We start from the raw sequence: 57,671 nt of genomic DNA, 5'->3' as shown, positions 1-57,671 counted from the left end.
CAAGTACCAGGTATTTCAAGTAAACGACTATTGTTTTCACTATCGATTAAATAAGGTACATCATCTGCTTGCAGACTTGAATCATATACAAATCCATGTTTTTTTAATAGGGCTGGCGTTCTTGAGTGCATTTCCCATAAAGGAGCTCTGTAGCCAATAGGTTTCTTACCTGTGTATTTACTTAAAATTTCAATTCCTTTCAGCAACTCAGACTCTTCTTCATCAAAAGTTAATAAATCCGATCTTTTATGTAGATATCCATGATGTCCCACAGCGTGATGTTGTTCAATAATTCTTTCAATTACAGTAGGATCAAGTTCTGCTGTTGCTCCCGGGACAAAGAATGTACCTGGTACTTCATGTTTTTTTAAAACTTCCAAAACTCTATTTAAACCAACTCTCCTGCCATAAGTACCCATTGACAATACCGATGGACGATTTATGTTATGCATATCTGCAACATGTGCTGTTTCTGCATCTACATCAAAAGTGAGTAATACTGCGATTTTCTTTCCGTTTGGCCATTTAATTGGTTGAACCATTATTACTTCCCTCCACTAAATCTTAATTTCTTTATATGCATTACTATAAGTTAACATTATGATCTCCGCTATGTTTATGTCAGAAAATATGACATTGTTTTTTGTTTATTTTAAAAAATATTTTTAATTTTTATAAAAAAATCCTCTTATTTTTATAAAAAACAAAAAATTGTTCTTTTTAAAAAATAAAAAATTAAATTCACAATCACTGTATATGAATATAGTTATGTAACATTCTATAACTCAATATGTTATGTTATAATTTTTATCATAGATTTCAGAAAGAAGGATATATAATGAATAGTTTAAACAGAGAAGAAAATCTTATATTAAAAATGTACAGACCAATTGCTGATATGATCGTAGCAAGCTTCGGAAATTACTGTGAGGTAACCATTCATGACTTAGAGAACTTTCAATCCTCCTTAATCTATGTAAACGGTAATGTTACTGGAAGAAAGACCGGAGCTCCTGTTACAGATGTTATGTTAAAAGAATTGCATAAACATGGGGATAATATAAAGGATATGCTTGGTTTTATTACTAGAACAATTGATGGAAAAATCCTCAAAGCTTCAATCTCCTTTATCCGAAATAATAAAGGAAACGTGATCGGCTGTATTGGTATAAATTTTGATATTACTGCCCTCCTATCAGCAAATCAAATGCTGCATAATTTAACTATGACACCTGATATATATGAAATGGATCCAGTACCTGAAATGTACGCAAAAGATATCGGAGAAGTTTTTCAGCACATTATTGAGAGTACACTTGAAGAAATTGGTACACCTATCGAGCATATGCGAAGAGAAGATAAATTAACTTTTGTTAAACTATTGAATGACAAAGGGGTGTTTTTAATCAACGGAGCAATTGATCGGATAAGTGAGAAGCTAAAGGTATCAAAACAAACCATCTATAACTACCTTGATGAAATTAGATTATAGTGTAAACTATTAACGAATTTATAAGCTAATCTATATGAAATAATGACCATACAAAACAACGTCTAAGCATTTAGACGTTGTTTTGTATGGTCATGTACGTTCAGCCTTTAAATGGGGCAAGATAATGACATGATTCGAAATGGTTATGTACATAATCAATAAAAGAGAAATTTGAAGAAGAGAAAATTCCATGAATAAGACCGCCATTTAAACTATTATTTGCTGAGGATAGTATTCACTTTAATTTTAGTATTATACTGTAGGAATTTTAAAACAATGTAGGATAAAAACTAAAGAAATGAATCTTTTTGCCGAAATATTGATAGTAAAACTATCTATATTTACAAATTTCTATAATACTCCTCAGCAATATACCCAATCCATCGAGAAGAAGGAGAAATTATGGAAGAAAAAGAATTCAACCAGATTTTTCCTGTTAGGACGTGTTACCCGATGGTATCTGTTCGGAAACCCCATTTGTGTCATTACTGTTGTTGCAGGCTGTAAGAGTGAGGGACATCACCAATGCAAGAGATGGAAATAGTAGCTTTTTCACATTGTTTTCCCCCTACAATTTTGAGTATTTGTAACAATTCTTACATTCATATTTGTATAAGATTCTGTGTTGAGATGCTATGTTTTGGTAAATAATGATTCCCCATAGGTAATGACTATTAATAGGGAAAGCAAATTATTTTTTTCCATCAGTTGTACTTGTTTAGAACCTTGTGTATTTACAATAGAATAGTTATAGAAAAAGTAGAGGCTTTATTATTATGCAATAAATAAAAAAACGACCGATATCCTATTTCTCTCAAATGGTTGCCTAATCCTACCACAATGAAAATTAAGGTTATACACCATTTATTTCACCTAAATCAAAAGTAGCTTCGTATGAGATTTTCCAATAAAATGGAATGATTCAACTGCACTCTTTCATTACTAGTGGGTTATTTTTTTGAAAAATCGAATATCATCCCCTTAGAAAAACAATATTTTTAGAGTAAGTAAGAGAATGGCATTAGGAAAGGAAAAGAAGAATTACTAGGGTACAAACATTTAAAATGGAGATATTGAAAAAAGTACAGATATTAACCTATCTGTTAAATAAAGTACATTTCTTCAAAATTCTATTTATTTTTAACTCAACTTTCGCACACTGAAATAGGAAGGTAGACCTTGATGTAATTAGGTAAGCCTGCAATCCAGTGTTGTAGTTGACATTGAATTAACTTTTGAATCCTTTTGTTACTTTCTTTTAGGACATCTTGAAGAAGCTCTAGTAGCTGTCCTAGTGCGACAGCCCAATCGAGATCACTAATTTCATCGCAAAGATCATAAAATAGACCACCTAATGTCCGTTGGTCTGTGCTACAACGGTTCTGCCAAGAGAGGACAATGTATCTAGTAAAGACGATTGTTGTATGACAAATTAAAGAGTCATACGAACGACCTTGAAACTCCTTTTGTAGCTTTAATAAGGATTTTGTTGTTTTGAAAAAGACTTCAATGTCCCAACGAATTCCGTAGATACGAATGATTTCTTGTTCACTTAAGCTGCAATCGGTACTTAAAATCGCTAACCATTCACTTTTTTTATTACGGTTACGGACAAATACAATTTTAACTGGTACTCCATTGGCTTGTGTCGTTTGAATAGACCGTAGAATTCCTTTCTTTCCTTGAACGGGTGAAGCTAATGAATAGAGTTCCTTCAAACTAACCTTTTTACCTTTCATCAGGTAACGTTGCTTTAAATTTTTCACCATGCCAATGACATCAAGACCTTGATCTGTGATCTCCTTAATAAGGGGTTGATGTGTAAACCACGTATCCATCAGCACATAAGTGGCTTCGATACCTGAGTTCATTGCCCGTTGAATCATCGTTGGAATTTGTTCAGGTGCCGTTTGTAAAGCTTCTAAACGGCGCTTATATCCAGAACTGCGCTTGTCAATGTTCTGTGACACTCCATTGATGACACTGTTTTTAGAGCTCAATAAAGAAAAGTCTACAGGCATAAACGTTGTACCGTCAGACCATCCCAATGTAAGCATACGAAAGCCTTTGTAGAAGCGCATTTTTTGAGAAGCGTGGTCAAAACAACGCGCAAGAAGTTCAACCGATTTACTTCGATTTTTATCATAAGATGAATCATCAACAATCAACACTTTGATACGCTCATGATTTGTAAGCTTACTTACTTTTTCAATCGAGTGTGCGCTTAATAAAAGCAGAAACCTTCTCCATGAATAAGTGGAACGGTTCAAAAAACGATAGACCGCATCTTTAGCTGGAATATCGGTAGATTTCTTACTTTCAAGTGTTCGAAACCAGTTTTTGTTTTCAAAGATCAAACAGAAAATGAGCTGAAATAAATAAGCACAGGTAAAGCCAAAAGACTTGGTAATCCCAGCTTTTCTAAGATGTTTCAATACTTTTAGTTCTTTAAAAGTAGATTTTATTTCATTTGGTAGTTGCTTAGATTGGTCATGATTCGCTATCATATAGAGGACACCTCTTCTGTATGGAATGTTTGATTCTCGACAAATCAACTATACCAAACGGATAGGTGTTTTTTCATGCATTTTTATGTGTCAATGATAGTACTTGAATGACATCGGCAACTACAGCTAGATGAATTTATAGCACATTTATCGATGCGAAAGTTGAGTAATTAGTAGAAAAAAAGATAATTTATTTTTAAACATTAGATACCTCATTATTTCGTAATTCTATACTATTCACTCTATAACATGACAAATCCATTTTTTAATTTCTCTAACAAGCAGATACTACCCCTTTTAAATCTTCTCTCTTTAAACAATTATAGGAATATCTTTTGAATATGTTGGAAATCACTTTTTTAGTTAACAGGAAGTTGAACATGAAAGGTAGTTCCTTCTCCAACTACACTTTGAACTGAGATATTTCCTCCGTGTTCATGTATTGTTGTAAATACTTGAGTTAAGCCCAGGCCTGTTCCTTCGCTTTTCGTAGAAAAGAACGGTGTTCCCAACATTTTTAACTTATCTTCAGATACTCCTATTCCTGTATCACTCACTTTTATATGAATCCATCCATTTTTATAATAATGTTCAATTCCAATTTTCCCCTTACCAGGAATAGCCTCAAGTGCATTCTTTATCAGGTTAAAAAAAACTTTTAGTAATAAATTTCTCTTCCCAATTACTTTTTTCTCTGAATTCCTTAAATTCAATTCTGTTTTCACGTTATAAAGTTTTTCTTGAAATAAAAACAATAGAGAAGCTAATTCCTTACAAAAATCAATGGGAACAAAAGGTTCCTCATGTAAATCAGGTTTGGATACCTGTAATAAATTTTGCAGAGTCGCTAGTGCTTTTTCTAATTCGGTTTCCATCGTATCCAAATAAGCGTGTGGCTGGGATTCTTTTAATAACTGTAAAAATCCTTTTACTGATGTGAGAGGATTTTTAACTTCATGAGCAATACCAGCTGCTATTTGACCCAGCGAAGCTAATTTTTCCCTATCATTCAAAAGTTTCTCTGCTATCTTGCGATGTGTAATGTCTTGAATAATGACTTGAGCAAAGACCTTATCTTTCAAATAAAAAGGTGCGATCATTACTTCAACATCAATAGTCTCCCCATCGCTTCTAATCAATTTTGCTTCTATAAGTTCTAATATTTCTTGTTTTTCCAGTACTCTTTTTAACCGTTCTTTACAAATATCATGGATGTAAGGAGGTAGAAAAACGTATAAATTTTGGTTCTGGTGCAAAAACTTCAAAATATCTGCAAGTATTCTCTCAAACTTGGACATACTGATACTATTACTCTAAAAAAAGGACGTGATCAGTATGGAAAAACAAAATCTATTCAAGTGGAAACATTATCAACCTGATATTATTTTATTAACCGTGAGATGGTACCTACGGTACAGCCTCAGTTTTCGTGATTTAGTCGAAATGATGGAAGAACGCGGATTATCTATTGCTCATACAACCATCATGCGCTGGGTTCATCAGTATGGTCCTGAATTAGATGAGCGAGTACGGCGTCATCTTAAGCCAACCAATGATTCTTGGCGAGTCGATGAGACGTATGTAAAAGTCAAAGGTCAATGGATGTACCTATATCGTGCCGTTGATTCAGAAGGAAATACGATTGATTTTTATTTAAGCAAAACAAGAGATCATAAGGCTGCAAAGCGCTTTTTCAAGAAAGCTTTGCGGCCTTTTCATGTTTCAAAGCCTCGTGTTATCACAGTAGACAAGAACCCATCCTATCCTATGGCGATTGAAGAGTTGAAGAAGGAGAAAAAGATGCCCGTAGGCATCCAACTAAGGCAAGTTAAATATCTTAATAACATTGTGGAACAAGATCATCGTTTTATTAAAAAGAGAGTTCGTTCGATGTTAGGGTTGAAATCTTTTCGGACAGCTAAATCTATTCTTTCGGGAATAGAAGCAATGCATATCATTAAAAAAGGACAACTTGCTTTACGGGACAAGTCTGTCCACAATCAAGTGAAGTTCATTCATCAACTATTTGGAATGGCTGCATAAGAACAGATTCCATTAGGAGTCTATATACCTCTTTCAAATAAATGCAATCTTTGCACCAGAACCCAACGGTTTTTTAGTTATTTTGGAAACAATGTATAAGACCACGAATAAATAAAATCGGCGATAAAAACAATTCCCCAAATTATTCCGATTCCAAAGGTAACATCATTAGGATAAGGTGATTCTTTTGCTACTCCTTTCTCTATCCATGAAAAATCACTTAAATACATTTTTATCTCTGCGATGCTTTCCGTACCTATGATCCAAAGAATCGCTTGAACTGTAACAAAAATAAATAAATGTATATAGGAAGATTTACGATACTTTTTTGCAATATATTTAGGGTTATTATTCCTTTCAATAATTTTATAGTCTTTGTCAGACAATAATTCAACACCACGTAACGTTCCAATTTTTCTACGCATCCAACGATCTAATCTTATAAAATCAAATATTCCAAATGTAAACGCATAGATAATAAATACAGTAATAACAATTTGAAACGTTGAAATCTCTCCTGTTTGATGATAGACATACAACCCGAGCAGCCCTTCAAGTATTACCATAAACAAAAAGAGGAAAATGAACATAATGCTAAGTCTAGGTTTGTTAAAGAAATAACGAAATATACCAAATAGGATTAGTGCCCCTATAGACAATAATTCGATGAGGATAAACAATTCCCAATTGTATTCAAGAATAAGACCCAACTAAACTCCTCCTTTTTGGGAATGATTAGTATAAGATAATTACAACGGTATATCGAAAAGGAAACCTCTACTTAGATTTATGAACGATTTCTATTTTCAATCTGACTTATCCAATTTAAATCTGCCTCCAAATGTAAGAGTGTACCACTGATTAATAAATATTTATCGTCTTCACCCTGAATAAGTAACTCCGTTTTTAATTTAGTCAACTCCATTACATCTTTCATTATCATTGCTTTTTGTTGCTCAAGCATAATATTTTCTCGATCAAAGTGGATTTTTCGAGCGCAACTCCATTTAAAATGAAAGTCGTCCCTAGTAGAGTAATAAGGTACAGGTTCTAATAACCATTTTTTTAATTCATTTTCACCTTCCGCTTCTAATTTATATAACTTTCTTTCTTGGTCATCTATTCCTGCCGATGACACGAGTTGATCACGAATGAGACGGTCAAGGGTAGTATAAATCTGACCAGGGTTAATCTTTCCCTTGATACTTAGAAGAGACTCTAATTCTACTTTCAATTCGTATCCATGATTTTCTTGTAGGAATAACAATGTTAATATCCCGTACTTTACCGACATAATTTTAACCTTCTTTGAGTGATGACAAAATATTTATTTTACTAGCTGTCGTACTAGAAATCCAAGAGGCAAATAAACTTAGTAAAAGACCAGCAATCAATGCTACTCCAATATTACCAAGAGGTATCTGGAAAGATATGAAATCTCCCAAAAGCTTGGATTTACTAGTAACGTAAAGTAAAATCACACCTGATGCTACGCCTCCAATGACTCCTACCAAACCTATAAGTAACCCCTCACCAATTACCATCTTTCTTACTTGCTGTCTAGTAAATCCAAGCGCCCGCATCGTTCCAATCTCAGATGTACGTTCCAAGGTATTCATCAAAAGAGTATTAGCTGTACCAATACTAGCTAGACCAATAATTAGGAATAGCATAATTAATATTAATTCGTTCATACCAGATAACGCAGAAGTAGTTGATTTAATTTCATCTTCGACAGTTTTAACTTTTGAAAGGTGTTCATTGAAATCTATCCATAACTGATCTCGTAATTCCTCGCTGCTATATTTATCATTTAATGTTAGTAGCATATCAAAACTATTTCTCCAACCAAATTCATTATTTAAATGCTCCTCATCCATAAAGCCAACATATCCTGAATAATGAGAAGTATCCACAACGTCAATGACTTCAAATTTTTGTTTACCAGAAGGAGTATTTACGTGAATGTATTCTCCAACTTTTCCACCCCATTCATCAAAAGCCCGTTTACCGAGCAGGATAGATGGTTTCTTTTGTAACTCTTGATATAACGATTCTTTTTCAATATCTTCAAATAAAATAGGCCCTTTTTTACTTACGGCAAAAATAGAGAATTGTCTATTCTCTTCATTCATTGTTTCCCATGTAATGGGTGTGGCTTCCGTTAATGGGACAACATTTGCTACAGAATCATAAGAAAGTAGAGTTGTTATATCCTCACTAGACCAAGGAGCTTCCGATGTAGCTCTTAGATCACCTCCAAATGTATTTCTAATGTCACGTTCATAACCTTCAGGAGCAGATTCTATAACAGAGCTTAACAATAAGATTACTCCTATCCCTATGGCAAGGATAGCGGAAGTATTGGCATTTCGATTTAATTGCTGCGTAAGGCTATGCGTAGCTAAAATTCCTGAATAGCCAAAAAGTACTTTGAAAATTGGTTTAAAGATCTTACTTATTCCTTTTAGCAAGAATGGGAACAGCAAAATGATACTTGCTAAAATAGCTAGATAGGAAACGAAATGATCAATAAATATAAAAGTAAATAAGCCAACTCCTACAATACCTCTAAACACGTATTGTCTTTTCGATGATTCAGTTTGATTTGCCATTTTTAATGTTAAGAGCACCGAAGTTTTTCCCGCATTGTAAATAGGAAATAAGGAGAAAATAATGGGAAATACAATTCCTATTACTATGGCTGTTATTGTAGGTATTTTCCAATTCAAAGTGTAAACCATGTCAAATTCAAACACACTAAGCAAAATTTGCATAAACATATCGCCAAGCCAAATTCCAATTGGTACCCCTACAGCCGTACCAATTAATGATAAAATTATTACTTCAATTAAAACAAGCCTAGAAATAGAACTTTGTAAATAACCAAAACTTTTCATTATTGCAAATTCCTTTTTTCTCTCCATAACGCTTGTATAAATCATATTAAAGACAATGAATCCACTAATAAGCATAGATAAGCCAGCAATTAAGTAAAAAAATGTATAGAGTCCCCCAATATCGTTACTTTGTCGATCATCTGCGACAACTGGCTGTATATATACACTTGAATTACTAAATTCTTTTTGTAAAGATTGAAAAAGTTTTTCACCTTCTTCATTTGTTTGAAGCCTTACATATGAAAGCTCATTATCCATACTTGTCCATTCTCTTAACAAATCAAGTGGAGCCATGACTCTAAAACTGGTTGATTCAGCACTCTCCCAATTGCTCGGGCTTGCAAGTAACTGTGTATACTCAACTACAGCAGATATTTTAGCCTCTCCCAGATTAGTAAACTGAATGGTATCTCCTACTCTTTTATTTAGTAAATTTGCAAGAACATCGGGTATTACCAATCCCTCATTGTCTAAACTCCCTTCAATAACAGGAAGTTTTAATAAGGAACTGTTTTGATCATCCACACCTGTAATTCGTACAGATCGTTGATTTAGCGATTTATCACTTAGATCTATGAATGCTTGTTTATCAAGTACAAACAATGTTTCAGTAACGATTGGACTGTTTAAATGGGGTGAAACAGTCTCTTCCGAAAAGGTATGTTCATCACTTAAAAGCCAATAATCAGCATTTGCTACATACATTTGTTTATAATAATTAAAAACATCGTTTGTTGTTTTATCTGCGATTAACATAGATGTTATAAAGGAAACACCAATGATAATCCCAAGTAATGAAAAGAAAAATCTTTTTTTGTTTTGTGTTATGTTACGCCATGAAATTCGCCACATATTTAGCATAATCTTCATCCTTTCTAGAAATCACCTGATCGACAACTCCACCTTTAAAAAGAATAATTCGATCTGCAAATCCAGCTGCGAAAATATCATGTGTAACCATAACTATTGTTTGATTGTAATCTCGATTAAATTTTGTTATTAAACCAAGAATTTCTTCGGCTGTATTTCTATCTAAATTACCTGTTGGCTCATCTGCCAATAATACGGCAGGTTTGCTAACCAGTGCTCTGGCTATAGCCACACGTTGTTGTTGACCACCGCTAAGCAAATTAGCTCTTTTCTGACCAAGTCCTTTTAATCCAACAGAATCAAGTAATTCTAAAACTAATTGCTTTTTTTCTTTTGTTAAAGTTCCATCTGCATGAAGCGGAAAAGCTATATTTTCTTCTACATTTAAATTAGTAAGTAATTGATAATTTTGGAAAATGAATCCTATATTCTGTCTACGAAATATTGTTCTTTTCTTTTCCGTCATCTTATTTAAATAATGCTGATTAATTATAATATCTCCTTCAGTAGGTATATCAAGACCACCTAACAATTGGAGTAATGTGCTTTTTCCAGAGCCGCTAGGACCCATAATAGCTACAAATTCACCTTCTTGGATTTGTAAACTAACATTTTTTAATACTTTTATTCTTTCTTGTCCTTGTGAAAATTCCTTTTTAAGATTTTTAACCTGAATCACTTTATCAATCCCTCCTATTTTCAATATTATTATATACTAAGTATATAATAATTCAATATATTTTTATTGCAAATGGAGTTTATTACCCTATATATTCCTACTTTCAATAATAAAGCTAATTATTGTTTATATACTAAGTACTTAAAGTGTGGATTTTATTAATAAAGTTTAATAATCATCAATTGTCAAGAATGATAAAAGTGAAACAGGTTTAAATAATAATTTATTAATATTAATTTTCAGCAAACAAACTGTTAGCACAGTTACTTAACAATCATCCAATTTATATCTTTCTCTAAAGTTAGTACATATTGAGAAAGCTGCGTTGCCTTCGTTGTCCCATCTAAGTACTTCACCGATATCCAAACATACACCTGATTTCCAGACTGTTGGAATATAGGATTAACTAGCTCTGAAAATATATAGTCTTTGCCAATCGGTGGTAAGGCATTATTTTTCACATAATAAGCAAGTTCTTTATCAGTGGCAGTAGGATAAAATGTAAAGAATGTCTCCAAAAACTCTGTCACTTCTTGCACAGTATCAGAATCAGCCGTTCCGTTACTTTCAGGTTGTTGTGGCTCATAATCTGATTTATTCGGTAAGCTCCATAAGGTAGGATTTTGTGTAATGACTAAGTTTCCTGCATTATCTTGATGAAGAAGTATTCGATATGTGGATCGAACCCTTTCGCTATTTTTATCTTCCGTAATTTTTTGATCTACCGAATAAACAACCGTATAGGTATTATCATTTTCTGGTGATACTGACCAGATATCAATATTACCTACGCTGGAACTAGTAGGAATATCATCTCTTACGGTATCGATATTTAAAGCTTGTAATTCCTCTGTCAAATAGTGACTGATCTTTTCCGCCCGTTGTTCAATGGAATCTTTTTCATTTTCCCATGTGTAGTAATCTTTCACAAAGTTTTTCGTAAAGCTCTCAATCGCATTCGTATCCATGATCTTGGTTTCAATGATTTCTCTATCATGAACGGTATGTTGATCAATTGCTGTAAAGTTTTTATAGATTCCAAAGGCAAGACTTCCAATGAGGACTATCCATAAAAACACCACTGACTTTTTACGTGGTCCAACTGTCTTTACTTTTATTTTTTTAGGTTTTGGTTCTTTCGTTTGCTTGTCTTGCTTTTTAAATAATCCCTTCATTTTATCTAACCCTTTCTATTGTTTAATCCGTCCAGCTCCTATTAGGTGTTTTTGCCAGTAAGAAGACGTCAAATCCGCATAACCAATCGGATCACCTGCGTTATACATTTGGTTGTTTCCAACATAGATCCCAACGTGCGTGACATACGTTCCCGCGTTATACGTAGAATGAAAAAATACTAAATCCCCAGGTTTTGCTACTGAAAGAGGAATATGCTCAGTTACGTTATATTGCTGTTGTGCTGTTCGGGGCAAATTAATCCCAGCTTTCCGATAGCTCCACTGCGTGAGTCCACTACAATCAAATGAAGTATTTGGATTATCTCCACCAAAGACATAAGGAAACCCTTCGTATTTTAATGCTTCATTCATGACAATCTGAACCATTTCATCATCAAATTGAGGCGAAATAAAATACTGACTCACTAAATCGACATAAAACATATTGCCATAACGGTACCGCCAACCACCATTTTTCTTTACGGCTATTGGATTAGAGTAAGTGACTTTACTGCCCCCTGACCGTTCCTTCGCAAAGCTTTCAGCTAATTTAAAAGAGTAAGAGCTTCCTTGTTTTGCGACATAATCAATAAAAGCACCGCCATAGTTGTAAGCCTGAATGACTGTATTCTCATCGATACCGTTTGCTTTTGCGGAACGTAATAAATCTGAAAAGTATTTTGTTCCTTGTTGAATCGAAGCTTCGGTATCCAATGTGTTAGGCGGTAATCCCAACGATTCACTTGATTGCATTACGTCTGTAAGTTTGCCACCACTCTCTACTTGGATAATGGCAAGTAGAATAGAGACATACTCACTAATTCCATATTCTTGTGCATATTTCTCTACCATTGGCTGATGTTTTAACACATTCGCAGAAACCGATATACCACCTATCTCACCAATGAAGTCACCACCATCTGATGAATATTCTTCATTCGATATAAAAACAGCTACAAATGCTAATAGCCCAAGCAACGCAAGAAATCCTAATCCCCCAGCAATGAACATAACCTTTAATCTCATGACTTTCATTAGCGTTTCCTCCTAGTTGCATGGATTGGACGCTTACTGATTTGTTTCTGATTTGTACGTTTCAACGGTTTAGAGGGACGCCTAATGATTTTCCTACTATTTTTTGGTCGAGAACGTTCTTCATTGATAGGTCGGGTTCCTTTTTTAACAGGTTGTTTGGGATTATCAGTAAAATGCTCTTTTCTGTCTGGACTCGATAACTGTCGTTGTAATTTGAATTGCTTCATATGCTCGCTTTTTGTGACAGGTCTTGTCTTTTCTTTTTGTTGAACAGTTGGGTTCTTTAATCTATCTTGATGTGCAGATTCATTGGCATCATGCGTGACTGGTCGTTCATAACTAGCAGTCTTTCGAGAAAGGGTACGTTTTTTATCCAATGCTTGCCGCCTATCTGCAATGGTTTGACGATGTTTTGCTTGACGGTCTGCATGTGTTTTTTGTCTCTTTTCCTTTGCTTGCTTCATACCTTCTTTAAAATCACGGGCAGGTTTTGTAAGCTGTTCTTTTCCTTGCATCGCCGCATATTGAGCAGTAGTAGGTAAATCATGTAGTTGTTCTTTACGATGATCTATATTTGCACGGAACTGACTTTTCGCACCAAGCACTTTTCCTGTGACTTGACCTACTTTCTGACTTAAAGATGTTGATTTCGTGCGATCAGTTGGCCGTTCTTTGTTATTTTTTGTAGTCGATGTTAACCGTTGCGATGGGCGTAGGGGAGAGAACGAGCCTTTTGTTTGCTTTGATTTTCCAACCATTGCCCCGACCGTTGCTCCAGCTGTTGCCCCTGCAAGGGTGCGTCCGATTGTTCGCTGCAATCGACGACTGCCACGATTGAACATTCGGTAAGGACGACGCATGACTTGACGTCCAACTTGTTGCGAATCATTACTTTGCAGTTTAAACATGCTCATAATGTCACCGAGTTTCATGTAAATCCCTGCAAACGTCACGATCTGCAAAAAGGCAATCAAGAAAAATGGAAAACTTGTTGTTAAACTGTAAAGCATGGATGAAATACTAAAAGCAACTGTAATAATGAGCGTGATACCAGCCCGAAGCATAATTACATTAAACAACTTCATAATCGCCTGCTTTCCCATGTTTTCAAAGGTGGGTATCATGGAAAGTAGAAAACTAATTGGTAGAAACATCGCATAGATAATAAACAATATTTGCGAGAAAATCATAATTCCCGATAGTAGAAACACGAAAATAGAGATACCGATATTAAACAGAAATAAAAAGAAGACCATTCCTAAACGTGTGGTGGTCTTCGTAATGGTTAAGTTTTTATTGTCGTGATCTTCAATTTCTGCTTTGACAGCATCTTCACGATCTTTCCCGTTATTCGTATCAGGATTGATAGAAACTAAGTTTTCAACACGTTCTTCGCCAATCGTTTCTTTATCCGAATCATCAAATTGTAATAACATCCAAGGCTGTTCCACTTGAATAGAAAAGAGGTTATTCCGTATCATATCGACACTATCTTTTCCTTGGCTACTCGAATTCGGCATCAAGATTTTAGTACCTAAATCTAAACTTGCTTGACTAATATCTGCTGAAAAGTCATTAATTTTAGCGATATACGTTGGGGCATAGGCAATAAAGGAGGCCGACAAAATAAAAACGACTAAAAAGTTTAGGATCGCTCGAATCGCTTTCGTCGTTTCTCGTTTCATTAAACCTGTATAAGCCACGTAAATTCCAATGACTAAAATGAAAAGAAGCAAGAAGCCTACATAAAATCCTGAACTGCTGAAACCACTTGCCGTAATTCCAGCTAATGTTTGCATGTTTTTTGCCGATGGCATCTGCCGTTTGTGAAATAAAATCGAGAGAATAAGCTTGTTGGATTAAGTAGCCTGTCGCATTTGATAAATATAAGCTAATAATCCAAATGAAATTAGTGATTGTATATAAGCCATACATGACCTGTTTACCTATGCCATCATCCCAGTTCCACGGCAACCAATCCCAACCCGAATCCACGTAGAAATCTAATTGATAATGGTCAAGTGGGTACAAGGAATAGAGATTATCTTCTGACACCGTATCATCAACTAAGCCAGCTGCTTGAGCTAATGTTCCAAGTAAAAGAAGACATAGAAAAACGGCAGTACCAATAAGTACCACCGTTAAGACAATCTTTTTCCATTTTTGTTTTTTCAAATTAATCGCCACCTTTCTTCTCCTGTGTCGGTGGACGCGTGTCAAAAGCATAAAACAAATCTTCAAAGACAGGATGGACTTGAATAATCCCCACACGCCCATATAAGTCTTGAATTAAACATTGTCCGTTTTCCAGTTCCCGTAATCGCCTTTGATTCGATTCATCTTCCGCATCCACACCAAAGAATTGAAGAGTTTTCTTTATTTCTGTCATATCTCTAGAACGAAAGGCGAACTTTACACCGATGTTATTCTTCAATTTTTCATCGGTTAAATCGTCCGCATTCTGTGTAACAAAGTAGACACCAGCATTCATCGCACGCCCTGCACGTACTAATTTATTTGAAAGTGTTTTTCCTTGTGCGACTTGTAGAAATGACCAAGCTTCATCTAAGTCCACGATTTTAAATACGCTACGATCTGAATGAATAAAGTCTAGTGCAAAAGTGGAAATGACAATCAACATGGCGACACTCAAAAGTTCCATGGTTGTATATTCTTCAAAACTTGTTTCTGCGTCTGGTAACACCAAATCCGCAACTTGAATGATATTCAACTGTTTTTCTAAACTAATCGAATTTTCCACTGTACCATCCGAAAAGAGTAGGTGGGCAAAGTCATAATCCGTAAAACTTTCGATATGGTCAGCGATGGGACCAGCTAATGGATTGGGGTCACTTCTTAATTCATGAATCACGAGAAGCAAACCACGTTCCTCCTGTTGACCAACAGCTCGAATCGCTCGTCGTAATACAGGGAATTTATCTCCATCCCGACTCGATATACCTGTGAGAAAGGTAAGAATATCAATCGCAAGACTTTCCGAATCCTTTTTCTTTTTCATGATGACAAAAGGGTCAAGTAGTCCTTTATTGCTTTCCTCACTCGTTAAATTAACAATATTTATTTCATGAGCAATTTCAGGCAACATTTCTTTCCATCTTCCTCGTTCCGCCTTTGGATCAACAATGAGTGCTTGACCACCAAAGAGAACGGCATAATAAACAAGCAGGTTATTAGAAAAAGATTTCCCACCACCAAGTGAACCTAAGAATGCAGAAGCTAACGCATTGGTGACAGAACCTTTCACGCCTTGACTAGCTAGGCTTGGATTGAGATAGACATTTCTTCCTGTGTCCAAGTTGTAGCCAAAATAAATCCCTTCCGTTTCTCCGAGCATTTGCGTTGCGCCAAACCCAAGACCTGCCAAAAAATCAGATGTAACATACTGAATATAATCATTCATATACCGCTTACTGGCTGGGATAAATTCACTGTGTAAACCAATCATATCTCCAAACGGACGAACAAGTTTTACGTTCAAATCATCATAAAAATCTTTTACCTCATTACAACGCTGTTTGAGTTCATCCAAGTTAGGGGCAGATACTCGAATGACATAGCTTAACTTATACATTGCTTCTTTACTTTGATCGAGCACATCTTCTAATTCATTGACCTGTTCCAATGCGTCGATGACATTGCTGCCTGTTTCGTTATCGGATTCCCAGGCATGATTATCCAAGTCTTTAAGTTCCTTTTTCTTGTTCCGAACGGTAGACAATGCTTTTTTGTTTGTTACAATTTCCACGTTCATGGAGGTATCTATTGGAAAATCAAATTGTTGTTGTTGATAATAAAAGATTTCATCCGATGGAAATTCCAAATCACCGACAATGGAATTAATCGTAAAGTAGGCCACATATGTTGTTTGTTCTTCCTGTTCGATTTTTAAATAGCGTTGGTTTTCCTCAATTAAACAACGGGACGGTTTAATCAGATCATATCGTTTCACTAAAGTTTCCCTTTTAAATTTCTTTAGAGGGAGAGCATAATCATACTCGTCATAAGCCATTCCAGTTTGTCCATGAAGATGTTCAATCAAATAACCAAAGTCATTTTTATTTAAAGGGCGGATCTTAAAACGTCTCGATATTTTGTTTTGTAATAAAGATTCCATTTTAGAGAAACGTCTCATTTCTTCATGCGGTATGGAAACAAAATCTCCCATCAGGTGATGGTTTACATCACGGACAAATGAAGAAAGTGAATTTTTGATGTTTTTCCCTATTGATTTCATATTGACTTCTTCTTCATTGAGTAACAGTTTAAAACCGATAAAGAAACGATAATCGACTTGGTGTTCACCAATCATCGAAACAAGTGCCTCTGTTTGGTCGTCAATCCGTTCATAAGCAACCTCTTGTAATCGTCCTATGACTAATTCTTTGCTTCGTTCTTGTACCGAGCGAATACTACTAGCGGTACTGATCTGTAAAGCATGAATTTTGCCGTCTTGATTTTGTGCGATTAATTGGCGAAAGTTATCATGCACCTGTACTTTTTCATCCTCCGATAAAAAGGAATAATTATATGGCAACAGCTCATAATACGCAAAACATTCACCATCATGGTTGAAAACGAGATTATTTTCAAGGTATTTAATCGGATAACGCATGGACTTCACTCCTAACAGCGGTGATATTTTCATTTACTTTCACACGTTGTAGTTTGATAGGTTTTCCTGCATAGGTGACTTTTGGTCTAAACCAATATGTCAATGCAGACTTGAGAAAGCTATACGGTTTTTTACCATCGAATGTTTTTTGACTCATAAACCAAGTCAAACCAATTGGAATTCCAACATATTTTAATAACGCCCCATCAATCAAGGAGAGGGGAGGGAGGTTTCCAAGTAGCATGACAGCTAAAAGAGAAAGCACAAACCATGACATTTGGTTAAAGGTCACTGGGAAAGGTAATCGAAAATCATTAATTGCGTAAATCACTTTTTCAACTGACCAAATACGTGTATAACTTTTTAATTTTTTCATTTATTTCGTTCCTTTCTATATTTGAGATAAAAAATAGCAGTAAACTATTTTAAAGTTCACTGCTAAATTTTTTAATTGTCCAATAAGTCATTCATTAGTGTGTCTGCAATTACATCTTCCGTATACTTTCTAATATTTCTTACATTAGTTAATTGAGGTAACGCCTTCTCTATTTTTTGCATTATCAATGTTTGATCTAATTTTTCAATAAATTGTTTTTTCATGTTTTTGGGATTGATAAACTCGTTAATCATTCTCTCTGCAATTTTCTTTTTATCTTCATCTGTAAAATCAGTAAAGTGAATAAACCCATCAAATCTACTTAATAATGCATTATCTATATTTTTCTCCATATCTTGTATAGACTGTAAATTTGAAGTACAGATTATTATAGAGTTACTAACATCTACAGTAAAATTTTGATCAGAATAAATTCCTTCGTCAAACATTTGAAAAAATGTAGTTTGAAAAAAGGGAGGTGCTAGTGCAAACTCATCTAATAATATAACGTTAGAAGTTCTATTGAGCAGATGCTTTGAAAAAGAATCTTCACTATGGGAAGTAGATTTGAAAAACCTAACACTTGAATCTCCGCCTACCATCGTCATTTGTTCACGTAAAAGTGTTCCTTTTGTATATAAGGTGGTAGATAAATATTTTGCAGTTTCTGTTTTACCAATTCCAGGATTTCCATAGAACATTAGTACCAACGGCTTTTTTGTTGGTCTAATCATTTGTGCTATCAATTTCCGGCATATTGCCTTTTTTGCAATAGTTTGGCCAATTATATTTGAATCAAATCCTTGTTGTACTTTTCCTATTTGGGTTGCATTAATTTTAGGATAACTATAATTCTTTTCCTTGACAGTTCCTTCCATTTGCTTCAATTTGTCATAAAAAAACTTTGGTGGATTATTGATTATTAAGGTGTTTATACTGGAATAACTTTCAAATATCGATACTATATTATCGATGTTTTCAAATACATGTGAGTTGATTCCTGAGCAATCTTCTAGGGTAATAACACACGTTTCAAAATCTTCATCTAAATTTGATATCACAGATTCTAGCGTTATATCCTTAGTCCAATTACGAATAATTCGACTGAAAAATATTTTATGTTCGATTGGTTGTATTCTCTTGTTGAATTTTGTTCTTGGTTCATAATAAATTTCAATATTCATTTTTATACTCCTGCTAAAATAACATCTATTATTTCGTAAGTAATTTGCGTAGTTTGTTCTTCATCAAAGTCTAATCCTGTTTTTGTGGTATTATGTGGGGTCGTCATATTATCAATTTGGTGTTCAAATTCTAGGTTGGTATCTAATGATTCGCCTACCTTAACTCCAAATAATGTTAAGTCCATTTTGGTTAAGTCATTTAAATTATAATTATTTCGTAATCCTGCAATATTAAACCTTACGATTTTTTTCTTGCCATTTTTACATATACAAAGAAGATCGTAATATCCTGAAAGTGAATCTAGGGTATCCTCAATTCCTTTAATATTGATACCGCTGAAGTTTTCTTTATCTTCAGCGCTTAAAGTATTTAATTTATTAATATCATCAATCATATGCAGTATAGGGACTAAATTCCTAAAATATGCAGAAGAATCCTTAGGTATAATAAGTTGATGATTCTCTAATTTAGTAATTTTTTGATTAGTTTTGATTATATCCATAAAGCTACTAATTAAAGTACTAGTAATTTGAGTTTCAATAATATTGTTTTTCTGATGGGAAGCATTTCCAGATAGTTTTAATCTAGCAAAATTAAATATACCCTTATTTACAGATGCTCCTGCTTCCACTTGAGCTGCTGTCTCATTTAGTTTTTTGATTACTACAGATTCCATACCTTCTTTTTCTAACTCCAATAAATCTACAGCTGCTTGCTCATCAAAATATACAATTTTCCCGAACTTCTCTTTCGATTTCTTCGACATAGTGTATTCTCCTAGCTATATTTAATAGATTAATTATAGCAAGGACTTGTTATTTTATATACTCAAATACGCCATGTGGAGTGACGAGGAACTCTCCATTAATCTCTAAATCTCGACCTAGTGCGCGATAATCAATATAATTTTGCAAATTAGCGGGTACTTCACCAAGCATTCCTGTTTCTTCTACATAATAACGAGCCACATCTTCCATATCCTCACAATCGGCATAACAAATAATATCGTCTTGATGTTCCATTAGTTCTTCCAAACTATCAAACCAGTAGCTTTGAATTTCAGAAAGTTCATGATAAATCGGAGAGCCTTCTAATTCTTGTACCATGGCACATAAACGATTGATTTCAGAGATTGGTGTATATTCATCAATCTCAAACGGCAACTCGTAATCGTGCACGGCATATTCTTCATATTCCCCATTTAAACCGATTTTTTCTTTCATATCTTCTATATCAATAGGTGGCGTAAACCAAGCGCCAACCAATTCTCCCTCATTGTATTTTCCGAGGTTGGCAATGTAAACTTGCATTTCCATATTATGCACTTCCTTTTCTTAAAAATAGACATAAAAAAAGCATCAACATTTTATCTGTTGATACACTAAATTGAATTGTTTATCCCTACCGCACTACCGTTTGGTCCACCATTTTTTTGTAAAACATAAGAACACCACTTATCTTTTACAAAAAAAACGGTACAATTTAAGACCCTATGATTCGATTGAATAGGCTTAACAATACATCTTTCACTCCACTTGCATTAAAAACTAATCCCACCGCAATTAACGCAACAATCAAAAAGCCAATCAATTTGGAGAACTCACGCTTAAATCCTAAATAAATTCCAATCACAACAATTGCCATCAATACTAAAGACTGTGCATTACTTAAAAACCAGTTGTATAAATTTTGACCAAAATTCATTTTTCTTTCTCCTTCCATCTTCTAATACTTTGTCACTTGACGCATACATTCGAAAAACCATAGAAACACTCCACCAATAACGGTAAACAAAATCAATTTCAATAGTTTCATGGAATCTCTCTAATCTATCATTTAATTACTTCTTCTGTCGCAAGCGCCTGTTGTATCAACAATTGTTGATGACGCTTGGTTAACTTTGCCCGATCTAACATATCTTTTATCACAGTCGTTTGATTGATTTCATCAAGTTTAGTCGCTAATTTCCAAATAGGGGCAACTTGTCGAGCTAACCATCTGAGCGTTTTATCGAACGTATAAGGTTCAGGTTTTGTGGTTAATGAGATTTTTCTGTTTACACCTAAATCTAAAAATCGTTGCCATTCTTTATTGATTTTCCAACTACTACGACGTTTTTTCTCGTCCTTATCGACAAAACGAATATACCGATTAATAATCGAAAAGGCAGTTCGTCCAGCATCTTCATACACCATTAAATCTACAACCGCATGATAGGCACGATCATTCTTTAAACGAATTTCAAAACGGTTCTTGGTGTCTGTATCTTCCAGTGATGTGCCGTGCTTTACATATTGTTCGTAATCCTTCTCATAGGCGCAGAAGTATACATCACTTTTTAACGAACCGATATATAACGTATTGCCCATATCAGGCTTTTCTTCGCTTTGTACCAATTCACCAGAACGATAGCTTTTAAAACTACGAAACACAGAGATACATTCTTCATTTCGGCATTTTTGAGTTAGAAACGGAATATCCAATATACCTGTCTTATCGTTTATCGCAAGGTCAATTCGTTTAAATACGCCACCAACGCGAAACACATCCATAAAAAAATCAAACCACGTTCGCTGTTGGGCTAGTAGAAAATTTTCAAATTGCCTACATCCTTTTCCTTTGAGTTCGAGTAAACAACCTTTGTCCTCATCAGGCGAAACCATCACCACAATATCGCCAAAGACATATTGTTCAAGGTAAGAATAAAACGCATAATCTTCATGTAACATGTATTCCATTTTCAATTTCAAAATCTCTTCAATGACAGGCTTTGGATTGGTTGTTAAAAAGCGAATTCTCACATAATCAAACAAGATTTCTAAAGGAGCGTCTGGATTAAACTGTTCTAAAACATTGAACAAAGTATTTTGTAATGTCTGAGTAGGAGTCACTTTTCCTGTTTCAATTTCACTAATATATTGTCTTGAAATACCTACATGAACAGCCAATTTATTTTGTGATACACCGTATTCCATTCGTTTTTCTCTTAATTGTTGATACCAAGTTTCTTGATTCATGCGCATCCCTCCAAACTAAAAAAAGATGTCAACTAAAGTCTAAAAGCTGACATCTTCTTCATATGCTTCAAACCGTTGTGCCATCAAGCTTTGTTCGGCTTTTGGAACAGTTTCCTATTGTTTTTCTACCCCCCTGTTAGAAACGGGGGGTAAAGCGTGGCTATCGCCACGCAGGCTTCGCCCAGCACAGCGGTTTTCGCTTCGCACACCGCAGCGCTGGGCAGCCTTTATGACTCTAATTTACCAATTTCTTTTAGAAAATCATGTCCTTTTGGGACAAGCGGTGTATAAAATTCAGAAATAACGTTATCCCCTTTATCGACATAGCCACGACCTTTAATCTGTTTTAAGAAAAACTGTTTTTGCACGTCGCTGCTAAACATCATTCCATATCCGAGCTCACTCATACGACCTAAAGCAACCCGAAAATTAAACTGATCTCGAATCCCATCTCCAAGATATTTTGCATCTGGCCGTTGACAGGCAAGAATAAGGAAAAATCCAGCTTGTCGTCCTAACATAACAATTTGTTTTAGCTTGGTTAACACCGCTGTATTTTCCTTAGAAGCAAGCATTTCCATAAATGCCACGTACTCGTCAAAAATTAAAAAGTGAGGAGATAAGCCTAAATAAGCATAGTTTTCTCCTGTCTTATAGTTAGGCATCTGTTTCATTTCTTCACTACGAGCCATCATAGATTCATAAAACTCATCGATACAGGTTATCATATCTTCCTTTTTGTAGTACACATCAGGCATAACGGTAGCTAAGTCGGCTAAATCGGCATTTTTCGGATCTAAAATATACAATTTTGCATCTGTTTTGAGTAGCGCTTCAATCAATGTAAGAATAAAATAGCTTTTTCCTCCGCCTGTTCCACCAGCAATTAACATATGGGGAAGCTTATCATACTCCCAATCCATTGACTTCATGAGCTTTAAGCGTCCATTTTGTGCAACAACTTCATCAATCGAAATACGGTTCGCAATCATATCATAAAAAAGAACATACTCCACATAGGAATCATGTAACTCTTTTGATACCAATTCACAATACAGGCCACTTTCTAATTTCTTTTCTAAATTTAAAAGTGGTTCTTGATATTTTCCGAGTGTAATTTCTACTTGAATATAAAGCAACCCTTTTTCAAACCGATAATACATCTTTGGAAAATGACTGATTTTTTCCTTTGTTTTATTGGATGGAATGTCCTTAAAGAAGCTCTCTTGTGTAACTTGTTTCGTTTCGTACCAGCCATTTTCCAGAATCATTTTTGCAAGCTTTTGACGGTGAATAACTTGTTTTATTTTGTCATATCGATAGCGATAATAGAGATACGCGCATCCAGCGGTTACAGCTAGGCTTATTAACAAGGTCACCAATCCATACGTGCTGATAAAGTGTGCTTGAAACACATCCAATTTCCACGTGGTAGAGAGTAAAAATGACAGATGAAAAGGGATAAAGGAAACGAGCCATACGCTAGACAATCCAAAGAATACAAATTGAAATACGAGAGAAGCATCTTTTTCCTTAATGCGTTTCCCTCGTCTTCGGAAATTCCTCATTACTTATCCTTAGTTGGCGCAGGTTTTGAATCATTACCGCCTTCCGTTACTGCTTTTCCCTTTAAAACCAAATCATCCGCCTTAATGTACCAATCGACATCCGCACCACGGAATGTTGCATTTGCAACAGTATCTGCGACAGGATTAATAAGCTCTACTTCCGCATTATAATCAAATTCTTTCAATGGAACAGAAACAGGAATACTCACTTGAATCATGCGCCCTTGTTCACGAGACTTTAAATCATAGGTGCGTTCCTTTACTTCTGATGATACTGTACCATCTTCGTTTTGAAGAAACACTTCGCGTCGTAATGCAGAAAATTTTAATAAGCCAAATGTCTTTTCTTTATCGATTACAATTCCTTGTGCTAATCTCATTTCTTTTTCCTCCTTATGCTTTTACCATGTCATCTGCATGTAAGATATAATTTGTGAAACCACGATCCCCAATTTTATAACCTTCTGCGGTAATACGTGGGTTTATCAACTTGACATTTTCCTCGGCTTCAAAGAATTTTTCCCCAGCCTCTTGTGGGAGAATCACCTCAATATCATCTGCACGTTGAATATCGGAATATAGGTTATATCTGCGAGACAGTGTAGTCATACGTCCATTGATCCGTCGCTGTTCGACTTTCCCTTCTCCTGCGTATTCTAAATTTCCAAAAGTCTTTTCCATGTTTGGAATAACATGTTTCAATTCCATTATCTATTACCTCTTTTCTTATTTTTATTTTCACTTATGCATCAATGTGGGAATCAAAGTAAGAAGGGAGGAGAACGAGAAATGTTTATTGTAATCACTCCTTACGCTTCTTGAAAACGATAATCTACACGTCCATAAATCACACACCAAAAAACAACCATCGTCTCTCCTTGTTTGTCACGTATCAATTTCCCGTAAGGAAAAAACGGAAAGTCTTCAATCTCAATCTCATTTAAAACAAAATGATCGTCTATCCATTCCATCACCTTTTCTTCATTTCCTTCCAAAGAAACCACTCCCCTCATTGTTTTGCCAATAAAAGAGCGTGACGGATGCTAATTACCACACGCTAAAATTTGTCATAAGCTACCCTTTTCTAAAGAAAGACTACTTTCCACTTCATTTCCCCACACATCCCAATTTGGAGAAATTTGTCTGGCGAACAATTCAATGCGTGGTAAATCTCCCATCAGTTCTACAATTTGTTCTCTAGCGATGTCTGGTTTCTTACTGTGTCCTTCGACTGGGCTAACAATTAACTGATGAACCCTCTTCGATACTCTTTTGGGACGACCTTTTACAGCTAATAAGCAAATTTCAGCATTCGAGCGTGTCCAGTGACCCAAGCCAAAGAAAAAGCCATTCCCTGATTTATTTTGTTTCACCCAAACAAAAGCAACTGTTTTGAACGTAAACCCCCATGCAGCGATAACTTTTAACGCCTCTTGTAACATAGGGAAGGTTGCCCACAAAAATAAAACACTATCTTTGTGAGAGATAGTATTAATAGGTAGATTACAAATGTCTTTCAAGCTCATTGTGCGATAATGATTTTCTGCCACTCCACTTCCTTTATTTTGTCGATATTGCCACGGTGGATCAGCATAAATAATGTTGTATTTCATATGTCACCTCTATTCTTAATTTTTAGGCATAAAAAAAAGACGCTCATTTTAATTGAACGTCTATAGACAATAGAATCTATTTAATTTAAAATTATTATTTTCTTGTGTTCCCACACCCCAGATTAATTACCACCGAAACAGTAATGTGATTTTTGAGTATCTTATTTCTAGTTTTTTCACCATCTGATACAAAAACGAAATGCTTGTGAAAGTGCTTAAAACTAAGGATTTCTATAAAGTTTGGCGTTGTAGCAACGATACACACTCCACATGCGTCGTATGCGGAAACATATCAACAGGCTGCACTTCCACCGTTTGATAGCCGCCTTCTTCAAGGATCTTGAGATCACGCGCCAGCGTTGCCGGGCCGCATGATACGTAGACGACTTTCTTTGGCTTCATTTTAAGAATTGTTTTTAATAATGCTTCGTCACAGCCTTTTCTCGGCGGATCAACGACGATGACATCCGCTTTGATGCCTTGCTTGTACCAGTTAGGAATGACAACTTCAGCCTCTCCTACTTCAAACTCAGCGTTATCAATGTTGTTTAGCTTAGCGTTGCGCTTAGCGTCTTCAATCGCTTCGGGAACGATTTCTACTCCGTATACCTTCTTGGCTTTTTGCGCTAAAAACAGAGAGATTGTCCCAATTCCGCAATATGCATCAATCACCGTTTCTTCTCCTGTTAAATCTGCATACTCAAGCGCTTTGTCATAAAGTACTTTCGTTTGCTCTGGGTTTACCTGATAAAATGACTTGGCTGAAATAGCGAACTTAACGTCACCGATATAGTCATAAATATATTCTTCGCCCCAAAGTACGTTTGTTTGATCACCCAGAATAACGTTTGTGCGCTTTGTATTGACGTTTTGAACGATTGATTTCACATTCGGCACGGCTTTAACGATTTCTTCAATGATGTGTTTTTTGTTTGGAAGCTCGCTTGTGCGAGTAACAAGCACAACCATAATTTCTCCCGTCGTTAAGCCGTAGCGAGCCATGATGTGGCGAATGGTTCCTTTGTGTTTTTGCTCATGATAAGCGGGAACATTGTACTTTTCAAGAATGCTTTTAACAACTTGAACAACATCATCGTTTTCTTGCTGTTGAATTAGGCACATGTCCATATCAATGATGTCATGGCTGCGCTGCTGATAGAAGCCAGCCACTAAGCCACCGTCTCGATTTGCAACAGGAACCTGCGCTTTGTTACGGTAGCGCCAAGGATCTGTCATACCCATTGTTGGTAGCACCGGCACGTTTGGCAGGTGGCCAATTCTTTCCATTACCCCTTGGACCTGCTTTTGCTTAAACGAAAGCTGACCTTCGTAACTTACGTGCTGAAGCTGACAGCCTCCGCACTGCTTATACACAGGACAGGGAGGTTCTACGCGAGCTTCGCTCACCGTACTGTGATTCATAAGTTTTCCAAACGCATAGCCTTTTTTTACTTTTATTACTTTCACTTGGCCGCTTTCGCCAGGCAGTGCGTTCTGAACAAAGATTGGAAAGCCGTTTACTTTGGCTACGCCTGAACCGTCATGTGTTAAATCTTCAAACGTAACATCTATATAATCATTTTTTTCAACTGGTGGTGTTAACTTTTCCATTTATCGTACATCCTTTGTATTTAAAAATGCTGAACTGATTGTACCACATCGATTCCCTTTACACAAAAGTCGTTTCCATAAAAAAAGATCGCAGTTAGGCGATCTCATTTTTCTCCATTAATTTCGCTGTCTCTTTTGGGACAAAAACTTCTACATGTCGATATAAATTGACAAATTCCCCAGGCAATAATCCGCCGTATTCCCCATCAAGGTTCAGCTGCATCTTATCGTTTGTATGAATCTTAACGCGATTTGCTTTTGTATAAATAATATGGGGGTCATTGATGTGCTCTCCGCGTAGCGCTAATGTAGCAATACGAATAAACTCAGCTAAGTTAGCTTTTTTCAAAATAATTAAATCAAACATTCCATCATCTAAAGAGGAATCTGGCGCTAGCTTCTCAAAGCCTCCAACCGAATTTGTTAAAGATACTAGAAACATCATAATATCTCCGCTAAAAAACTTGCCATCATACTCAATTTCAACCGTGGTTGGCTTAATTGAAGGCAGCATTTCCATTCCTTTTAAGTAGTAAGCAAGCTGACCCAGCATTGTTTTTAACTTACTCGGAACTTCATACGTAAGCTCTGTTAAGCGGCCACCGCCTGCAATATTTACAAAGTGATGCGTCTGTCCTTCGTTGGTAACTGCACCTAGATCAATCGCTTTTGGGACACCGTTAATGATAACATCAACCGCTCCTTCGATCATACGAGGAACGTTAATTGCACGAGCAAAGTCATTGGTTGTTCCTACTGGAATAATCCCTAGCTGAGGTCGATAGTCTTGTCCAGCAATGCCGTTAATAACTTCATTAATCGTTCCATCACCGCCAGCAGCAATGACGATATCAAATTTGCGCTCCACTGCTACCTTAGCAGCTTCTGTCGCATCACCAGCACAGGTAGTTGCATGACAAGACGTCTCATAACCAGCTTGCTCTAGCTTTTGAAGTACCTCTGGTAAATTCTTTTTAAAAATTTCACGCCCCGATGTCGGGTTATAAATGATTCTCGCTCTTTTCATTTTCATCATCCTAATAATGATAATTTATCAAAATCCAAACCAATTCAATATCTACATTATATACATCTGCATAATCTCTATTCCAAAATAAGACCCCCTCTTAAAATAGCAGCTACAATTTTACGAGGGGGCAGTCATCACATGATGTAAAGAAATTAACGGTCGCTAATTAGCGCTTTTTAATTTCTTCTAATAAAATTTTGTTAACCATTGGAGGGTTGGCTTGACCTTTTGACGCTTTCATAATTTGCCCTACTAAGAATCCAATTGCACGGTCTTTACCATTTTTGAAATCTTCAATTGATTGAGGATTTGCATCTAACGCATCCGTTACAAACTTGCGTAGCGTTGCATCGTCAGAAATTTGCACAAGGCCTTTTTCTTTTACGATTTTTTCTGCGCTTCCACCATTTTCAATTAACTCTTTGAAGACTTTTTTCGCAATCTTAGATGAAATTGTGCCTTCCTGAATTAACTTAATCATGCCCGCTAAACCTTCTGGAGTTAATGCTACATCAGCTAACTCTTTTTGGTTTGAGTTTAAGTATGCTGATACTTCACCCATTAACCAGTTAGAAGATAACTTCGCGTCTCCGCCAGCTTCAATCGTTGCTTCAAAGAAATCAGACATTTCTTTTGTTAGCGTTAATACCATTGCATCATAAGCAGGTAACCCAAGTTCTTCAACATAACGTTTCTTACGAGCATCTGGAAGCTCTGGAATTGACGCACGGATGCGCTCTTTCCACTCATCATCAATATGAAGTGCTACAAGGTCTGGCTCTGGGAAGTAACGGTAATCATCCGATCCTTCTTTTACACGCATTAAGAGTGTTTCGCCTGTTGATTCATCAAAGCGGCGTGTTTCTTGCTCAATGATTCCACCAGCTAATAATACTTTCTCTTGGCGCTTTTCTTCATGCTCAAGACCTCGACGTACGAAGTTGAAAGAGTTTAAGTTCTTTAACTCTGTTTTTGTACCGAACTTCTCTTGTCCAACTGGACGTAGAGAAATATTGGCATCACAGCGAAGTGAACCTTCCTCCATCTTACAATCAGATACGCCCGTGTATTGGATGATAGATTTTAATTTTTCTAAGTATGCGTAAGCTTCTTCCGGAGAACGCATATCTGCTTCTGATACGATTTCAATTAAAGGCGTACCTTGACGGTTAAAGTCTACTAGAGAGTAACCATCACCTGTATGCGTTAATTTACCCGCATCTTCTTCTAAGTGAAGTCGGTTAATACGAATACGCTTTGTTTCACCGTTTACTTCAACTTCAATCCAACCGTTTTCACCAATTGGTTTATCAAATTGAGAAATTTGATAAGCTTTTGGGTTATCCGGATAGAAATAGTTTTTACGGTCAAACTTTGTATCTGTTGCGATTTCACAGTTTAATGCAAGAGCTGCTTTCATCGCGAAGTTAACCGCTTCTTTATTTAGAACTGGCAGTACGCCAGGATATCCCAAGTCGATAACGCTTGTGTTCGCATTTGGCGCTGCTCCGAACGCGTTTGGACTTGCTGAGAAAATTTTAGATTTTGTCTTAAGTTCAACGTGTACTTCAAGACCGATAATCGTTTCAAAGTTCATCTTCTTCTCACCCCTTACAGTGCTGGTTTCGCTTTGTGATGCTCAGTTGCTTGTTCGAATGCATGAGCGACGCGATAAATTGTGCTTTCATCAAAATGCTTACCGATAATTTGCAATCCTAATGGTAATCCGTTCGCAAGGCCACAAGGTACAGAGATACCTGGTACGCCTGCAAGGTTTACTGGAATTGTTAAAATATCATTTGCATACATTGTTAACGGATCATCTGTCTTTTCACCAATTTTGAACGCTGGTGTTGGCGTTGTAGGACCAATGATAACGTCATAGTTTTCAAATACAGATTCGAAATCTTCCTTAATAAGCGTACGTACTTGCTGTGCTTTTTTATAATAAGCATCATAATAACCTGAGCTTAACGCAAATGTACCAAGCATGATACGGCGCTTCACTTCGTTACCAAAGCCTTCGCTACGCGTTTGCTTGTACATTTCAAGTAAGTTTTCAGCATTATCTGTGCGGTATCCATAACGTACACCGTCAAAGCGAGATAAGTTTGCAGAAGCTTCTGAAGAAGACAGTAAGTAGTATGTTGCTAAGGCATACTTAGAGTGTGGTAATGAAACCTCTTCCCAAGTTGCGCCAAGGCTTTCTAATACTTTTAATGCATCCAGTACAGATTGACGAGCTTCTTCTCCAACACCTTCACCTAGATATTCTTTTGGTACAGCAATTTTAAGGCCTTTAATATCGCCAGTTAAAGCAGATACATAGTCTGGAACATCTACATTTGCAGAAGTTGAATCCATTGGGTCAACGCCTGAAATCGCTTGAAGTAAATATGCATTATCTTCAACTGAGTTTGTGATTGGTCCGATTTGATCTAAAGAAGATGCAAATGCAACAAGACCGTAACGAGACACGCGTCCGTATGTAGGTTTTAATCCAACAACACCACAATAAGCCGCTGGTTGACGGATTGAACCACCCGTATCAGAACCTAGTGAGAATGGTACTTCGCCAGCTGCAACAGCTGCTGCTGAACCACCGCTAGATCCACCCGGTACATAATCTAAATTCCACGGGTTACGAGTTAATTGTAGGCCAGAGTTTTCAGTTGAAGAACCCATTGCGAACTCATCCATATTTAATTTACCAATCGTTACTGCTTCAGCTGATTGTAGCTTTTGAACAACTGTTGCGTCATAGATTGGATCAAAGTTTGCTAGAATTTTACTGGAGCACGTTGTGCGTAAGTCTTTTGTTACGATGTTATCTTTCACACCGATAGGCATACCAAATAACAAACCAAACTCATCTTTCGTTTGTAGCGCTTCGTCTAGTTGTTTTGCGTAAGCACGAGCGTTATCCTCGTTTAGTGCTAGGAAAGCACCCACTTTATCATCTACTGCGTTAATACGCTTATACGATTCTTCTACTAGGTCTTGTACACTTACTTCTTTGCTATGAAGAAGCTTATGTAATTCTGAAAGTTTACGATCAAATAATGACATCGTAAAGCCTCCTTTCTTATTCTAAAATAGTTGGTACGCGGACGTATCCATCTTTATGGTCTGGCGCGTTTTTCATTACATCTTCAACAGGTAATCCTTTTGCTGGCTTGTCCTCACGCATTACGTTTTTCACGTCTAGTACGTGTGAAGTTGGTTTTACGTTTGTAGTATCCAATTCATCTAACTGCTCAGCGTATGTAATGATTGCATCTAATTGCTTCGTAAATAGAGCTGCTTCTTCATCTGTTACAGCTAATCTAGCTAAATGTGCAACATGTTTTACTTGTTCAACAGAAATTCTTGACATGTTCGTTCACCTCCGAATATTCGTCCCACTACAATATACTGATAATACCAAACTTCACTAGCATCAAGCAACATTTCTGAGAGCAGTTCCATAAATATAAAATCTTCCTTTTAAAATGATAGGGGTTACACTCTATATTCCTCTAGAAAAGGGATTTTTCTCCTGGACTTATTTAGAGTTTTTATTCCTTTTCTTCTAAATGAATAGCTCGTTGACATATATATTAATAACCTCTTCATAAGTTTCTTAATCAGAAGTATAGGGGTAAATAAAAAGGTCGAAAATGAATATGACTGCTAGTAAGGAGTGTGAACATACCATGAATCCATTACTCATTTACTCGACTATTCATAAGCGTCCTGTCTACCAAGAGTGTGAAAACTGGTTTGTGCTAGATGAAGAATTTTCATTTGACTTGCACAGCCTGCAAAAAGAAGTATTCTCATGTCTTAACCGAAAGTTCACAACCCCAGTTGTGTTTTGTGACTCTTGTGAAGCCAATAAGATTGTTTCTGAACTTGGAGAAGAAGAGGCAGAATTCCTTCATTATGCATCCGCCGTTTATTGGAGGGAAGTTGGCATCATTTTTATATTTAATTTTGAGGAGTACTTACCTTTGATTGAAATAATCTTTCATGAATTGCGTCATGTGATGCAAGAAGATATTCCTTTTTTTAAAAAGCAGTTTGAATTTGATAAAAAGTTGCCATATGAAGAGCGAAAAACTGAAAAGGATGCATTTCAATATGCTAAGAGTCACCTGCAAAAATTCATGAAATCTCACCAAGACACACCTTTTTTCTCACAATGAAAAAGCCGCTCAAGTGAGCGGCTTTTAACTTAGTTTTCGTAAATATGCACGGTTGGCGTTTCTTGATCAGGCTTACGGATAATCAGTGCTTCCGGACCGTTTACAGACGTAATGGAAATGCTTGTTTCCATATAGTCTGGGAAATGATCAAGCATTAATCCAGCAACATACTGAGTAAACCCAACAATTTCACCTTTTCCGTAAAATTGAATTGGGATTTCAATGGACATTCTCTGCATCTGACCATCGATATAATGACCTTTCCCTACTACACTTGTAAAGTTCGGGAAGTAATCTTCAATTTGTGCTTTGAATTCATTAAACTTCATTGCATCATCGCGATAGTCTTTATCGGCAGCAGATGACGGGAATAGGTAATACTTTTCATCAACTTTATCCCAGCCGTTCACTGAGTTACGTCCTTTGCCAGCTTGGCCAACGCTAATGAAGTTCCCAGGTGTTAAAGAAGATTTTGGATTTTGCTTAAAGATTGCCACTGTGATTGGCACTTGTTCTAGTCCCTTCTTTTTACGCATACGATCCACGATGGTATTTGCTATCTCTTTGCCTCGCTCTTCAATTTCTTTATCATCCAGCTTAACTTCACGAGCGTATCCATCTTCTTGCGTATAGTAGTGGACAGAATTCATTGCCAGACCAATAACTACCCCGCCAAGCGCAACTTTATCGTCACCGTCTTGAACTAAGTAGTTTTGCTCCGTAATGTGAGCCAAATACATGGGGCTTCTTTCATTTCGTGCTTTTAAGTCTCCATCACCCGTATCGGCTGGATTGAGACCTTCATTCTTTAATGAATCACGATCATTTTCCTCTGTCTTATCCTTTAGTTCTTTAAACTGCGCGTCTGTTTTCTTACGGCTTAACCATGAACGAATCGTCTCTTTGTCTAGATATTGCCCTTCTTGGAACACATATTTGTCAGGTGAAAAATCATCTTGCGCTAGACGCATTAATCCTGTTTCAAACTCTTGAATATCAAGGCGATTATTCATATTCGCTGCTACAAGGCCTCTCGCTACTCCCGGTTTATAAGGAAGAATTGTCCGGTAATACTCATCTGAAATGCTGTATTTTGGGATAACAGCTTTTTCATTTTTATCATCTGTTTGTTGAACAATCTCTTCCTCTTTCGAAAAATTAGGTGTACATGCTGAGGTTATAAGCATGACCATAAGAGACAGTAAAAATATCTTTTTCAACTATACACACCTCTTATTTGTTTAATTCAATAAGTAACCTCGCTTCGTCCCACACTTCAATGCCAAGCTCATTTGCTTTAGCAAGTTTAGAACCTGCGTCTTCCCCCGCAATGACAAGGTCTGTTTTCTTACTTACACTACCTGTTACTTTTCCGCCTAAAGCTTCAATCTCCGCCTTTGCTTCACTTCTACCTAACTCTTCTAATTTACCAGTTAAAACAATCGTTTTACCAGCAAAAACAGAATCAGACTCTTCTACATTGACTGGTTTTGGGCCTTTATACGTCATGTTAACGCCGGCTTCTTGAAGCTCGCTCAACAGCTCTTGCACTTCTTCTTGTGAAAAGTATGTAACGATTGCATCGGCCATCTTATCACCGATCTCATTAATTGTCACTAACTCATCATACGTTGCTTTTTGCAACTTGTCCATCGTATCAAATTGTTGTGCTAGGGTTTTTGCTGCTTTGGCACCAACGTGACGAATGCCTAGACCAAATAGCAACCTTTCAAGAGAATTCTCTTTAGAAGCTTCAATGGCTTTTAACAGATTATCCGCTGATTTCTCACCCATTCGCTCAAGCTCAATTAGCTGCTCTTTTGTTAGTTCGTAAAGATCCGCTACGTCTTTGATTAACTCTTCTTTAAAGAGTTGAGTAATCACTTTCTCACCAAGACCATCAATATTCATTGCATTGCGAGACACAAAGTGAATGAGCCCTTCACGAATTTGAGCTGGGCAGCTTGGATTAATACAGCGAAGCGCTACTTCTCCTTCCAAGCGAACAAGTTCACTCTCACATTCCGGGCAGTGAGTTGGCATCGTAAACTCTTGTTCCTCACCCGTTCGTTTTTCGGTAATTACATTCACAACTTCCGGAATAATATCGCCCGCTTTCTTAATAACTACTTGGTCGCCGATGCGAATGTCTTTTTCACGAATCAAGTCTTCATTGTGTAAAGATGCACGCTGCACGGTCGTACCGGCAACCTGCACAGGTTCTAAAATGGCCGTCGGCGTAATAACACCTGTACGTCCAACCGTGAGCTCGATATCTTTTAGAGTTGTTACAACTTCTTCTGCAGGAAACTTATAAGCGATTGCCCAACGCGGACTTTTTGCCGTTGTACCAAGCTTACTCTGTTGCTCAAACGAATCGACTTTAATAACAATCCCATCGATATCATAATCAAGAGATGGGCGTTTTTCCTGCCAGTTTTCAATGTAAGCAAGAACTTCTTCAATGGTAGCACATTTTTGACGCTCTTTATTTGTTTTAAAACCAAGATGGTCTAAAAGGTCTAAGCTTTCACTATGAGCTTCTACTTCCTGCTCACCCGCATCCGTCATTGCATACACAAAAATATCAAGATTTCGCTTTGCTGCAATTTTAGGATCTAACTGACGCAGTGAACCAGCAGCGGCATTACGAGGGTTTGCAAACGGAAGCTCTTCATTTTGAATCTTAGCTTCATTTAATTTTTCAAATGACTTTCTCGGCATGAATGCTTCTCCGCGCACTTCCATTGTCACCGGGTCTTTTACACGAAGAGGAATTGAACGAATTGTTTTCAGATTCTCGGTGATGTCTTCACCAATTGTCCCATCTCCACGCGTAGCTCCACGTACTAGGTAGCCATCCTCGTAAAGTAAAGAGACTGCTAAGCCATCGATTTTCAACTCGCATACATAGGAAAAATCATCTCCTACGACTTGGCGAATACGACGATCAAAATCACGCAAATCCTGCTCATCAAACGCATTGCCTAAGCTGAGCATCGGCGTGCGGTGCTCAACCTTTTGAAAGGCATCAAGCACCTGGCCGCCAACGCGCTGAGTAGGAGAATCTTGCGTTTTCAACTCCGGAAATGCTTCTTCTAATTTAATCAGCTCGTTCATTAAGCGGTCGTATTCCGCATCCGGAACTGTTGGCTGATCTAATACATGATACTCATAGTTATAGCGATTTAAAAGCTCATGCAACTCTTGAATTCTTTGTTTGCTCGTTTCAAGATCCATATCCTTACTCCTTTTTCACACATTATACTTTTGTTACAGGTGCAAATTTAGCCAACAGACGCTTTACTCCCACTGGACTTGGAAACGCAATGTCCAATTCTTTTGAGTCTCCTTCTCCTTTAACGCTAACCACTGTACCGATACCCCATTTTTTATGCTCCGCTTTGTCGCCAACCCTCCAGCCAATTGATTCGCCACCGGTAGACGTGAGCGTTGTTTTTGCAACGGCCGCTTGTCTGCGAGCAGCATATGGTGATGCGCTTCTTCCGCTTGGCTGCATCGGTGATTTCTTCGCTTCATTCAGCGACTCGATTAACTCAGATGGAATTTCGCTAATAAAGCGTGATGCCGGGTTAACGTTTGTCTTACCGAATAGTGTGCGCATTTGTGCGTTTAATAAGTAAAGTTCTTGTTCCGCACGCGTAATTCCAACGTATGCTAAGCGACGCTCTTCTTCCATTTCCATATCTTCAAAGAGTGAGCGGCTGTGTGGGAATACGCCTTCTTCCATACCAATTAAGAACACAACCGGGAACTCAAGTCCTTTTGCAGAGTGAAGAGTCATTAAGATAACTTGTTCGTTCTCATCTTCCTCTTCATCAAGCTGGTCGATATCAGCCACAAGCGCCAAGTCCGTTAAGAACGCGACTAAGCTTTTATCTTCGCTTGCTTCTTCAAAGGTTTTCGTAACAGATAAAAACTCATCAATGTTCTCTAAGCGACTTTGAGCTTCTATTGTTTTTTCCGTTTTGAGTGCCTCTCGATAGCCCGTTCGCTCAAGTACTTCTTCCACAAGCTCTGTTACAGACATATAGTCTTGCATTTGAGCTAAGTTATCAATCATTGCTTGGAAATCTCGAAGCGTATTCGTTGCTTTGCCGGTTACCCCAATTAGCTCTACTTCATCAAGTGCTTTAAAGATTGAAATATCATGGGTTAGTGCATAGTTTGCTACTTTATCAACAGACGTTGCTCCTACGCCTCTCTTTGGTACATTCACAATGCGCGTTAAGCTAATATCATCATCTTGGTTTGCAATTAAGCGTAAGTACGCCAAAATATCTTTAATCTCTTTACGGTCGTAGAACTTAATCCCACCGACGATTGTATAGTTAATATTCGATTTTAATAATACTTCCTCCATCACACGCGACTGAGCGTTCGTGCGATATAGAATGGCAAAATCGCTATATTTGCGTTTACCAGCATCTACGGCTTCTTTAATTTTACGCGCTACAAATTGAGCCTCATCATGCTCGCTCATTGCCTGATAGCGATAAAGCTTTTGGCCATCCACGTTTTCTGTCCATAAATTTTTCGCTTTTCGGTTCATGTTGTTGGCAATAACTTCGTTCGCTGCTGCTAAAATATTTTTTGTTGAACGATAGTTTTGCTCTAATAAAATAACCGATGCCTTTGGATAGTCCTTTTCAAAAGAAAGAATGTTGGTAATATCCGCGCCGCGCCAGCGATAGATAGACTGATCTGAATCACCGACTACGCACACATTTTCAAAGCGCGCCGCTAGCAATCGAACAAGCATATACTGCGCATGGTTTGTATCTTGATACTCATCAACGTGAATATATTGAAACTTACGCTGATAGTAAGTGAGTACTTCTGGAACACGCTTAAAGAGCTGAATCGTCGTCATAATTAAGTCATCAAAGTCCAGCGCTTGATTTTTCTTAAGGCGCTTTTCATACTTTGTATACACCGTGCTCACGACTTCCTCGTAAGGACCCGCAGCTGTTTTTGCAAAGTCATCCGCTGTTTTTAACTCATTCTTTGCAGAACTGATGCTTCCTAGCAATGATCGTGGATCGAATTTTTTCGGATCTAGGTTTTCTTCTTTTAAGACGTTTTTAATAACCGATAACTGGTCTGTTGAATCGAGAATAGTAAAGTTTCGATTATAACCAATTCTGTCAATGTCTCGGCGTAGGATACGCACACACATGGAGTGGAACGTCGAAATCCAAATATCTTCTGCTACTCCACCAACGATTGCACTAACACGCTCTCTCATCTCACGAGCCGCTTTGTTTGTAAACGTAATCGCAAGGATATTCCAAGGCGCCACTTCTTTTTCAGCCATTAGATACGCGATGCGATGCGTGAGCACACGCGTCTTTCCACTTCCTGCGCCGGCCATGATTAACAGCGGACCATCTGTTGTTTTTACCGCTTCTTTTTGCTCTGGGTTTAATCCCGTTAATAACTTTTCACTTAGAAAATTCATCATTTCACCGCCTAATCAAACATATGTTCTATTTTACTTTACTTTATTTTTCGTTCGCAACATTCTTTTTCACTGCATCTACTGTTTTTAACGCTGTTGATAAATCATCATAGATGACGTTCCCAACAACTACCGTATCTGCTATTTTCCCCATTTCAGTAGCCTGCTCTTTCGTTCTAATACCGCCACCGTAGAAAAGCTTTGTATTAGTTAACGACTTTTTTACCTTTTCAACAATATCAGGATTCCCGTACGTACCGCTATACTCTAAGTAAAAGATTGGTAAATTAAACATTCTTTCTGCCATTTGCGCGTACGCTACAATATCATCAGCGTCTAGGTCTGTTTTCGCACTCGTTAAAGTTGCTACTTTGGCTTCTGAATTTAGCACGCAATACCCTTCTACAAAGATTTCATCCCAATCCATAATTTCTCCATATTCTTTCATTGCGTGATGGTGTAAACCAGAGATCCACTTTGGGTCACTGCTGTTCAATACGGTTGGAATAAAGTAAGAGTCAAAGCCAGGAGTAACTGATTCAATTGTCGATACTTCTAAAGCACACGGCACCGTATAGCGACGAATACGCATTAAAAGCTGCAGCACGTTATCTAACGTAATGCCGTCTGACCCACCCACTATTACCGCGTCTGTACCGGACTCGCATACTTTTTCTAATGCTTCATCTGAAATTTCTTTATTTGGATCTAATTTAAATACGTGTCTCCATTCTTTTACGTCGTACATTGTATGAACCTCCATCTATTTATCCCGCAGCTCTTCACTATGCATTAACTTAACGGACTACTTTCCATTTGTTCATTATAACAAAACTAAGATTGGGAAACGAAACGAAAACTAATCTTTTTTGTCCACATTAATCAAAGCGAAAAAAGCATTTTGTTATAACGGTTATTGTATCCCTGCATAGGATATGCTAATATATAGCTACAAAATTGTATAGCCATACTTTGAAGGATTAATAGTACTTAAACCCTCTGCAGTAGAATAGCGATTTAGGGATAGTGAAAGCCTAAAGCAAGATTTAAGGAAAAGGCAATCTGGAGTATATACATGTTTAAGGTGGATACAGTACGTATCAACCAGGGTGGAACCGCGGGAAAATCTCTCGTCCCTGGGCATATGCTTGCATATGCCCAGAGACGAGAGATTTTTTTTATTACATCATTTATTATTGGAGGAATTATTATGAAAAAATCAATGGATCAAATTGTATCTCACGCGAAGCATCGCGGCTTTGTTTTTCAAGGCTCTGAGATTTACGGCGGCTTAGCAAACACTTGGGATTACGGTCCACTTGGCGTAGAACTTAAAAATAATATCAAAAAAGCTTGGTGGAAGAAATTCATTCAGCAGTCTCCTTACAACGTAGGGTTAGATGCTGCTATTTTAATGAATCCAAAAACATGGGAAGCTTCTGGTCACTTAGGAAACTTCAACGATCCAATGATTGACTGTAAAGATTGTAAAGCGCGCCATCGTGCTGATAAATTAATTGAAGAAAAGCTTCAAGAAAAAGATATTGAAATGATTGTAGACGGTCTTTCTTTTGATGAAATGAAAAAGTTAATTGCAGAGCATGAAATCACTTGCCCAGAGTGTGGTTCCGCAAACTTCACAGAAATTCGTCAATTTAACCTAATGTTTAAAACACACCAAGGGGTAACAGAAAGCTCTACAAACGAAATCTACCTTCGTCCTGAAACAGCTCAAGGTATCTTTGTAAACTTTAAAAACGTTCAGCGCTCTATGCGTAAGAAACTTCCTTTTGGCATTGGACAAATCGGTAAAAGTTTCCGTAACGAAATTACGCCAGGTAACTTTACGTTCCGTACGCGTGAGTTTGAACAAATGGAGCTTGAGTTCTTCTGTAAACCAGGAACTGAACTAGAATGGTTCGATTACTGGAAGAAAACATGTGAACAGTGGCTATTATCTCTAGGTATGAAAGAAGAGAACATTCGACTTCGTGACCATGATTCAGATGAACTATCTCACTACAGTAACGCAACGACTGACTTTGAATACAAATTCCCATTTGGCTGGGGCGAACTATGGGGCGTAGCATCTCGTACAGACTATGATTTAAAACAACATATGGAGCACTCAGGTGAAGACTTCCAATACGTAGATCAAGAAACAAACGAGCGTTACGTACCATACTGCATCGAGCCTTCTTTAGGCGCAGACCGCGTAACGTTAGCGTACATGATTGATGCATATGAAGAAGAGGAACTAGAAGACGGTTCATCTCGTACAGTAATGCGCCTACACCCTGCTTTAGCACCGGTAAAAGCTGCGGTATTACCGCTTTCCAAAAAGCTTTCAACTGAAGCTCAAGCCGTATTTGCTGAATTAGCAAACGACTTTATGGTTGACTACGATGACGCAGGTTCAATTGGTAAACGTTACCGTCGTCATGATGAGATTGGTACACCATTCTGTATCACATTTGACTTTGATTCATTAGAAGATAACCAAGTAACGGTTCGTGACCGCGACACAATGGAACAAAAACGTGTGCCAATTAGCGAGCTAAAATCCCTTCTAGAAGAAGCTGTTAAATTTTAATAAAGAAAAAGCGTGAGACGAATGTCTCACGCTTTTTCTTTATCATCTTGCAGGCGCTCTAATACCATTTGATACGCATCGCTACCATAGTTTAAGCAGCGTTTCACGCGTGAAATTGTTGCCGTACTTGCACCTGTTTCCGTTTCAATCTTATGGTACGTATTTCCTTCACGAAGCATACGTGCTACTTCTAAGCGCTGTGCTAATGATTGAATTTCATTAACCGTACACAAATCATCAAAGAATTGATAGCACTCTTCTATATTTTCTAAAGATAAAATTGCTTCGAATAATTGATCTAATTCTTTGCCGCGAAGTTTGTTAATTTGCATGTGCTGAAAACTCCTTTACACTAAACTTTCTATTCATTATCATTTATTCATGTTGTGTTTCATAAACAAAATTCCTGTCTTTTAAACGCTCTATTACAAAATGCTTTTACACTTTTATATTTTAACGCATTATTGACGGAAAAAGTACCTTTTTATTCATTACGTCATAAATTCCTGCCGGTGTCACTCGAATATAAGGTAAATGAGTAGATGAGAAAAAAAGAAGTGAATAGATTGGGTCTTCATGCTGATAGCCTCTTACTCTTAGCTCTTGTTTTAAATGCTCCTCTTGCGTCATTAAGACTTCCATTTTTGCAGTTGACATGCTTCCATTTAGAGTAAGCGGAAGCTCTGCAACGATTTTTTCACCCTCTGCAAGAGCAATGCCTCCACCCATTTCTTTCATTTTATGATAGGCGTATAGCATATCCTTTTTCGATTTTCCAATAAGAATAAAATCTCCCGTACTAGAAAACGAACTTGCTAATCCTTTAACATGCGTCGCAAAACCTTTCAACAGCGTGTTAATTCGCCATTTACCGTAGCGATCAATGAGCATGAAGAAACATTCATCATGGTTTGTATCTAAGCACTCATCCCCTACATTTAGTTGAATTGAGTAAGGCTCCATAATAACTGCGTTTTTCATATAAACACCCATAGGCATTGAAAATTGAAAGTCATCCATCTTAAGATTCCAGTTACAATCAAGCGGTTGAAATTGATACGAAGCCCAAGGGAAATATGTTTCGTTTTCTTTCTGTTCTTCTCCATTCTTTAAAACCCATTTTCCGCTTGCGAGAACGCTTACTGGTGTTGGACTTTCAGGGCCAGCGAGTAGATTAAGATTAGCTATACATCCAACGCCAATATGACCATGTAAGTGTTCAATATTATAATACCGTGCAATATTCGTAGAAACCATTTTATAGGCATCAATAATCGGCACGTGATGTTCAAGTGCTACCTTCACTAGCATATCTGAAACTCCGTCTGTATAAAAAGATGGTGGGGAACCATCCGTATTCATAGTCAAATGTTCATAATAACTGAGGTCTTCTTCATGTAGTTCATCCAAAATTTTCGGAAGGTCGGGACGAATGGAAGAATAGCGTAGCGATACATCGTACCCTAATGACAGCCTTGAAAGAACATCTTTTCCACTCATAGCCTCGTGATCCGCATCTGCTCCAAGCAATTTCATCTTAACAAGCGTTCGTTCTGAAGCTCCTGGGAAATGTCCTTCAATATGCTTTCCTAGCCGCTTTGCTTCCTGGATCCAATGAAGCATAAGATCATCTCCATTTAGCAAACGAGGCCAGCTCGTAAGCTCTCCTCCTTGTAGGACTGCATCATGATTTAACCACTTTTTAATATGGGCGTGAGAGAAAATCTCTGCTTCGTTTTCAAATTTCGTTTGAGAATCAAAGCGACACCACCAGTACATTGAATATGGTAGCGTTTTCATTTCTTCGATTAATGAAAATGCTGTTTCTGTATCTACTTGCAGCATAAGCATTAAGTTATCGTTGATTAATGTGGTTGTGCCGTGCTTAGCCGCATACTGTGCAAAAGTATGGGGATTATATAATTGAAACGGATGCACATGAGGTTCAATATAGCCGGGCACAATGTACTGGTCGCGACAGTCAAACACTTCCGCAGATGAATCCAGCACAGCTGGCATTGCTTCACCAACGTACACAATGCGGTCGTTAACAATCCAAATGTTAGCTTTCATCCATTTATTTAAACGAGCATTTAAGTAGGTTGTTCCTTTTAATACAATCGTCGGGGATGTTTGATCACTCACAACCGAAAGCTGATTTCGAATTTGTCTATTTCTCCAACGATACATTCCTATCGACATGCGCTGTGCCTCCTTTTGGTTATACTGAATAGATTCCATTTACAAAATAACTTTTATTAATTTATGAGAAAAGGTGATGAAACATGAGACCAAATATTGGAATCATTAATGCTTTAATTCGACTTACGGTTGGCTTTACCCTGCTTTCTTTGGCAACCTCTCGTTTAACAAGACGCCCTTACCGGGATTCTTATTTATGGTTAGCTTTTTTGGCAGCAATGAAAATTGGTGAAGGAATTACGCGCTTTTGCCCTTTAGTATTTGCTTATGACAAATACCAAGAAGACCAACATGACTACACAGAGCGCCCACCGATTAACCCAAGTTAAAATGACCTAAATAAAAAGAAGAGCGAATGCTCTTCTTTTAGTTCTTTGATGCTTTTTCAAGGGCACGATATCCAATATCTTTTCGATAGAAGAAACCTTTTGCTACATCAATATGATTCATTTGTTTGTATACTTCTTCTTGTGCTTGTGAAAGTGTATCTCCTTTAGCTCCTACTAAAAGAACACGTCCTCCATTTGATACGTATGTTTGGCCATCTAAAGCTGTTCCAGCATGGAAAACAAGCGCTTCTTTGTTGATCTTTTCTAAGCCGTAAATTGGATTTCCTTTTTCATAAGATTCAGGATAACCAGCAGCTGCTAACACAATCCCCATAACGGCTTGATTATCCCACTCAATTTCAACGTCTTCGTTGTTTAAAATGCGAAGTAAAACATCAACTAAATCGCTTTTCATTCGCGGTAATACAACCTGTGTTTCAGGGTCACCAAATCGAGCATTAAATTCAATAACCTTTGGACCTTGCGCTGTTTGAATGAGTCCAGCATATAAAATACCCGTATACTCACAGCCTTCTTCAGCTAACCCTTCTGCCATTGGTAATAAAATTGTTTGAACCGCTTTTTCTACTTCAGCCTCACTGATTTGAGGAACCGGAGAATAAGCACCCATTCCACCAGTATTCGGGCCTTTATCTCCGTCAAACGCACGCTTATGATCTTGTGCAATGACCATTGGATATACCTTTGTACCACGTACGAATGCCATTAATGAAAATTCTTCACCGTCTAAAAATTCCTCAACTACAACAGTGGCGCTAGCTTCCTGGAACTTTTGATCAACCAAGAAGTCATGAAGTGTTTCTACAGCTTCTTCAACAGTTAAAGCGACAGTTACCCCCTTACCAGCAGCTAAGCCATCTGCTTTAATAACAATGGGTGCACCTTGTTTTTCTACATACGCTTTTGCCTCTTCGTAAGACGTAAATGTTTCATATGCAGCGGTAGGAATCTCATACTTTTTCATTAATTCTTTCGCAAAGCTTTTGCTTCCTTCAATCATAGCTGCTTTTTTACGAGGCCCAAAAATCGGCAGACCCTCAGCCTCGAAGCGATCTACAACCCCTTCAATTAGAGGATTTTCAGGGCCTACAATTGTTAGTTTGATATCTCTTTGTTTTGCAAAAGCCACTAGCTCATCATGATTGCTTTCATCGATTGAGACAAGCGTTGCCACGTCACTCATACCTGGATTACCGGGAGCTACAAATACTTCATTTACAAGTGGGCTTTTGGACGCTTTCCATGCAATTGTATGTTCTCTTCCACCTTTTCCGATAACTAAAACATTCACGTTCTTCACCTCATTAATGTTTAAAATGTCTTAAGCCTGTAAATACCATTGTAATACCGTACTCATCTGCTTTTGCAATCGACTCTTCATCACGAATTGAACCACCTGGTTGAATAATTGCTGTAACACCAGCTTTAGCTGCTGCTTCAACTGTATCTCCCATTGGGAAGAAAGCATCTGATCCTAAAGCTGATCCTTGTGCTTTTTCACCCGCTTGCTCAATTGCAATTTTCGCTGCCCCAACGCGGTTCATTTGTCCAGCGCCTACTCCGACTGTCATATCGTCTTTTGCAAGTACAATCGCATTTGACTTTACATTTTTCACAACTTTCCATGCTAATTTCAAATCTGCCCATTCTTTTTCTGTTGGCTCACGCTTTGTTGGAACAGAAACCGTAGCATCGTCAAAACCAAATACATCTTCGTCCTGAACAAGCACGCCGCCTTTTACAGATGTTAAGAAGGATTCTTTTTGTGCATTTTCATCAAGCTCTACTGTTAGTAGACGTAAATTTTTCTTCGCTGTTAATACATCAATTGCTTCCTGATCAAATGAAGGAGCAATAATGATTTCTAAGAAGATTTCTTTTAATTGAATAGCTGTTTCGCGATCAATTGGACGGTTTGCTGCTACAATACCACCGAATATTGATGTTGGATCTGCTTCGTAAGCTTTTTGATAAGCTTGAGCAATCGTTTCACCCACACCTACTCCACATGGGTTCATATGTTTGATGGCCACAACAGCTGGCTCCGAAAATTCTTTTACAATCTGAAGTGCTGCGTTCGCATCATTAATATTGTTATAAGATAACTCTTTTCCATGCAGCTGCGTAGCCGTTGCAATTGAACCTTTTTGCGTTAATGGTTTTTTATAGAAAGCCGCTTCCTGATGTGGATTTTCTCCGTAGCGTAATCCTTGAACACGCTCATACGTTACTGTTAGCTTTTCAGGAGTCTTTTCACCCGTAATATTTGTTAGGTATTCAGCAATTAACGCATCATAAGCTGCCGTATGACGGAATACTTTCGCTGCTAGGCGCTGGTTTGTTTCAAACGAAACGTTTCCATTTGATTTTAATTCTTCTACTACGGTCGCATAGTCAGTTGGATCGACAACAACTGATACCGAACGATAGTTTTTAGCAGCTGAACGAAGCATTGTTGGTCCACCAATATCAATGTTTTCAATTGCTTCAGCAAGCGTTACATCGTCTTTTTCAATTGTCTTTTTAAACGGGTATAAGTTTACAACTACAAAGTCGATTGGTGAGATATTGTGCTCTTTCATTTGTGCCTGGTGCTCTTCGTTATCGCGTAACGCTAATAAAGCGCCATGAACATTGGGATGTAGCGTTTTTAAACGGCCATCTAAAATCTCAGGAAAACCTGTTACTTCAGAGATACCAATTACATCAATGCCGTTTTCTTCTAGCGTACGCTTTGTACCGCCAGTCGAAATAATTTCCACTCCTAATTCCTTCAGTTCTTTAGCAAATGAAACAATACCTTCTTTGTCAGATACGCTAATAAGCGCGCGTTTTACTGTCATTTTGTAAACTCCTCCTGATTCGATCTCTCTTTTTATAACTTTCTTACACTATCACTCTACCATAGTAAAGCATTAAAACTTTTTTGACAACCCAGTCTATTATTTAACCACAAGCTGTTGAAACAGCTTGTTGAGTACTTGAGGATAAAACGTATGCTCAATCTCATGGATACGAGCTTCAACAGTCTCTCTTGTGTCTTCCTCATTTACACGAATTGCTTGCTGGTCAATAATCGGCCCCGTATCCATTCCTTCGTCTACAAAATGTACGGTAATACCAATAACCTTTACACCAGCATCAAATGCTTGCCCAATGGCATCCATGCCTGGGAACGCTGGTAATAATGAGGGATGAATATTAACAATTCGATTTTTATATGGTTGAAGTAATGTTGGACCAACTAAGCGCATGTAACCTGCTAATACTAGAAAATCTATGCTATTAGCCTGTAATTCGTTTAGAATTGCTTGTTCATAAGCTGCTTTATCAGGAAAGTCTTTAGGTGAGCAAACAAAGCACGGAATACCACATGCTTTTGCTCGCTCGATTACATACGCTTCTGGCTTATTACAAACCACAAGCTTAATCGTCGCCTTTAATTGACCCGATTGCGTTGCTTCGTATAGAGATTGAAAGTTGCTGCCGTTTCCTGAAGCAAAGACTGCAATATTCATCATCCAAGCACGCCTCCACTAAACTCTACCCCATTGCCTTCTGTCACGCGTCCAATCACAAACGCTTTTTCCCCTTTGCTTTCAATCGCATTGATGACCGCGTTCATTTCTTCTGGCTCTACCGCTAATACAAACCCAATTCCCATATTAAAAACTTCAAACATTTCTTTACGCTCTAAGCCACCATACTCTTGAAGGAAATCAAAGATTTTTGGAATTGGCCAAGAACCGTAGTCAATTTCTACTCCTAAACCATCTGGAAGCATGCGAGGAATGTTTTCAATAAACCCTCCGCCTGTAATATGGGCCATGCCTGCTACTTTTGCTGCTTCTAACGCTTGAAGCACAGGCTTTACATAAATTTTAGTTGGTGTTAAAAGCTCAAGGCCAAGAGCTTGATCAAATCCTTCATATACCTTTTGAAGATCCAGCTTTTGATCATCAACGATTTTCCGAACCAGTGAATAGCCATTGCTATGAATACCGCTTGATGAAATACCTACTAGTAGCTGTCCTGGCTTTACGTTCTCTCCAGTAATAATTTCCGATTTCTCAACCGCTCCAACTGTAAATCCAGCTAAGTCATATTCATCTTCCTCATATAACCCAGGCATTTCCGCTGTTTCACCGCCAATTAATGCACAATTTGACTGCTCGCATCCATCCGCAATTCCTTTTACAATTGCTTCGATTTTTTCAGGGACTGCTTTCCCACATGCAATATAATCCAGGAAATAAAGAGGCTCTGCACCTTGTACAACCACATCGTTTACACACATCGCTACAGCATCAATCCCGATAGTGTCGTGCTTATCCATTTGAAAAGCTAATTTTAATTTTGTACCAACACCGTCTGTTCCTGATACTAAAACAGGCTCTTTTAAGTTTAAGGAAGATAGATCAAACATTCCTCCAAATCCACCCACTGTGCCCATAATACCTTTACGCTCTGTTCGTGCAACGTGCTTTTTAATACGTGAAACGGCCTCGTAGCCTGCTTCTAAGTCAACTCCAGCTTGCTTATATGAATATGACATATTGTCACTCCTTTTTTACATTGAAACTAACAAGTTACTTTCTCATGTGGGTGTACGGTATCAGGATAAATTTCTGTTGGATATTTTCCTGTGAAACAAGCCATACACTGTCCACCATTTTCATAATCTCGACCGATTGCTTCAATTAATCCTTCATTGCTTAAGAACTCCAAAGAGTCCGCTTCAATTAATTCACAAATTTCTTGTACAGAGCGAGTTGCTGCAATTAGCTCGGATGAAGAAGATGTATCAATTCCATAGAAGCATGGATTTTTGATTGGAGGTGCACTAATACGAACGTGAACTTCTTTCGCTCCTGCTTCTCGTAGCATGCGAACGATACGGCGACTTGTCGTTCCTCGAACGATTGAGTCATCAACCATGACAACACGCTTACCTTCTACAATCTTACGCACCGGAGACAGCTTCATTTTCACGCCTTGTTCGCGCAGCTCCTGTGATGGTTGAATAAACGTACGGCCAACATAGCGATTCTTAATTAATCCTAACTCATACGGAATACCTGATTGCTCAGCAAATCCAATGGCCGCTGAAATACTAGAATCCGGAACACCAGTTACAACATCTGCTTCGATTGGAGATTCCATCGCTAGCTGTTTTCCTAGGTTTTTACGTGCTGAATGCACATTAATACCATCAATGTTACTGTCTGGACGTGAGAAATAAATGTATTCCATACTGCAAATTGCACGATTTACATTTAACGTAAAGCGCTCAGATTTTATTCCTTCATCATCAATAATTAACAATTCTCCAGGTTCTACATCACGTTCGTGAACTGCTCCTACAATATCAAATGCACATGTTTCTGATGCCACGACATAAGCATCTCCTAGACGACCAAGTGATAGTGGACGTAAGCCATTTGGATCTAAAGCAACCATCATGGCATCTTCAGTTAAAATAACAAACGCATACGCACCCTTTACCATGGAGAGTGCATTTTTTACTTTGTCTTTCATATCACTATAGCCACTACGCTTAATTAAATGTGCTAACACTTCTGTATCAGAGGTGGATTGAAAAATGCTGCCTTGATTTTCAAGTTGGTGCTTTAGCGCATTGGCATTTACTAAGTTACCGTTGTGAGCTAATGCAATGCTTCCGTTATGAGAGCGGAAGTGAAGGGGCTGAACGTTTTCAAACCCTCCACCTCCTGCTGTTGCATAGCGCACGTGACCGATTGCTGCTTTTCCTTGAAGCTGATTAAGTTCACCGTGGCCGAATACTTCATTTACAAGGCCAACGCCTTTTGCCACGCTGACTTTTTCTCCATTTGTAACGGCAATTCCAGCTCCTTCTTGACCGCGGTGCTGAAGGCTGTGAAGGCCATAGTAAGCGATTTGACTTGCATTTTCATGACCCCATATGCCGAATACGCCACATTCTTCGTTTAAACCTTTTATTTCAGCAAGCATGGAATAGCTCCTTTCCAAGCTTTCGTTAAGTCTTGAACAAATTGTTGTACAACTGCATTTCCTTCATGCTTAATTGTTAATTCTCCGTTTTCAGTTACGCGTCCCACTAGCTTAGCATCCGCAACAATACTCTCGAAAGCCTGTTGATTTTGTGGTGCTACTGTCACAATAAAGCGTGATTGTGTTTCACTAAATAACTCTGCTGTTAGGTCACCGTTCACCGTAACTTCTACTCCAAGCCCGCTACCATTCATTACTTTCTCTGCTAGGGCTACCGCAAAACCACCTTCTGCAATATCATGTGCAGATTGTACAGTTCCTTGACGGATTGCTTGAAGAAGCTGATCTTGACGTGCTTTTTCTACTGATAAGTCTAGAGCAGGCGATTGGCCAAATACCTTACCGCTTTCAATTACTTTTTGAAGCTCAGTCCCAGCAAATTCTGCTTTTGCTTCGCCAATTACATAAATTAAGTCTTCTGCTTGTTTGGCATACTGAGTTGTAATATGCTTCACATCGTCAATTAGTCCAACCATTCCAATAACAGGTGTTGGGTAAATTGCTTCACCTTTTGTTTCGTTATAAAGAGACACGTTACCACCGATTACTGGTGTTGAAAGCTGACGGCAAGCGTCGCTCATTCCGTCCGTTGCTTTTTCAATTTGCCAGAAAATTTCCGGCTTTTCTGGATTTCCAAAGTTTAAGCAGTCGGTAATTGCTAAAGGCTGTGCACCTGAACATACAAGATTGCGAGCTGCTTCGGCTACGGCAATGCGTCCACCTACTTCAGGATCTAGATAAAGATAGCGAGAGTTACAGTCGGTTGTCATTGCTAATGCTTTATTTGTATCTCGCACGCGTACAACGGCTGCATCAGAACCAGGTGATACAACTGTATTTGTACGCACTTGATAGTCATATTGATTATAAACCCACTCTTTGTTTGCAATCGTTGGTTGTTGTAAAAGCTTCACTAGCATATCACTATGATTGTCTACTGTTGGTGCGTAAGCAGGTTGAGCTTGAAACTCACGGTAATAAGCTGGCTCTGCTGATGGTTTGTGATACACAGGTGCATCTTCTGCTAACGCATCAACTGGCACATCCGCTACCACTTCACCTTTATGAGTTAAACGAAGGCGTTTGTCATCTGTTACGTGACCAACTGATACTGCTTCTAAACCGTAGCGCTCTACGATATCTACAATCTCTTGCTCACGGCCTTTTTCAACAACGATTAGCATACGTTCTTGTGATTCAGAAAGCATCATCTCGTAAGGAGTCATACCTGTTTCACGCTGAGGTACAAGATCAAGATTCATTTCGATACCAGAACCTGCTTTACTCGCCATCTCTGCTGATGAACTCGTTAAACCAGCCGCTCCCATATCTTGAATACCAACTAATGCATCACATTTAATTAACTCTAAGCATGCTTCAAGAAGAAGCTTTTCCATAAATGGATCTCCCACTTGAACTGCTGGACGTTTTTCATCTGATTGATCTGAAAGTTCCTCTGATGCAAATGTTGCTCCATGGATACCATCGCGGCCCGTTTTAGCACCGACATACATCACCGTATTGCCAACACCTTTTGCTTGGCCTTTTTGGATGTCTTCGTGGTTAATTAAACCTACACACATTGCATTAACTAATGGGTTTCCTTCATAAGAGTCTTCAAACTGAATCTCTCCACCCACTGTTGGGATCCCAACGCAGTTACCGTAACCTGCAATCCCTGCTACTACTTCCTCAAACAAATGACGAACTTTTGGAGACGTCAGCTCTCCGAATCGTAAAGAGTTTAACAGCGCAATTGGTCTTGCTCCCATTGAAAAGACGTCACGGATAATTCCACCTACACCAGTTGCTGCTCCTTGGTAAGGTTCAATGGCTGATGGATGATTGTGACTTTCAATTTTAAATACAACTGCTTGATTATCGCCGATATCAACAATCCCTGCGCCTTCACCTGGTCCTTGAAGTACTTTTTCACCAGTAACAGGGAATTTCTTCAAAACAGGCTTAGAGTTTTTGTAGCTGCAGTGCTCTGACCACATAACAGAGAATAACCCTGTTTCTGTGTAGTTAGGCGTACGACCTAATAATTGCTCTACATTTGCAAACTCTTCATCTGTTAATCCCATATCTCGATATAGCTTTTGCTCTTTAATTTGCTCTACATTTGGTTCAAGAAGTAACGACATTTTGTTCCCTCCACTGCTTTACGATTGATTGAAATAATTTTAGTCCATCTGCGCTACCTAGAATATCACTAACTGCTCTTTCTGGGTGGGGCATCATTCCTAATACATTTCCTGCTTCATTTGAAATTCCTGCGATGTTTTGAAGACTTCCATTTGGGTTATCTTCGTATTGGAAAAGGATTTGATTGTTTTCAACCAATTGTTGTAACATTTGTTCATCGCAATAGTAATTACCTTCACCATGTGCTACTGGAATTGCAATGATTTCGTCTTTGCCATAAGCATTTGTAAACATAGTTTCATTGTTAGCTACTTTTAAGTTAACGGTTTTACAGATAAATTTTAAATTTTCATTGCGACGCATAGCTCCTGGTAAAAGACCTGCTTCTAAAAGAATTTGGAACCCGTTGCAAACGCCTAATACAGGTTTTCCAGCCGCTGCTGCCTTTTTCACTTCATCCATTACGTTCGAAAAGCGTGCAATTGCACCTGAACGTAAGTAATCTCCGTATGAGAAGCCACCTGGTAACAGGATACCGTCATATTCGTCTAAAGACTTAGCATCGTGCCAAACATATTCTACTTCCTCACCAAGTTCATCTTTAATTGCATGATACATATCTACGTCACAGTTTGATCCTGGGAACACAATTACAGCAAATTTCACTGTACGACAACCTCCTCAACCTCGTAACGATAGTCTTCAATTACTGTATTCACTAAAAGCTTTTCACACATTTCTTTCACTCGCTCATCTAATGCATCTGTGCTATCAATTGTTAGCTCTAAGAACTTACCGATACGAACTTCTTGTACTTCTTCATAAGACATACGGTGTAATGAATTTTTAACGGCTACGCCTTGTGGATCTAGTACACTTTCTCTTAATGTGACAAATACTTTTACTTTATACATGGTTGGGTTATCCTCCGATTCGCTGTAAGATTTTTTCGTATGCTTCTGTTAAACCGCCTAAATCTCTGCGGAAAACATCTTTATCTAATTTTTCGTTTGTATGAACATCCCAGAAACGGCAAGTGTCAGGTGAAATTTCATCAGCCAAGATGATATCTCCTTGAGACGTACGACCAAACTCTAATTTAAAATCAACTAAGAAAATGTCTCTCTCTTTAAAGAAAGAAGATAATACTTTATTAATTTGAAGTGCTTGTGCTTTTAAGCTATCAATCTCTTCTTGAGTTGCAGCTTGTAGGAAAATGGCATGTTCGTCAAGGATTAACGGGTCTCCTAACGCATCATCTTTGTAATAAAGCTCTACAATTGGATTTTCAAATCGAATACCTTCTTCAACCCCAATGCGCTTAGCTAAACTACCGGCTGTTGCGTTTCGAACCACTACTTCAAGCGGAACGATTTCAACCTGCTTTACTGCTTGCTCATAGTCAGATAGTTGTTTTACAAAATGTGTCTGAATTCCTTTTTCATGAAGCATTGAAAATAGCAAACTACTAATTTGGTTATTTAACTTTGCTTTTCCTTCAATCTCAGCTTTCTTTTCACCGTTAAATGCTGTTGCTTCATTTTTGTAAGCAACCCACAGTACATCTTGTTCATTTGTTGCATAAATCTTCTTTGCTTTTCCTTCGTAAAGTAGCCCTTGCTTTTCCATGCTGACACCTCTATATCCAGAATATTCTGATACCCATTTTTGCAGAAAGGCAAGGACTTACCTTGCCTTTTTTATTAAAGACCTAAACGTTCAAAAATCATATCTACACTTTTCAGATGATGCGTATGATCGAAGCAGTCATCAATTTCTTCTGCTGTTAAATGTTTTGTAATGCGCTCTTCTCCTTCGATTAGAGAGCGGAACGGGACTTGTGTTTCCCAAGCTTCCATCGCTTTAGGCTGAACTAGATCATATGCTTCTTCACGAACCATACCTTTGTTAATTAACGTTAGTAACACGCGCTGTGAATAAATTAAGCCGAGCGTACGATCCATATTGCGCTTCATGTTGTCTGGGAATACCGTTAAGTTTTTCACGATGTTTGCAAAACGATTTAACATGTAGTTCAGTGCAATTGTTGCATCTGGTAAGATAACGCGCTCTGCAGAAGAATGTGAGATATCACGTTCGTGCCAAAGTGGTACGTTATCATAAGCTGTTACCATGTATCCTCGAATTAGTCGTGCTAACCCCGTCACGTTTTCTGAACCAATTGGGTTACGCTTATGCGGCATAGCTGATGATCCCTTTTGACCTTTTGCGAAGTATTCTTCTACTTCACGTGTTTCACTCTTCTGAAGGCCACGAACTTCTACTGCAAACTTCTCAATTGAAGTTGCAATTAACGCTAGTACAGACATATAGTGTGCATGACGATCACGTTGTAGAGTTTGTGTAGAGATAGGAGCTGGCGAAATACCAAGTTTTTCACATACATACTTTTCAACAAACGGGTCGATGTTAGCAAACGTTCCAACTGCTCCAGACATTTTCCCAAACTCTACTTCAGCAGCTGCTCGCTTCAAACGCTCTAAGTTACGCTTCATTTCTTCGTACCATAACCCCATCTTTAAGCCAAATGTTGTTGGCTCTGCGTGGACACCGTGCGTACGACCCATCATAACCGTATATTTATGTTCTTGTGCTTTTTCTTTTAATACCTCAATAAAGCGCTCAACGTCGTTTACTAAAATATCGTTTGCTTGTTTAAGTAGGTAAGATAAAGCTGTGTCCACAACATCTGTAGAAGTTAAACCATAGTGTACCCACTTACGCTCTTCGCCAAGTGTTTCTGATACCGCACGAGTAAACGCAACAACGTCATGTCGTGTTTCAAGTTCAATTTCATTGATTCGATTAATATCAAAAGATGCATTTTCACGAATTAGCTTTACATCTTCTTTTGGAATGTGTCCTAATTCAGACCATGCTTCACAAGCTAAAATTTCAACTTCTAGCCAAGCTTTAAATTTATTCTCTTCAGTCCAAATTGCTGCCATCTCTGGTCTTGTATAACGTTCAATCATATTGTTAATTCCTCCGTTCTTTCCCATATTCCCAATGATTCGGCTTTTTCTACCGCCTCATCTATCTTATCAGCTAATACAGTAATATGTCCCATTTTTCGTTTATGTTTCGGAACTTTTTTTCCGTACAAATGAAGGTGCATATCGTCTAAATATTCGATTTTTGCCATTGTTTCTTCAATATGCTCTCCTAATAGGTTAACCATAACAGCAGGTTTTAACAATGTTGATTGAACTAGCGGCCAGTTACAAATCGCTCGAACGTGCTGCTGAAATTGCGATAAGCTGCAAGCATTGATTGAATAATGTCCGGAATTATGTGGTCTTGGTGCTAATTCATTAATATAGAGATTGCCTTCTTTTGTTAAGAACATCTCAACAGCAAGAGTCCCAACTAAGTTTAGGCCTTTTGCAATTTCTTTTGCATATTCAATTGCCGTTTGCTCTTGGCTAGCTGTAATACGTGCTGGCACAATGGTTTGGTGTAAAATATGATCTTTATGAATGTTCTCAGCAACTGGTAAGCATACAATGTCGCCTCTCATATTTCGGTGAACGATTACAGAAACTTCTTTATCTAAGTTCATCCATTGTTCTACGATACATTCAGACTGTGATAATAATCCTTCTGCTTCAACTACGTCATGACTGCTTTTTAAAAGAACTTGCCCTTTGCCGTCATAGCCTCCTCTACACGTTTTTACTACGCAAGGATAGCTAATCGTCTCGACAGCCTTTAACAGCTCTTCTTTATTCTTCACAATGGCATACTGAGGTACGTTTAGATTTAGATTAGTAATCATTTCTTTTTCTAAACGACGATTTTGAGTAACTGCTAATAAACGACTTCCTTGTGGCACATAACATTTCGTTTCTAACCACTTCATCATCTCAACATCAACGTTCTCAAATTCATATGTGATTACATCTGAAACTTCTGCAAGTCGTTCAATTGCCTTTCGATCGTCATAGGCACCAATCACTTTAATATCAGCTACTTGACCACATGGAGAGTCTTCTGTAGGTTCTAAAACAGCTATATAGTAACCCATTTCCTTAGCAGCTAGGGCAATCATTCTCCCTAGCTGGCCTCCGCCAACAATCCCTATTGTTTTTCCTGGACGTATAAGAACATTAGACAAGTTGATCACTGCTTTCTAATACGGATAATCGAATTGATTCTCTTCTCTCATCTAGCTGTTTACTAATGCTCGAATCTGATGTACCTAAAATTTGAGCTGCAAGCAAGCCTGCATTTGTTGCTCCTGCTTTGCCGATTGCTACTGTTGCGACCGGAACACCTCCGGGCATTTGAACGATGGACAGCAATGAATCTAAGCCATTCAAGTTACTTGATTTAACCGGTACACCAATCACAGGCAATACTGTTTTTGCAGCAATCATACCTGGTAAATGTGCTGCTCCCCCTGCTCCTGCGATAATAACTTGAATTCCTCTTTCCTTTGCTGTTTCGGCGTATTCAAACATATAATCTGGAGTTCTATGTGCCGATACAACTTTCTTTTCGTAAGCAATATCTAATTCTTCTAAGATGTCACAAGCATGTTGCATTGTAGACCAATCTGACTGACTTCCCATGACAACAGCAACTTTTACATTCATAGATAAAAGCTCCTTTTTTAATTTATAAAAAAAGCCTAGAATGATGTGATTTCCAAAAGGAAAGTCACAATCACTCTAGGCTTTATTAATTCGTACCTTTACTATAAGTTGCAGGATACGAATAGTTAATCCTAATTGATTGTTCTTTCCTCATAGTCCAATAATTTACGGTTATTGGGTAGAAACTCTCAGGCCATATTCCTGAATATTATATGAGGTTTCGTTTCTCTTATTTGCAACTTAATGATAACAGCCAACCATGAAAAAAGTCAACTCAAAAATCGAATATTTAACTTTTAATTTTTAATAATGTTCGTGTTTAAAGTGATTTTCCTTCAAATATGATTTGTTGCTTTACAGGAACATGCTCTTTAACCCCATTCTTGACCGTTTCTTCAAAGATAGGCTTTTCTATTCTTCTCACAGGCATATAGCCATCTTTTTTCATACGATCTAAACAATCAGCAATCGTTTCATTTTCACCTACTTCATACATAGCTTTTTTCTTTTTCTTCTCACTCATAGTAAAATCTCCTTTTTATTCGAGAATATAGAAAAAAGGCTAGTCATTTGACTAGCCTTTTTTCGCTGTTGCCTGGCAACGTCCTACTCTCACAGGGACAAAGTCCCAACTACCATCGGCGCTAGAGAACTTAACTTCCGTGTTCGGCATGGGAACGGGTGTGACCTCTCTGCTATCGCCACCAGACATGTTTTGAGATTATTCTCTCAAAACTAGATAACATTTCGCTGAGTACTTCGTGTACTATCGTTTTGGTTAAGTCCTCGATCGATTAGTATCAGTCAGCTACACACGTCGCCGTGCTTCCACCTCTGACCTATCAACCTGATCATCTTTCAGGGATCTTACTAGCTTGCGCTATGGGAAATCTCATCTTGAGGGGGGCTTCATGCTTAGATGCTTTCAGCACTTATCCCGTCCACACATAGCTACCCAGCGATGCCTTTGGCAAGACAACTGGTACACCAGCGGTGTGTCCATCCCGGTCCTCTCGTACTAAGGACAGCTCCTCTCAAATTTCCTACGCCCACGACGGATAGGGACCGAACTGTCTCACGACGTTCTGAACCCAGCTCGCGTACCGCTTTAATGGGCGAACAGCCCAACCCTTGGGACCGACTACAGCCCCAGGATGCGATGAGCCGACATCGAGGTGCCAAACCTCCCCGTCGATGTGGACTCTTGGGGGAGATAAGCCTGTTATCCCCGGGGTAGCTTTTATCCGTTGAGCGATGGCCCTTCCATGCGGAACCACCGGATCACTAAGCCCGACTTTCGTCCCTGCTCGACTTGTAGGTCTCGCAGTCAAGCTCCCTTGTGCCTTTACACTCTACGAATGATTTCCAACCATTCTGAGGGAACCTTTGGGCGCCTCCGTTACTCTTTAGGAGGCGACCGCCCCAGTCAAACTGCCCACCTGACACTGTCTCCCAGCCCGATCAGGGCTGCGGGTTAGAATTTCAATACAACCAGGGTAGTATCCCACCGACGCCTCCACCGAAGCTAGCGCTCCGGCTTCTCAGGCTCCTACCTATCCTGTACAAGCTGTACCAAAATTCAATATCAGGCTACAGTAAAGCTCCACGGGGTCTTTCCGTCCTGTCGCGGGTAACCTGCATCTTCACAGGTACTATAATTTCACCGAGTCTCTCGTTGAGACAGTGCCCAGATCGTTACGCCTTTCGTGCGGGTCGGAACTTACCCGACAAGGAATTTCGCTACCTTAGGACCGTTATAGTTACGGCCGCCGTTTACTGGGGCTTCGATTCAGAGCTTCTCCCAAAGGATAACCCCTCCTCTTAACCTTCCAGCACCGGGCAGGCGTCAGCCCCTATACTTCGCCTTGCGGCTTCGCAGAGACCTGTGTTTTTGCTAAACAGTCGCCTGGGCCTATTCACTGCGGCTCTCTCGGGCTATACACCCTACCAGAGCACCCCTTCTCCCGAAGTTACGGGGTCATTTTGCCGAGTTCCTTAACGAGAGTTCTCTCGATCACCTTAGGATTCTCTCCTCGCCTACCTGTGTCGGTTTGCGGTACGGGCACCTCCCGCCTCGCTAGAGGCTTTTCTTGGCAGTGTGGAATCAAGAACTTCGGTACTATATTTCCCTCGTCATCACAGCTCAGCCTTATGATGAGCGGATTTGCCTACTCATCAGCCTAACTGCTTGAACGCGCATATCCAGCAGCGCGCTTACTCTATCCTCCTGCGTCCCCCCATTACTCAAACGGCGGGGAGGTGGTACAGGAATATCAACCTGTTGGCCATCGCCTACGCTTTT

The 57,671-nt window shown here is 38.2% G+C and carries 50 protein-coding genes, 2 rRNA genes, 1 pseudogene and 1 riboswitch (2 of these 54 only partly in view); of the genes and pseudogenes, 5 read left to right on the top strand and 48 right to left on the bottom strand.

Annotated elements, in window-relative coordinates:
- Positions 1-542: the 5' portion of a polysaccharide deacetylase family protein gene (locus MKZ18_RS01695; protein ID WP_144594380.1), read on the bottom strand. Its footprint begins 352 nt before the window's first position; the window shows 542 of its 894 coding nt (coding positions 1-542); the start codon lies at positions 540-542; its stop codon lies beyond the left edge, outside the window.
- 296 nt (positions 543-838) lie between these two features.
- Here MKZ18_RS01695 and MKZ18_RS01690 point away from each other — a divergent pair, with 296 nt between their 5' ends.
- Positions 839-1,492 carry a helix-turn-helix transcriptional regulator gene (locus tag MKZ18_RS01690; RefSeq protein WP_144594378.1) on the top strand — a complete coding sequence of 218 codons (654 nt, stop codon included), beginning with the start codon at positions 839-841 and terminating at the stop codon, positions 1,490-1,492.
- 1,145 nt (positions 1,493-2,637) lie between these two features.
- Here MKZ18_RS01690 and MKZ18_RS01685 read toward each other — a convergent pair.
- Both MKZ18_RS01685 and MKZ18_RS01680 read right to left on the bottom strand, forming a co-directional pair.
- Entirely contained in the window at positions 2,638-3,999 is a 1,362-nt protein-coding gene (locus MKZ18_RS01685; RefSeq protein ID WP_061785593.1) for an IS4 family transposase, read from the bottom strand.
- Between the two features lie 359 nt (positions 4,000-4,358).
- On the bottom strand, positions 4,359-5,297 hold the full coding sequence (locus MKZ18_RS01680; protein ID WP_144636301.1) for an ATP-binding protein: 939 nt from the start codon (positions 5,295-5,297) through the stop codon (positions 4,359-4,361).
- A 37-nt stretch (positions 5,298-5,334) separates the two neighbouring features.
- On the opposite strand from MKZ18_RS01680, the gene MKZ18_RS01675 reads away from it, so the two are divergent.
- Complete coding sequence (locus tag MKZ18_RS01675) at positions 5,335-6,042, top strand: IS6 family transposase (RefSeq protein ID WP_340842969.1); 708 nt, start codon at positions 5,335-5,337, stop codon at positions 6,040-6,042.
- Between the two features lie 77 nt (positions 6,043-6,119).
- On the opposite strand, the gene MKZ18_RS01670 is transcribed toward MKZ18_RS01675, so the two are convergent.
- From MKZ18_RS01670 to gatC, 24 genes and pseudogenes are all read right to left on the bottom strand, one after another.
- Positions 6,120-6,752 (bottom strand): hypothetical protein, encoded by a 633-nt coding sequence (locus MKZ18_RS01670; protein WP_061785329.1) that lies wholly within the window; start codon positions 6,750-6,752, stop codon positions 6,120-6,122.
- A gap of 77 nt (positions 6,753-6,829) precedes the next feature.
- Entirely contained in the window at positions 6,830-7,336 is a 507-nt protein-coding gene (locus tag MKZ18_RS01665; RefSeq protein WP_061785328.1) for a PadR family transcriptional regulator, read from the bottom strand.
- A gap of 4 nt (positions 7,337-7,340) precedes the next feature.
- Positions 7,341-9,803 carry an ABC transporter permease gene (locus MKZ18_RS01660; RefSeq protein WP_061785337.1) on the bottom strand — a complete coding sequence of 821 codons (2,463 nt, stop codon included), beginning with the start codon at positions 9,801-9,803 and terminating at the stop codon, positions 7,341-7,343.
- Positions 9,772-10,491, bottom strand: coding sequence for an ABC transporter ATP-binding protein (locus MKZ18_RS01655; protein WP_340842973.1), 720 nt, complete (start codon positions 10,489-10,491; stop codon positions 9,772-9,774). Before MKZ18_RS01655 ends, MKZ18_RS01660 begins: the two co-directional genes overlap by 32 nt.
- 263 nt (positions 10,492-10,754) lie before the next feature.
- On the bottom strand, positions 10,755-11,666 hold the full coding sequence (locus tag MKZ18_RS01650) for a conjugal transfer protein (protein WP_061785326.1): 912 nt from the start codon (positions 11,664-11,666) through the stop codon (positions 10,755-10,757).
- Between the two features lie 15 nt (positions 11,667-11,681).
- A complete protein-coding gene (locus MKZ18_RS01645) occupies positions 11,682-12,692 on the bottom strand; it encodes a bifunctional lytic transglycosylase/C40 family peptidase (protein ID WP_061785336.1) in 1,011 nt (336 codons plus the stop codon).
- An 8-nt stretch (positions 12,693-12,700) separates the two neighbouring features.
- Positions 12,701-14,927 (bottom strand): annotated as a pseudogene (locus MKZ18_RS01640) (CD3337/EF1877 family mobilome membrane protein).
- A complete protein-coding gene (gene tcpF / locus MKZ18_RS01635; RefSeq protein ID WP_061785324.1) occupies positions 14,878-17,334 on the bottom strand; it encodes a conjugal transfer ATPase TcpF in 2,457 nt (818 codons plus the stop codon). The pseudogene MKZ18_RS01640 and the gene tcpF overlap by 50 nt, the downstream one beginning before the upstream one ends.
- On the bottom strand, positions 17,318-17,710 hold the full coding sequence (locus MKZ18_RS01630; RefSeq protein WP_061785323.1) for a conjugal transfer protein: 393 nt from the start codon (positions 17,708-17,710) through the stop codon (positions 17,318-17,320). The genes tcpF and MKZ18_RS01630 overlap by 17 nt, the downstream gene beginning before the upstream one ends.
- A gap of 71 nt (positions 17,711-17,781) precedes the next feature.
- Positions 17,782-18,894: an AAA family ATPase gene (locus MKZ18_RS01625; protein ID WP_061785322.1), complete on the bottom strand. Its 1,113-nt coding sequence runs from the start codon at positions 18,892-18,894 to the stop codon at positions 17,782-17,784.
- A gap of 2 nt (positions 18,895-18,896) precedes the next feature.
- Positions 18,897-19,661 (bottom strand): DUF6414 family protein, encoded by a 765-nt coding sequence (locus MKZ18_RS01620; RefSeq protein WP_061785321.1) that lies wholly within the window; start codon positions 19,659-19,661, stop codon positions 18,897-18,899.
- A 49-nt stretch (positions 19,662-19,710) separates the two neighbouring features.
- Positions 19,711-20,211 carry an antirestriction protein ArdA gene (locus MKZ18_RS01615; RefSeq protein WP_061785320.1) on the bottom strand — a complete coding sequence of 167 codons (501 nt, stop codon included), beginning with the start codon at positions 20,209-20,211 and terminating at the stop codon, positions 19,711-19,713.
- A 166-nt stretch (positions 20,212-20,377) separates the two neighbouring features.
- Positions 20,378-20,599 (bottom strand): hypothetical protein, encoded by a 222-nt coding sequence (locus tag MKZ18_RS01610; RefSeq protein ID WP_061785319.1) that lies wholly within the window; start codon positions 20,597-20,599, stop codon positions 20,378-20,380.
- A gap of 128 nt (positions 20,600-20,727) precedes the next feature.
- Entirely contained in the window at positions 20,728-21,912 is a 1,185-nt protein-coding gene (gene mobT, locus MKZ18_RS01605; RefSeq protein ID WP_061785318.1) for a MobT family relaxase, read from the bottom strand.
- Positions 21,913-22,139: 227 nt separating this feature from the next.
- On the bottom strand, positions 22,140-23,480 hold the full coding sequence (locus tag MKZ18_RS01600; protein ID WP_061785317.1) for an FtsK/SpoIIIE domain-containing protein: 1,341 nt from the start codon (positions 23,478-23,480) through the stop codon (positions 22,140-22,142).
- On the bottom strand, positions 23,480-23,860 hold the full coding sequence (locus MKZ18_RS01595) for a YdcP family protein (RefSeq protein WP_061785316.1): 381 nt from the start codon (positions 23,858-23,860) through the stop codon (positions 23,480-23,482). The genes MKZ18_RS01600 and MKZ18_RS01595 overlap by 1 nt, the downstream gene beginning before the upstream one ends.
- Positions 23,861-23,873: 13 nt before the next feature.
- Positions 23,874-24,188, bottom strand: a complete 315-nt coding sequence (locus MKZ18_RS01590; protein ID WP_033826676.1) for a YdcP family protein — start codon at positions 24,186-24,188, stop codon at positions 23,874-23,876.
- 101 nt (positions 24,189-24,289) lie between these two features.
- Positions 24,290-24,484, bottom strand: a complete 195-nt coding sequence (locus MKZ18_RS01585; RefSeq protein WP_439950863.1) for a hypothetical protein — start codon at positions 24,482-24,484, stop codon at positions 24,290-24,292.
- A gap of 63 nt (positions 24,485-24,547) precedes the next feature.
- Complete coding sequence (locus tag MKZ18_RS01580) at positions 24,548-25,093, bottom strand: MT-A70 family methyltransferase (RefSeq protein WP_061785315.1); 546 nt, start codon at positions 25,091-25,093, stop codon at positions 24,548-24,550.
- A 231-nt stretch (positions 25,094-25,324) separates the two neighbouring features.
- Complete coding sequence (gene rlmD / locus MKZ18_RS01575) at positions 25,325-26,704, bottom strand: 23S rRNA (uracil(1939)-C(5))-methyltransferase RlmD (RefSeq protein WP_061785314.1); 1,380 nt, start codon at positions 26,702-26,704, stop codon at positions 25,325-25,327.
- 94 nt (positions 26,705-26,798) lie between these two features.
- Positions 26,799-27,731 carry a diacylglycerol kinase gene (locus MKZ18_RS01570; RefSeq protein ID WP_061785313.1) on the bottom strand — a complete coding sequence of 311 codons (933 nt, stop codon included), beginning with the start codon at positions 27,729-27,731 and terminating at the stop codon, positions 26,799-26,801.
- Positions 27,732-27,900: 169 nt separating this feature from the next.
- Complete coding sequence (gatB, locus tag MKZ18_RS01565; RefSeq protein ID WP_025910460.1) at positions 27,901-29,331, bottom strand: Asp-tRNA(Asn)/Glu-tRNA(Gln) amidotransferase subunit GatB; 1,431 nt, start codon at positions 29,329-29,331, stop codon at positions 27,901-27,903.
- A 14-nt stretch (positions 29,332-29,345) separates the two neighbouring features.
- The gene (gene gatA, locus MKZ18_RS01560) at positions 29,346-30,803 is read right to left on the bottom strand and encodes an Asp-tRNA(Asn)/Glu-tRNA(Gln) amidotransferase subunit GatA (protein WP_025910461.1); all 1,458 of its coding nucleotides are present in this window, start codon (positions 30,801-30,803) and stop codon (positions 29,346-29,348) included.
- A 16-nt stretch (positions 30,804-30,819) separates the two neighbouring features.
- Positions 30,820-31,110, bottom strand: a complete 291-nt coding sequence (gene gatC, locus MKZ18_RS01555; RefSeq protein ID WP_025910462.1) for an Asp-tRNA(Asn)/Glu-tRNA(Gln) amidotransferase subunit GatC — start codon at positions 31,108-31,110, stop codon at positions 30,820-30,822.
- Between the two features lie 319 nt (positions 31,111-31,429).
- On the opposite strand from gatC, the gene MKZ18_RS01550 reads away from it, so the two are divergent.
- Positions 31,430-31,921, top strand: a complete 492-nt coding sequence (locus MKZ18_RS01550; RefSeq protein ID WP_282023101.1) for a DUF3920 family protein — start codon at positions 31,430-31,432, stop codon at positions 31,919-31,921.
- Positions 31,922-31,950: 29 nt separating this feature from the next.
- On the opposite strand, the gene MKZ18_RS01545 is transcribed toward MKZ18_RS01550, so the two are convergent.
- Genes MKZ18_RS01545 through MKZ18_RS01530 form a run of 4 tightly spaced genes read right to left on the bottom strand, consistent with a single transcriptional unit; the run spans position 31,951 to position 38,151 of the window.
- A complete protein-coding gene (locus MKZ18_RS01545) occupies positions 31,951-33,141 on the bottom strand; it encodes a CamS family sex pheromone protein (protein ID WP_138117461.1) in 1,191 nt (396 codons plus the stop codon).
- Positions 33,142-33,154: 13 nt separating this feature from the next.
- Positions 33,155-35,161 carry an NAD-dependent DNA ligase LigA gene (ligA, locus tag MKZ18_RS01540; protein ID WP_078990458.1) on the bottom strand — a complete coding sequence of 669 codons (2,007 nt, stop codon included), beginning with the start codon at positions 35,159-35,161 and terminating at the stop codon, positions 33,155-33,157.
- Positions 35,162-35,183: 22 nt separating this feature from the next.
- Complete coding sequence (gene pcrA / locus MKZ18_RS01535) at positions 35,184-37,403, bottom strand: DNA helicase PcrA (protein ID WP_340843003.1); 2,220 nt, start codon at positions 37,401-37,403, stop codon at positions 35,184-35,186.
- Positions 37,404-37,446: 43 nt separating this feature from the next.
- Positions 37,447-38,151, bottom strand: coding sequence for a heptaprenylglyceryl phosphate synthase (locus tag MKZ18_RS01530; RefSeq protein ID WP_062687146.1), 705 nt, complete (start codon positions 38,149-38,151; stop codon positions 37,447-37,449).
- Positions 38,152-38,613: 462 nt separating this feature from the next.
- On the opposite strand from MKZ18_RS01530, the gene MKZ18_RS01525 reads away from it, so the two are divergent.
- Positions 38,614-39,996, top strand: coding sequence for a glycine--tRNA ligase (locus MKZ18_RS01525; RefSeq protein ID WP_061786498.1), 1,383 nt, complete (start codon positions 38,614-38,616; stop codon positions 39,994-39,996).
- Between the two features lie 26 nt (positions 39,997-40,022).
- Here the strand turns inward: MKZ18_RS01525 and MKZ18_RS01520 are convergent, their stop codons facing one another.
- Positions 40,023-40,328: a YerC/YecD family TrpR-related protein gene (locus tag MKZ18_RS01520; protein ID WP_025909065.1), complete on the bottom strand. Its 306-nt coding sequence runs from the start codon at positions 40,326-40,328 to the stop codon at positions 40,023-40,025.
- 121 nt (positions 40,329-40,449) lie between these two features.
- Positions 40,450-42,198 (bottom strand): adenine deaminase C-terminal domain-containing protein, encoded by a 1,749-nt coding sequence (locus MKZ18_RS01515; RefSeq protein WP_078990462.1) that lies wholly within the window; start codon positions 42,196-42,198, stop codon positions 40,450-40,452.
- 83 nt (positions 42,199-42,281) lie between these two features.
- On the opposite strand from MKZ18_RS01515, the gene MKZ18_RS01510 reads away from it, so the two are divergent.
- On the top strand, positions 42,282-42,527 hold the full coding sequence (locus tag MKZ18_RS01510; protein WP_025909067.1) for a YgaP family membrane protein: 246 nt from the start codon (positions 42,282-42,284) through the stop codon (positions 42,525-42,527).
- Between the two features lie 37 nt (positions 42,528-42,564).
- Here MKZ18_RS01510 and purD read toward each other — a convergent pair whose 3' ends face one another.
- The 15 genes from purD to MKZ18_RS01435 all read right to left on the bottom strand — a co-directional run.
- Positions 42,565-43,839: a phosphoribosylamine--glycine ligase gene (purD, locus tag MKZ18_RS01505; RefSeq protein ID WP_025909068.1), complete on the bottom strand. Its 1,275-nt coding sequence runs from the start codon at positions 43,837-43,839 to the stop codon at positions 42,565-42,567.
- 13 nt (positions 43,840-43,852) lie between these two features.
- Positions 43,853-45,391, bottom strand: coding sequence for a bifunctional phosphoribosylaminoimidazolecarboxamide formyltransferase/IMP cyclohydrolase (purH, locus tag MKZ18_RS01500; RefSeq protein WP_061786135.1), 1,539 nt, complete (start codon positions 45,389-45,391; stop codon positions 43,853-43,855).
- Positions 45,392-45,490: 99 nt separating this feature from the next.
- Complete coding sequence (gene purN, locus MKZ18_RS01495; protein ID WP_025909070.1) at positions 45,491-46,069, bottom strand: phosphoribosylglycinamide formyltransferase; 579 nt, start codon at positions 46,067-46,069, stop codon at positions 45,491-45,493.
- Positions 46,066-47,103, bottom strand: a complete 1,038-nt coding sequence (gene purM / locus MKZ18_RS01490; RefSeq protein ID WP_025909071.1) for a phosphoribosylformylglycinamidine cyclo-ligase — start codon at positions 47,101-47,103, stop codon at positions 46,066-46,068. Before purM ends, purN begins: the two co-directional genes overlap by 4 nt.
- A gap of 26 nt (positions 47,104-47,129) precedes the next feature.
- A complete protein-coding gene (purF, locus tag MKZ18_RS01485; protein WP_061786134.1) occupies positions 47,130-48,542 on the bottom strand; it encodes an amidophosphoribosyltransferase in 1,413 nt (470 codons plus the stop codon).
- Entirely contained in the window at positions 48,527-50,749 is a 2,223-nt protein-coding gene (purL, locus tag MKZ18_RS01480) for a phosphoribosylformylglycinamidine synthase subunit PurL (protein WP_025909073.1), read from the bottom strand. The genes purF and purL overlap by 16 nt, the downstream gene beginning before the upstream one ends.
- On the bottom strand, positions 50,733-51,416 hold the full coding sequence (gene purQ, locus MKZ18_RS01475; protein ID WP_061786133.1) for a phosphoribosylformylglycinamidine synthase subunit PurQ: 684 nt from the start codon (positions 51,414-51,416) through the stop codon (positions 50,733-50,735). The genes purL and purQ overlap by 17 nt, the downstream gene beginning before the upstream one ends.
- Positions 51,413-51,664: a phosphoribosylformylglycinamidine synthase subunit PurS gene (gene purS, locus MKZ18_RS01470; protein ID WP_025909075.1), complete on the bottom strand. Its 252-nt coding sequence runs from the start codon at positions 51,662-51,664 to the stop codon at positions 51,413-51,415. The genes purQ and purS overlap by 4 nt, the downstream gene beginning before the upstream one ends.
- A 7-nt stretch (positions 51,665-51,671) precedes the next feature.
- The gene (purC, locus tag MKZ18_RS01465) at positions 51,672-52,379 is read right to left on the bottom strand and encodes a phosphoribosylaminoimidazolesuccinocarboxamide synthase (RefSeq protein ID WP_025909076.1); all 708 of its coding nucleotides are present in this window, start codon (positions 52,377-52,379) and stop codon (positions 51,672-51,674) included.
- Positions 52,380-52,453: 74 nt separating this feature from the next.
- Positions 52,454-53,746 carry an adenylosuccinate lyase gene (gene purB / locus MKZ18_RS01460; RefSeq protein ID WP_025909077.1) on the bottom strand — a complete coding sequence of 431 codons (1,293 nt, stop codon included), beginning with the start codon at positions 53,744-53,746 and terminating at the stop codon, positions 52,454-52,456.
- The gene (gene purK, locus MKZ18_RS01455) at positions 53,743-54,888 is read right to left on the bottom strand and encodes a 5-(carboxyamino)imidazole ribonucleotide synthase (protein WP_025909078.1); all 1,146 of its coding nucleotides are present in this window, start codon (positions 54,886-54,888) and stop codon (positions 53,743-53,745) included. The genes purB and purK overlap by 4 nt, the downstream gene beginning before the upstream one ends.
- Entirely contained in the window at positions 54,881-55,369 is a 489-nt protein-coding gene (gene purE, locus MKZ18_RS01450; RefSeq protein ID WP_340842974.1) for a 5-(carboxyamino)imidazole ribonucleotide mutase, read from the bottom strand. The genes purK and purE overlap by 8 nt, the downstream gene beginning before the upstream one ends.
- A 133-nt stretch (positions 55,370-55,502) precedes the next feature.
- A riboswitch (purine riboswitch) is annotated at positions 55,503-55,605 on the bottom strand.
- A gap of 83 nt (positions 55,606-55,688) precedes the next feature.
- The gene (locus tag MKZ18_RS01445) at positions 55,689-55,892 is read right to left on the bottom strand and encodes an NETI motif-containing protein (protein WP_025909080.1); all 204 of its coding nucleotides are present in this window, start codon (positions 55,890-55,892) and stop codon (positions 55,689-55,691) included.
- Positions 55,893-55,962: 70 nt separating this feature from the next.
- Positions 55,963-56,078 (bottom strand): 5S ribosomal RNA (rrf, locus tag MKZ18_RS01440).
- Positions 56,079-56,143: 65 nt separating this feature from the next.
- Positions 56,144-57,671, bottom strand: a 23S ribosomal RNA gene (locus MKZ18_RS01435) (it continues 1,407 nt past the right edge of the window).

Source organism: Priestia sp. FSL W8-0001, from assembly GCF_038050335.1.
GTDB lineage: Bacteria > Bacillota > Bacilli > Bacillales > Bacillaceae_H > Priestia > Priestia flexa.
This window is presented reverse-complemented; position numbering and strand designations above follow the sequence as displayed.

What these genes read in the sequence shown, in the direction of transcription:
- MKZ18_RS01610 (WP_061785319.1), bottom strand. Translation starts at nt 20,599, where the DNA reads ATGAATTTTGGTCAAAATTTATACAACTGGTTTTTAAGTAATGCACAG.
- MKZ18_RS01580 (WP_061785315.1), bottom strand. Translation starts at nt 25,093, where the DNA reads ATGAAATACAACATTATTTATGCTGATCCACCGTGGCAATATCGACAA.
- MKZ18_RS01630 (WP_061785323.1), bottom strand. Translation starts at nt 17,710, where the DNA reads ATGAAAAAATTAAAAAGTTATACACGTATTTGGTCAGTTGAAAAAGTG.
- gatA (WP_025910461.1), bottom strand. Translation starts at nt 30,803, where the DNA reads ATGTCATTATTTGATCGTAAACTTTCAGAATTACATAAGCTTCTTCAT.
- MKZ18_RS01520 (WP_025909065.1), bottom strand. Translation starts at nt 40,328, where the DNA reads ATGCAAATTAACAAACTTCGCGGCAAAGAATTAGATCAATTATTCGAA.
- MKZ18_RS01590 (WP_033826676.1), bottom strand. Translation starts at nt 24,188, where the DNA reads ATGGAATTGAAACATGTTATTCCAAACATGGAAAAGACTTTTGGAAAT.
- MKZ18_RS01665 (WP_061785328.1), bottom strand. Translation starts at nt 7,336, where the DNA reads ATGTCGGTAAAGTACGGGATATTAACATTGTTATTCCTACAAGAAAAT.
- MKZ18_RS01645 (WP_061785336.1), bottom strand. Translation starts at nt 12,692, where the DNA reads ATGAGATTAAAGGTTATGTTCATTGCTGGGGGATTAGGATTTCTTGCG.
- MKZ18_RS01600 (WP_061785317.1), bottom strand. Translation starts at nt 23,480, where the DNA reads ATGAGGAATTTCCGAAGACGAGGGAAACGCATTAAGGAAAAAGATGCT.
- MKZ18_RS01650 (WP_061785326.1), bottom strand. Translation starts at nt 11,666, where the DNA reads ATGAAGGGATTATTTAAAAAGCAAGACAAGCAAACGAAAGAACCAAAA.
- MKZ18_RS01550 (WP_282023101.1), top strand. Translation starts at nt 31,430, where the DNA reads ATGAATCCATTACTCATTTACTCGACTATTCATAAGCGTCCTGTCTAC.
- MKZ18_RS01525 (WP_061786498.1), top strand. Translation starts at nt 38,614, where the DNA reads ATGAAAAAATCAATGGATCAAATTGTATCTCACGCGAAGCATCGCGGC.
- tcpF (WP_061785324.1), bottom strand. Translation starts at nt 17,334, where the DNA reads ATGCGTTATCCGATTAAATACCTTGAAAATAATCTCGTTTTCAACCAT.
- MKZ18_RS01690 (WP_144594378.1), top strand. Translation starts at nt 839, where the DNA reads ATGAATAGTTTAAACAGAGAAGAAAATCTTATATTAAAAATGTACAGA.
- MKZ18_RS01615 (WP_061785320.1), bottom strand. Translation starts at nt 20,211, where the DNA reads ATGGAAATGCAAGTTTACATTGCCAACCTCGGAAAATACAATGAGGGA.
- MKZ18_RS01685 (WP_061785593.1), bottom strand. Translation starts at nt 3,999, where the DNA reads ATGATAGCGAATCATGACCAATCTAAGCAACTACCAAATGAAATAAAA.
- MKZ18_RS01515 (WP_078990462.1), bottom strand. Translation starts at nt 42,198, where the DNA reads ATGTCGATAGGAATGTATCGTTGGAGAAATAGACAAATTCGAAATCAG.
- MKZ18_RS01445 (WP_025909080.1), bottom strand. Translation starts at nt 55,892, where the DNA reads ATGAGTGAGAAGAAAAAGAAAAAAGCTATGTATGAAGTAGGTGAAAAT.
- MKZ18_RS01595 (WP_061785316.1), bottom strand. Translation starts at nt 23,860, where the DNA reads ATGAGATTAGCACAAGGAATTGTAATCGATAAAGAAAAGACATTTGGC.
- purB (WP_025909077.1), bottom strand. Translation starts at nt 53,746, where the DNA reads ATGATTGAACGTTATACAAGACCAGAGATGGCAGCAATTTGGACTGAA.
- purL (WP_025909073.1), bottom strand. Translation starts at nt 50,749, where the DNA reads ATGTCGTTACTTCTTGAACCAAATGTAGAGCAAATTAAAGAGCAAAAG.
- MKZ18_RS01570 (WP_061785313.1), bottom strand. Translation starts at nt 27,731, where the DNA reads ATGAAAAGAGCGAGAATCATTTATAACCCGACATCGGGGCGTGAAATT.
- MKZ18_RS01510 (WP_025909067.1), top strand. Translation starts at nt 42,282, where the DNA reads ATGAGACCAAATATTGGAATCATTAATGCTTTAATTCGACTTACGGTT.
- MKZ18_RS01625 (WP_061785322.1), bottom strand. Translation starts at nt 18,894, where the DNA reads ATGAATATTGAAATTTATTATGAACCAAGAACAAAATTCAACAAGAGA.
- MKZ18_RS01530 (WP_062687146.1), bottom strand. Translation starts at nt 38,151, where the DNA reads ATGTACGACGTAAAAGAATGGAGACACGTATTTAAATTAGATCCAAAT.
- purS (WP_025909075.1), bottom strand. Translation starts at nt 51,664, where the DNA reads ATGTATAAAGTAAAAGTATTTGTCACATTAAGAGAAAGTGTACTAGAT.
- gatB (WP_025910460.1), bottom strand. Translation starts at nt 29,331, where the DNA reads ATGAACTTTGAAACGATTATCGGTCTTGAAGTACACGTTGAACTTAAG.
- purM (WP_025909071.1), bottom strand. Translation starts at nt 47,103, where the DNA reads ATGTCATATTCATATAAGCAAGCTGGAGTTGACTTAGAAGCAGGCTAC.
- MKZ18_RS01675 (WP_340842969.1), top strand. Translation starts at nt 5,335, where the DNA reads ATGGAAAAACAAAATCTATTCAAGTGGAAACATTATCAACCTGATATT.
- purH (WP_061786135.1), bottom strand. Translation starts at nt 45,391, where the DNA reads ATGACAGTAAAACGCGCGCTTATTAGCGTATCTGACAAAGAAGGTATT.
- pcrA (WP_340843003.1), bottom strand. Translation starts at nt 37,403, where the DNA reads ATGAATTTTCTAAGTGAAAAGTTATTAACGGGATTAAACCCAGAGCAA.
- purC (WP_025909076.1), bottom strand. Translation starts at nt 52,379, where the DNA reads ATGGAAAAGCAAGGGCTACTTTACGAAGGAAAAGCAAAGAAGATTTAT.
- MKZ18_RS01680 (WP_144636301.1), bottom strand. Translation starts at nt 5,297, where the DNA reads ATGTCCAAGTTTGAGAGAATACTTGCAGATATTTTGAAGTTTTTGCAC.
- purF (WP_061786134.1), bottom strand. Translation starts at nt 48,542, where the DNA reads ATGCTTGCTGAAATAAAAGGTTTAAACGAAGAATGTGGCGTATTCGGC.
- purE (WP_340842974.1), bottom strand. Translation starts at nt 55,369, where the DNA reads ATGAATGTAAAAGTTGCTGTTGTCATGGGAAGTCAGTCAGATTGGTCT.
- purN (WP_025909070.1), bottom strand. Translation starts at nt 46,069, where the DNA reads ATGATGAATATTGCAGTCTTTGCTTCAGGAAACGGCAGCAACTTTCAA.
- MKZ18_RS01660 (WP_061785337.1), bottom strand. Translation starts at nt 9,803, where the DNA reads ATGCTAAATATGTGGCGAATTTCATGGCGTAACATAACACAAAACAAA.
- rlmD (WP_061785314.1), bottom strand. Translation starts at nt 26,704, where the DNA reads ATGGAAAAGTTAACACCACCAGTTGAAAAAAATGATTATATAGATGTT.
- mobT (WP_061785318.1), bottom strand. Translation starts at nt 21,912, where the DNA reads ATGAATCAAGAAACTTGGTATCAACAATTAAGAGAAAAACGAATGGAA.
- MKZ18_RS01620 (WP_061785321.1), bottom strand. Translation starts at nt 19,661, where the DNA reads ATGTCGAAGAAATCGAAAGAGAAGTTCGGGAAAATTGTATATTTTGAT.
- gatC (WP_025910462.1), bottom strand. Translation starts at nt 31,110, where the DNA reads ATGTCAAGAATTTCTGTTGAACAAGTAAAACATGTTGCACATTTAGCT.
- ligA (WP_078990458.1), bottom strand. Translation starts at nt 35,161, where the DNA reads ATGGATCTTGAAACGAGCAAACAAAGAATTCAAGAGTTGCATGAGCTT.